Source organism: Streptomyces sp. NPDC024632 (assembly GCF_055559175.1).
This window is the reverse complement of record NZ_JBVHLD010000002.1, coordinates 137,903-195,573: the sequence shown is the minus strand read 5'-3', so window position 1 is coordinate 195,573 and position 57,671 is coordinate 137,903. Positions and strand designations below refer to the sequence as shown.

Genomic DNA, 57,671 nt, shown 5'->3' with positions numbered 1-57,671 from the left:
GCCCGGCACCACCGCCGAATTCCGGCGCGCCACCCGGCAGTTGAAGCTCTCCGAATACGAGGTGCTGGCCCCGGTCGCGGGTCGGCGCGAGGCTGTGGAGGCCATGTCATGACGGTGCCCTACGAGGCGGTACGCGCCCGCCGCGAGCTGACCGTCGTCTCCGCCGACGGCACCCGGATCCACGTCGAGGAGTACGGCCGCGCGGACGGCCCGCCGCTCGTCCTCGCCCACGGCTGGACCTGCTCCACCCTCTTCTGGGCCCCGGTCGTCCGTGCGCTCGCCGCCGACTTCCGGGTCATCGCGTACGACCAGCGCGGGCACGGGCGCAGCGCGTCGCCGCGGTCGCGGGCGGGGTACGGGACGACGCAGCTCGCCGACGATCTGGAGGCGGTGGTGAGGGCTGTGCTGCCGGGGGGCGCTTCGGGGGCCGGTGCTCTCGAAGCCGGTGCTTCCGGGGTCGGCGCTTCCGGAGAGGGTGCTTCCGGTGACGGCGACGGCGGCGGCACCGGTGACGGCTACGACGGTGAGAAGGCCGTGCTGGTCGGCCACTCCATGGGCAGTATGACGATCATGGCGGCCTCCGGGCGTACCGCCGTCCAGGAGCGTACGGCCGCCGTCCTCATGACCAGCACCGGCAGCGCCCGGCTGCTCGGCTCGACCCGGGTGCTGCCGCCCCGCTTCAGCTCCCGGCGCGTCCGGCGGGCCTTCCACCGGCAGCTCCTCGTGTCCCGGCTGCCGCTCGGACCGGTCACCCCGGTCTCGCGCGCGGCGCTCAAGTACGGAGTGCTGGCGTCCGGTTCGACCCGCGAGCAGGTGGCCTTCTCCGCCCGTATCGTGCACGCCTGCGGTGCGCGGCAGCGCTCCGAGTGGGGGCGGGTGCTCGCCGCGCTCGACCTCGACGCGGAACTGGCCGCGCTCACCGCGCCCACGGCCGTGCTGGTCGGCACCGCCGACAAGCTCACCCCTCCCGTGCACGCGCGCGGCATGGCCGCCGCCCTGCCGAACTGCACCGACCTGATCGAGCTGCCCGGGCTCGGCCACATGACCCCGATCGAGGACGCGGACGCGGTGGTCGCGGCGGTACGGAAGCTGGCCGCGGCCCATCTGCGGGTGGGCGCCGCGTCCGGCGACGCGCGCGCGGTGGACGACCCGCGCACCGACCCGCGCACCGACCCGCGCACCGGCACAGGTACCGGCACACTTACTGACCCGCTCACCGACACACGGACAGAGGAGAAGAGCGCATGAGCAGCCGTACGGACAGCTCGCTCGACGGGCAGGTCGTCGTGGTCACGGGGGCGGCGCGCGGGGTGGGGGCGCTGCTGGCGCGCAAGCTCGCCGCGCGGGGGGCGACGCTGGCGCTGGTCGGCCTGGAGCCGGACGAGCTGAAGAAGGTCGCCGAGTCGATCGGGGCGCGGGCGGGCTGGTGGACCGCCGATGTCACCGACCGGGCCGCGATGGCGGCGGTGGCCGAGGAGGTCGCCGAGCGCTTCGGCCGGGTCGACGTCGTCGTCGCCAACGCCGGGGTGGCCACCGGCGGCCCCTTCCTCGACTCCGACCCCGAGGCGTTCGACCGCGTCATCCAGGTCAATCTGCTGGGCAGCATCACCACCGCCCGCGCCTTCCTGCCCGCGCTGCTGCGGTCGCGCGGCTATCTCCTCCAGATCGCCTCGTTGGCCGCGCTGACCCCGGCGCCGCTGATGGCCGCGTACTGCGCGAGCAAGTCGGGCGTCGAGGCCTTCGCGCACTGCCTGCGCGGGGAGGTGGGCCACAAGGGTGTCAAGGTCGGCGTCGGCTACCTGAGCTGGACCGACACCGACATGGTGCGCGGCGCCGACGAGGACGACGTCCTGCGCGGCCTGCGCTCCAAACTGCCGTGGCCCACCAACCGCACCTATCCGCTCGAACCCGCCGTCGACCGTATCGCCGCCGGGATCGTGCGCCGCTCCCCGCACGTCTACGGGCAGGCGTGGCTGCGCGGCATGCAGTCCATCCGCGGCTACCTCCCGTCCGTCATCGGCGGCGCCCTCGGGCAGCGGCAGATGCGGCAGGTCGAACCCGCCCTCGCCCGCGCGGCCGGTACCCACCGCGGCCTCGTCGGCCGGGGCGGCGCCGCCGACGAAACGGCCCGCTCGGCCGGCGCGACCACGGGACCGAACGCCTGAGCCTCACGCTCCGTGATCCCAAAGCCCTTGCCACGCTGGGCTTTTCGTCCCGAGATGCGCACTTCGCGCACCCGTGTAAGTCTGGTCGAGGCCCCATCCCCACAGACTCCAGGAGGAGTGATCATGGGCGCTTTCGACCAGTTCAAGGACAAGGCCAGCGAGTTCGCCGACAAGGCCAAGGGCGCGGCCGGCGACCAGCGCGACAAGGCGGCCGAGTCCGCGGACGACGCGCGCGACAACATGCAGCGCGGCACCCAGCAGGACCAGGGGCAGCGGGACCGTCGCTCCGACGTCGAGGACCCGTCGCAGGACCGCCTCGGCTCCGAGTCGAGCGACGCGGACCAGGACGACTGGGCCTGACGTCACGCGAACACCGTGACAAAGAAGGGGCACCCCCTCGGGGGTGCCCCTTCTCCCTTGTGCCCGCGGCCCGTTCTCCTGTCCGCCGCGCCCGTTTCTGTCCGCCGCGCCCGTTTCGCGGTGTGTTCAGCGCGGGGGGAGTGGGGGGCGCTGGCGGTTGGGGCGGGTGGTGAGGTCGGGCGGGGTGGCGGCGGGGTGTTCGGCCAGGAGGGCGAGGGCGGTGCGGACCGCGACGTCCATCTGGCCGTGGCGGCCCTCGGCCCAGTCCAGCGGGGTGCGGAGGGCGTCGATGTCGGGGTCGACGCCGTGGTTCTCGACGGACCAGCCGTACGCGTCGAACCAGGCGGCGTTCATGGGGACGGTGATGACGGTGCCGTCGCCGAGGCGGTGGCGGCCGGTCATGCCGACGACGCCGCCCCAGGTGCGGGAGCCGACGACCGGCCCTATGCCGAGGAGTTTGAAGGCGGCGGTGATCATGTCGCCGTCGGACGACGTCGCTTCGTCGGCGATGGCGACGACCGGGCCGCGCGGGGCGTTGCCGGTGTAGGAGACCGGCTGCGCGTTGCGGGTGAGGTCCCAGCCGAGGATGGTGCGGGTCAGCTTCTCGATGACCAGTTCGCTGATGTGACCGCCCGCGTTGCCGCGGACGTCCACGAGCAGGGCGTCGTAGGCGACTTCCATCCGCAGGTCGCGGTTGAACTGCGCCCAGCCGGAGCCGCCCATGTCGGGGATGTGCAGATAACCGCACCGGCCGCCGCTCAACTGCCGTACGACCGAACGGCGTTTGGCCACCCAGTGCTGGTAGCGCAGCGGGCGTTCGTCGATCAGCGGGACGACGGCGACGCGGCGGGGCGCGCCGCGGCGGCCCGGTCCGACGAAGGTCAGCTCGACGGTGGTGCCGCCCGCGCCGGCCAGCAGCGGATACGGTCCCGCGTCCGGGTCGACCGGCCGCCCGTCGATGTGGGTGAGCACCGCGCCCTCGCGGATGCCCGTACCGGCCAGCGGCGAACGGGCCTTGGAGTCCGACGACTCGCCCGGCAGGATCCGTACGACCGACCACGTACCGTCCTTGCCGTGCTGGAAGTCGGCGCCGAGCAGGCCGATGGGGCGCTGGTAGTGCGGCGGGCCCTCGTTGCGGCGGGCGGGGGCGACGTACGCGTGCGACGTGCCCAGTTCGCCGAGGACTTCGCGCAGCAGGTCGGCGAACTCGTCGGGCGTGGCGACGCGTTCGACCAGCGGGCGGTACTGGTCGAGGATCGCGGGCCAGTCGACGCCGCACATGTCGGGCGCCCAGAAGTAGTCGCGGATCAGCCGCCCGGCCTCCGCGTACGACTGCCGCCACTCGGCCGTCGGGTCCACCTCGTGCAGGATGCGGCGCATGTCGACATAGACCGTCGAGTCGTCGTCGCCGCGTTCGGTGGCGGGCAGGACGGCCAACTCGCCCTCGTCGAAGACCGCCAGGCGCTGGCCGTCGCCGCTGACCGCGTACCAGTCCATGTGGTGGACCAATTCGGTCCGCTTGGACTTGGTCAGGTTGTAGTACTCCAGCGTCGGGCGGGCGGAGGGGTCGGTGGGGTTGGCGAAGGTCTCGCCGAGCGCGCCGGAGATCGGCCAGCGCAGCCAGACCAGGCCGTTGTGCACGGGCTCCAGCGCCGAGTACTTCGACGCGGGGACGGGGAAGGGCGTCACCCGGTTCGCCAGGCCCTCCACCTCGACGACCACCGGGCCGTCGCCGCCGCCGCTCTCGCCCGGGTCGAGACCGCCGCCGATGGGACGGCCGTCGACCGGCAGCGCGAAGGGTGACGGCGTCGCCGAGTTCAGCGGCACCAGATACGGGCGGCAGCCGAGCGGGAACGACAGGTCGCCGGTGTGAACGTCGTACACCGGGTCGAAGCCGCGCCACGACAGGAACGCGAGGTAGCGGCCGTCGCGGGTGAAGACGGGCTGCTCGTCCTCGAAGCGGCCGTTGGTGACGTCGATGATCGACTGGTCCGACAAGCGGGCGATCTTCACCGAGCGCAGACTGCGGCCGATACCGGGGTGCGACCAGGTCAGCCACGCCGAGTCGGGGGAGAAGGCCAGGTCGCGGACGGGGCCGTTGGTGGAACGGATCAGCTCGTCGACAGCGCCTGCCATGGTGCGGCCGTCGGTTGTGTGATCGTCCAGCGGTACGCGGCGTACGCCGTTTCGCGTGCCGTCACCCGCGTCGCCGGGCTCGTCGCCTGCGTCGCCCATCTCGCGCACGTCGCGTACGTCGGCCCGTACGTCGTCGCCTAGGCCGTACGGGTCATCGCCCTCGTCACCGTCCGAGTCGTCCTCCGCCTCGCCGGTCGTCACCAGCAGCAGGCGGCCGTCGTTCGTGGCGACGGCCAGCGTGCCGCCGTCGGGGGAGGAGACCAGCTCCAGGACGCGGCCGAGCTTGCCGACGGCGAGGCGGGTGGGGCGGTCCGGCTCGTGGCCGCCGCCGGTGACGTCGTCGTCCGTGTACACATCGGTGTCGGGCGATTGGCCGTCCGAGCCGGGGGTACGGGTGGGGCCTTCGCCCTTGCCGCGCCCGGCCGCGGGGTCCGTGTAGACCGTGCTCGAACGGCTGAGGTCCGCGCCGCCCTTGCCGCCACCGGCCCTGCCTCCGCCTGCTGTGCCGCCGTCGCCCGCCCCACCGCCTGCCCCGCCGCCTGCCCCGCCGCCTGCCCCGCCGTCCGCCTTGTCGCCACCCGCGACCGGCACCACATCGGTCAGCTCCTCCGTCACCTCGGTGACGTCCTCCGCCTCCGTCACCTGCGCCTTCGCGTCCGCCGCCGCGGAATCCCGCGCGCCGCCGCGGATCGCCGTCCGCGACGCCCGCCCCGGCAGGTGCGCCAGCTCGATCCCGTCCTCGCCCTCCGCGTCCGTGACGAAGGCGACCAGACCGGTGTCGCCGAGCATCTCCGGCAGCCGGACCCGCGCGCCGGGCTCGTCGGCGATCGTCCGGGCCGGGCCGTCGCGGTGCGTGAGCCAGTAGAGGCTGCCGCGTACGCAGACGGCGCTGGCCCGGCCCGTACCGTCCATGGCCAGGCTGTCCAGGTTCGAGGCCGCGGGCACCTGGTACGGGCGCTGCCCGCTCCTCGCGCCGCCCAGCCGGATGTCCAGGCGGCGCGGCCGGGCGTCGGGCGCCGCCAGGTCCTCCACCAGCCACAGCTCGCCCGCGCACTGGTACACCACCCGCCGGCCGTCGGTGGCGGCGCTGCGGGCGTAGAACTCGGCGTGGTCGGTGTGCCGCCGCAGATCCGTACCGTCCGGGTGGCACGAGTACAGATTGCCGATGCCCTCGTGGTCGGAGAGGAAGGCGATCCGGCCCGACACGAACATCGGCGACGCCAAGTGACCGTCGATGTCCGGAACCAGCCGCTCGCCGTGCAGCCACAGCCGCCCCGTCGCGCCGCCGCGGTACCGCTTCCACGCGTGCGGCTCGTGCGGCGGCGTCCCCGTCAACAGCAGGGTGCGGCGCTCACCCGGCTCCCCGTTCTCGTCGCACACCGCGATGTCCGACACCGGCCCCCACGGCAGCGGCCCGCCGGGCCCGCCGTCCACCGGCACGCTGTGGGCCCACGTGTGGTACGCGAACGGCTGCCCGTGCGACGACACCGCCAGCACCTGGCCGTCCGGCGTCCACGAGCACACCCGCGTGTCGGAGCTGCCCCAATACGTCAGCCGCCGCGACTCCCCGCCGTCCGTCGGGACCAGATACACCTCGGGGTCCAGGCTCCGCCAGGTCGTGAACGCGATGGTCGAACCGTCGGGCGACAGCCGCGGCGGCCCCACCCGCGTCCGGTCCGCCGTCACCCGCCACGCCCGCCCGGGCGACCCCCCGGCCGCCCCCAGCGGGGCCACCCAGATGTCGTCCTCGGCGGCGAAGCTGAGCAGGTCGCCGTGGAGGTGCGGGAATCGGAGGTACGCGCCGTCGCTCACCCCTCCCATGGTTCGGCCCCCGGAAACCCCCGGCAACTTTTCGCCACCTTGCGCCCCCGCCTCGCCCCCGTCCGCCGCCCATGCGCCCCGCCCCGGGCGCCCCGGGGGACCCCGTCCCACAGACCTTGGCCAGGCGGCGGCGTCAGGCGGACCCCACCGCCAGCAGGTGCGATGCGGCGGACAGCAGCTCCGGGTAGGGCTCCGCCAGCCGGGCGGCGGTCAGCGCCGCGGCGAACATCGGTGAGTCGGTCAGAGACTCGCCCGTGTGCTGCTCGGTGGCCTTCAGCAGTGCCCAGGCCGGGCCCTCGACGCCGAGGACGGTCACGTCGGTGAGGCCCGCGCAGGTCAGCTCATCCGCCAGCTCCGCCGCCGTATGGAAGTAAGCGGCTGTGAAGCCCTTGCGTCCGGGGTCGTGGCGGCCCGTCGCCAGGATGTCACCGACGGCGTCCCGGACGCGGTCCTTCGTCAGCAGCGTCGTCGCGGTGTGCTCGAAGAGCGAGGCGTACCGTCCGATCGCGGCGGCGGCGACCATGCCGCCAGGCCGTACCACCCGCCGGGCTTCCGCTAGCGCCTGATCGCGGTCGGCACGCTCCAGCAGGTGGTAGAGCGGTCCGAGCAGCAGGACGGCGTCGTACGTCCCGGCCCCCGCGCTCAACGCTCGCGCGTCGCCCAACTCCGTGGTGCAGCCGACCGACTTCGCGTGCTCCACATGCCGTTCGACCGGGTCCACCAAGTGCACCCGGTAGCCGTCCTCGACCAGCCACTTCGCATGCACCCCGGCCCCGCCGCCGACATCGAGCACAGCGGCGGGCGCGGGCGGCAGATGACGCCGCAGGATCTCCCGGGTCCGCGCCAACTCCAGCGCGCCGTCGGCAGAGGAGGTCAGACGCGTCGACTCGTCGAATACCGAGCCGTAGAAGTCCAGGATCTCGGACGCTACATGGGGTGCGGTCGCCATGGTTGTGATGGTCTACCCTGACCGGTCAACCTGTCCACCGAACGGGAGTGCCCCGCCATGCCCAAGCTCAAGTACGAAGAGATCGCGGATTCGTTGCGGGCCCGGATCGCCGACGGTGAGTTCGGTTCGGGAGACGTCCTGCCGTCGGGGCGGGATCTGTGCGAGCAGTGGTCCGTGTCGCGGGCGACGGTCATCAAGGCGATGGATGTACTGAGGGGAGACGGCCTCGTGGCGGCTCGCCAGGGGCAGGGATTCCACGTACTCGCAACGCCGTTGGCGCGTCCCGCCGGTCGGCGCCGGGCAGACGCCACGCGCGTGACCGGTGGTCACCCCTTCCGACGGTTGGGCAAGCCTGTTCACGAAACGCCGCCCGACCGTGTCGCAAGGATTTTGGACCTTGCCGCGGGCGTGTCCGCTCTGCGGCGTGACCGCTTGGTGCTGCTTGACGACGGTGCTCCGCTGTCGCTGGTCACGGCGTGGTTTCCGGCGGACATCGCGGCGGCCTGTCCGAAGCTGACTCAGGCGGGTCCGATCGTCGAAGGGACGACCCATTACGTGGCCCGCCAGACCGGGCGTTCACCGGCGCGGGGTACCGACCTCACGAAAGTGCGCCTGGCGACGTCAGCGGAGGCGGAGCAGTTGCGACGTGAACTACCGCTCGCAGTCGCGGTCGTGCTCCATGTCGCGCACGACAAGGACGGCCGGGTTCTCGTCGCAGAAGAGGGCGTCACTCCTTCCGACCTGTGGGAGCTGACGGACAACTATCCGATGAGTCACGGATAGTAGACAATCACTTGACTGGACCGGTCAACCGGTCCAGTCTCAAGGGGGGCGATTTCCTCGCACCCCTTGTTCGTCGTTGGCGTGCCGCGCGGGGTCTAGGCCGGGATCGCCGCCCATGCGGCACATCTGCGTGTGACTTCGCTGTGCTACACGAAGGGAACCGTCCGTGACTGATGAGAGCGCTGCGCTCAAGGCCGGAGTCTTACCCGCGGCCGTATCGAGATTCTTCGACGCGAAACGCGAATCGGTCGGGCTGGCGCGCGAATTCGCCGCAGGGGCTCTGAGGGCATGGGGGTTGTCGCCTGTCGTTGACGACGTGCGGTTGTGCGTATCGGAGTTGGCGTCGAACGCGTTGGCGCACGGGACGCGGCGGGGGCACGGGTTTTTGGTGCGGGTGGTGGTGGAGGACGGGTGCGTACGGCTGGAGGTGCATGACAGTCGTGACGAGGAGGGGGAGCGGAGGCCGCGGGTGTGCGAGCCCGGTGCGGCGGATGTACGGGGGCGGGGGCTGTTGATCGTCGCGGCGGTCGCGGACGGGTGGGGGGTCGAGGGGCGGGAGCCGTTCGGGAAGGTGGTGTGGGCGCGGTTCAAGGGGGTGGCTTCCGGGCCCGCGGGCGGCCAGGGGTGATGCGGGGGGGCCAGGGGTGGGTGGTGCGGGAAGACCCGGTCGAGGCCGGGCGCAGCTCGTCGTCATCGCCTACCGCGCGGGCCTGGCCCACGCCGCCCCGGAGAGCGGCGCGGACGGCCGTACGTAGTCAGGTGATGGGGCTACGGCAACGGCTACGGCTACGGCTACGGCCGCGGGTAGCCGATGGCCGCGATGTCGTCGGCCAGTTCGGGGAGCGTGAGGTCGGGGTTGAGCGTGGTGACGACCTCGGCGGTCAGCGGGCGCAGGGCGAGGACGTGGTGGACGGGAGCGGGGGCGACCGGGACCTCGTAGTAGTCCTCGGCGAAGGCGCGGTAGGCGTCGGCGTCGCGGTCGGTGAGCAGCGGGAAGAGGAGCCCGGCGCCGTCGGGGTCGCCGTCGGGCGCGTCGGGGAACTCGATGGCGCCGCCGGTCCGCCACGCGGTGTCGGCGGCCTGCCGCCAGAGGCAGGCGGTGACGACGGGCATGCCGTCCTCGTCGCTGAAGGCGGGCTCTTCGACGCAGGGGCGGAAGACGGCGGGCACGTCGTCGAGGACACCGGGCCAGGGGCCGTCCTCGACGTAGGGGCTCATCCGGGACTCGTGGGCGAAGCCGCGGACGTAGGCGCCGAGGGGGGAGAAGACGATGGAGTATTCGTCGCCCGAGCCGTTGCTCATGGAGGCCATCTCCTCGACGTCCGACCAGTGCGCGTCGAAGGAGTAGAAGCGGCTCTCCCACGACGGGCTGAGTATCGCCTCCAGCATGGCCAGCGCGCGGCAGTGGTCACGGAGCACGGGGATGGCGGGGAGCCGCCGGGCGGTGTCGTAAACGGTCACGGCGGCGACCGTACGCCGTCCGGCGGCCGGTCCCGATGCCGGGTCCGGCGCGGCGGTGTAAGACCCGCCGCGCCAGGGTGGCGGGTCTTACGACTCGGCGGGCGTCTCCGACTCCAGCCGAGTGCGGGCGGCCTCCAGGCGGGCCAGCGCGCGCTCGCGGCCGAGGGCTTCGAGCGACTCGAAGAGCGGCAGCCCGACGGTGCGGCCCATGACGGCGACGCGGATGGGCGCCTGGGCCTTGCCGAGCTTGAGGCCGTGGGCGGCGCCGATGGACTCCAGAGCCGCCTTCAGGGGCTTGGCCGACCACTCGGGAAGCGCGCCCAGTTCATTGGCTGCGTCGCGCAGAAGATCCGCCGCGCCCGCCTTCATCGCCTTGGACCACGACGCGTCGTCGCGCACCGGCTCGTCGAGGAAGAGGAAGTCGACGTACGACGTGATCTCGGACAGCAGGGCGATCCGGGTCTGGGCGAGCGGCGCGACGGTCTCGAAGACGGCCTCGTCGTACGACAGCGGGTCCCAGGTGGCGTGCGGGGCGGTCAGCCACGGCGCGCAGGCGCTGACGAAGGCGGCGGGGGACAGGGCGCGGATGTACTCGCCGTTGAAGGCGGTGAGCTTCTTGACGTCGAAGAAGGCCGAGGAGCCGATGACGTCCTCGATGCGGAAGAGCCGCTCCAGCTCCTCGTAGGGCAGGATCTCGCGGTCGTCGCCGGGGCCCCAGCCGAGCAGCATCAGGTAGTTGACCATGGCCTCGGGCAGGTAGCCCTCGGCGAGGTAGTCCTCGAGGGCGACCTTGTCGCGGCGCTTGGAGAGCTTCTGCCGCTTCTCGTTGACGATCACCGGCAGGTGCGCCCAGGTGGGCGGGGTGGCGCCCAGCGCCTCCCAGAGGAGCTGCTGCTTGGGCGTGTTGGACAGGTGCTCCTCGCCGCGGATGACCTGCGTGACGCGCTCGTCGAGGTCGTCCACGACGTTGGCGAGCAGGAAGACCGGGGAGCCGTCGCCGCGGGCGATGACGAAGTCCTCGATCGAGCTGTTGGGGAAGGCGGGTTCGCCGCGGATCAGGTCGACCACGACCGTCTCGCCCTCGTCCGGCGTGCGGAAACGCATCGCCCGCCCCGGCTCGTACGCCAGCCCGCGCTCGCGGCAGAAGCCGTCGTAGCCGAGGTGTTCGGAGCCGGTGCGCTCCTTGAGCATGTCGCGCGTGCAGTCGCAGTAGTACGCGCGCCCCTCGATCTGGAGCCGGGAGGCGGCCTCGCGGTGCCGGTCGGCGTTGTGCGACTGGAAGTACGGGCCCTCGAAGGCGGGGTCGGCGCCGCTGATGCCGATGGCGGCGAGCGCGCTGATGATGCCGTCGATCCATTCGGGCTTGTTGCGCGCCGCGTCGGTGTCCTCGATGCGCAGGACGAAGGTGCCGCCCGACTGTCGGGCGACCGCCCAGTTGTAGAGGGCGGAACGGGCGCCGCCGACGTGGAACATACCGGTCGGGGAGGGGGCGAAACGGACGCGGAGCGGGGCATCAGACATGGCGTGAATCCTACCGAGCCGGGTCGGCGCCCCGCGCCTCGGATTATGCGGGGTCCCGATGCCGCTGACCCGCGCCCGCCGCTCGCGTAACGTGCTCGTCACTACGTTGACTACTGGCGAGTAAGGAGCGGTCGGATGGCGCTGGACGCGGATGTCGTGGTGGTGGGCGCGGGGCTGGCCGGCCTGGTGGCCACGGTCGAGCTGGCGGAGGCCGGACGGAAGGTGATCCTGGTCGACCAGGAGCCCGAGGCGTCCCTCGGGGGCCAGGCGTTCTGGTCCTTCGGCGGGCTCTTCTTCGTCGACTCGCCCGAGCAGCGCCGGATGCGGATCAAGGACACGCCCGACCTCGCGCTCCAGGACTGGCTCGGCACGGCCGGTTTCGACCGGCCCGAGGACTACTGGCCGCGCCGCTGGGCCGAGGCGTACGTGCACTTCGCCGCGGGTGAGAAGCGGGCCTGGCTGCACCAGCGCGGCATGCGCTTCTTCCCGGTGGTCGGCTGGGCCGAGCGCGGCGGCTTCCTGGCCACCGGCCCCGGCAACTCCGTGCCGCGCTTCCACATCACCTGGGGCACCGGGCCCGGCGTCGTCGCGCCCTTCGCGCAGCGGGTGCGCGACGAGGTCGCGCGCGGGCGGGTCGAACTGCGCTTCCGGCACCGGGTGACCGGCCTGACCCGTACCGGCGACGCCGTGGACGGTGTGACCGGCGAGGTCCTGGTGGCCAGCGACGTGGCGCGCGGCGAGGCCAGTTCGCGGGAGACGGCGGGCGCGTTCGAACTGCGCGCGCAGGCCGTGGTCGTCACAAGCGGAGGCATCGGCGGCAACCACGATCTCGTACGGGCCGCCTGGCCCAAGCGGCTCGGCACCCCGCCCGGCAAACTGCTCTCCGGCGTTCCCGCGCACGTGGACGGCCTGATGCTCGGCATCACAGAGGCGGCGGGCGGAAGGTTGATCAATGGTGACCGGATGTGGCACTACACCGAGGGCATCGAGAACTGGAACCCGATCTGGGCCCGCCACGGCATCCGCATCCTGCCCGGCCCTTCGTCGCTGTGGCTGGACGCCACCGGCAAGCGGCTGCCGGTCCCGTACTTCCCCGGTTTCGACACGCTCGGCACCCTGGAGCACATCATGGGGACGGGCCACGAGTACACCTGGTTCGTCCTCACCCAGAAGATCATCGAGAAGGAATTCGCACTGTCGGGCTCCGAGCAGAATCCGGACCTGACCGGGAAGAGCGTGCGCGACGTGCTCAAGCGCGCGCTGCCGGGGGCGCCGGGGCCGGTCGAGGCGTTCAAGCAGCACGGCGTCGACTTCGTGGTGGAGAAGGACCTCGGCGCCCTGGTGCGGGGGATGAACGCCGTGACGGGCGAGGGGCTGGTCGACGAGGCGGTCGTACGGCGCGAAGTCGAGGCGCGCGACCGCGAGATCGCGAACACGTACACCAAGGACTTGCAGGTCACCGCCATTCGCGGGGCCCGCAACTACCTCGGCGACAAGCTCATTCGCACCGCGTCGCCGCACCGGCTGCTCGACCCGAAGGCGGGGCCGCTGATCGCCGTGCGGCTCAACATCCTGACCCGGAAGTCGCTCGGCGGCCTGGAGACCGACCTCGAAGGGCGCGTCCTGCGCGGCGGGTCGGAAGGCGCGGAGGACGGCGGCGCGGCCGGTCGCGGCGAGGTGCTCAGCGGGCTCTACGCGGCGGGCGAGGCCGCGGGATTCGGCGGCGGCGGGATGCACGGATACCGGTCGCTGGAGGGGACGTTCCTCGGCGGCTGCATCTTCTCCGGGCGCGCGGCGGGGCGGGCCGCCGCGGCCGCGACGGCATAACGCGCGAGCGGGCGCCGGGGGTTCCGCCCCCGGCGCTCCCTCCGTGCCCCGGCACCCGGCCGCCCGTCCGGGCGGGTCCGCCAACCGTCATGCGTTTCAGAGGTGTTGGCGCCCGGCCCCCGTCCGGGACCAACTCCATGGACGTAGCGCCAAGCATTGACAGGAGCGGACCGCCTGCCCACTATGGGAGCGCTCCCACGTTAAGAGCGTGTAACCGAACCATGCTTCACCGCACCACCTCCCATGACCCCGCGAAGTCGTTTCGAGGGGTCCATCCCCCCTATGGAGGTTGTTCGCACATGGCAGTCCCGACAGTCCGACGCAGAACCGCCGCGCTCGCGGCCGGCCTGATGGTCGTCGCCTCAGGCGGCGTGGTCGCCGCGATGAGTACGACATCCGCCTCGGCGGCCACCGCCGGTTGCTCGGTCGCCTACGACGTGAGCCAGTGGGATTCCGGCTTCACCGCGCAGGTGACGATCACCAACACCGGCCCGGCCATCACGAGTTGGCAACTCGGCTGGAACTTCCCCGGCAATCAGAAGGTCACCCAGGGCTGGAACGCCACCGTGAGCCAGACGGGCGCGGCCGTGACCGCGGCGAGCCTGTCGTACAACGGCGCGGTGGCGACCGGCGGTACGGCGACCTTCGGCTTCAACGGCTCGTACAGCGGCACCAACACCAAGCCGTCGTCGTTCACCCTGAACGGCGTCGTGTGCGGCGGCGGCACCGGTACCACCCCGCCGACGACGCCCCCCACGACGCCCCCGACCACACCCCCCACCACTCCGCCGACGACGCCCCCCACGACGCCGCCGACCACCCCGCCCACCTCGCCGCCGCCCGGCACCAGGGTCGACAACCCGTACGCGGGCGCCAAGGGCTACGTGAACCCGGACTGGTCCGCGAAGGCCGCGGCCGACGGGGGATCGAAGATCGCCAACCAGTCCACCGCGGTGTGGCTGGACCGGATCGCGGCGATCGCGGGCACCAACGGTGCCATGGGGCTCAAGGCCCACCTGGACGCGGCGGTGCAGCAGGCCGCAGGCCAGCCGCTCACCATCGAACTGGTCATCTACGACCTGCCCGGCCGTGACTGCGCCGCGCTCGCCTCCAACGGCGAACTGGGCGCGACGGAGATCGGCCGCTACAAGACCGAGTACATCGACCCGATCGCCGCGATCATGTCGGACCCGAAGTACGCGGGCCTGCGGATCGTCAACATCATCGAGCCCGACTCGCTGCCCAACCTGGTCACCAACGCGGGCGGCACCGCCGGTTCGACGGACGCCTGCGCCACGATGAAGGCCAACGGCAACTACGAGAACGGCGTCGGTTACGCGCTCGCCAAGCTCGGCGCGATCGGCAACACGTACAACTACATCGACGCCGGACACCACGCCTGGCTCGGCTGGGACACCAACCTGGCGCCCGCCGCGCAGGAGTTCCTGAAGGCCGCGAAGACCGGTGGCGCCACCGTCAACGACGTCCAGGGCTTCATCGTCAACACGGCCAACTACAGCGCCACCGTGGAGCCGAACTTCAAGGTCACGGACAGCGTGAACGGCACCACCATTCGCCAGTCCAAGTGGGTTGACTGGAATCAATACGTCGATGAGCAGAGCTACGCGCAGGCCCTGCGCAACCTCCTGGTGTCGGACGGCTTCAACTCCAACATCGGCATGCTGATCGACACCTCCCGCAACGGCTGGGGCGGCGCCTCGCGTCCCGCCGGTCCCGGGGCGACCACGACCGTTGACACCTACGTCGACGGTGGCCGTATCGACCGCCGCATCCACGCCGGCAACTGGTGCAACCAGTCCGGGGCCGGCATCGGTGAGCGCCCGACCGCGGCGCCCGCCGCCGGTATCGACGCCTACGTGTGGGTGAAGCCTCCGGGTGAGTCCGACGGTTCGAGCACCCAGATCCCGAACGACCAGGGCAAGGGCTTCGACCGGATGTGCGACCCGACCTACACCGGTAACGCCCGCAACGGCAACAACCCGACCGGTGCCCTGGCCAACGCCCCGCTCGCGGGTGCCTGGTTCTCGGCGCAGTTCCACCAGCTCGTGCAGAACGCGTACCCGCCGCTCCCGTAGCGGACCCCCCACCGGGCCCGTGACGGGTCCCGCGCTCCGGCCGGACATCTCCGGCCGGGGTCGCGGGCCCGCCGCGGGCCCGGGTGGTTTTCCGGCTCCTGCCGCGGGGAACGGGTGCCGCTCCGCCGCCGATCGTGGGGAACGGGTGCCGCCCCGCCGCCGCCCGCGCTCGGCCGCGTATACGGCCCGTCCCACCGCCTGTTTACAGAACGCGCATCTTCGTCGTGCACCATGGGTGCCGCAGAGTTCGGTGCAGCGGGTGGACCGGCGGAGCGGCAGGCGGAGGCGGCATTCATGGACGCGTTCACGGACGTCCACGGCACGGCGGAGGACGGCTGGGAGCCGGTACGTACCGCTTTCGCGCAGAATTTCACCCGCCGGGGGGATGTCGGCGCCGCTTTCGCGCTCTATAGGCACGGTCGCAAGGTGGTCGACCTGTGGGGCGGTGCCGCGGCGGCCGGGGAGCCCTCGGGGAAGCCGTGGGCCGAGGACACCGTGCAGATCGTCCGGTCGGCCACCAAGGGCGTGGTCGCGGCCTGTCTGCTGCTGCTCCACCAGCGCGGTCAGTTGGATCTGGACGCGCCGGTGGGCGCGTACTGGTCGGAGTTCAAGGCGCACGGCAAGGAGCGGGTGACCGTCAGGGACGTGCTGGCGCACCGGGCAGGAGTGCCCGCGCTGGACACGCCGTTGACGCCGGAGCAGGCGCTCGACGGCACGACGGGGCCGCGCGCGGTGGCCGCGCAGAAGCCGCAGTTCCCGCCGGGCGCGGCGCACGGATACCACGCGCACACCTACGGCTGGCTGGTCGCGGAGCTGGTGCTGCGCGCGTCGGGGCGGACGGTCGGCCGCTTCGTCGCGGAGGAGATCGCCCGGCCGCTCGGCCTCGACCTGTGGGTGGGGCTGCCGCCGGGGCAGGCGCACCGGGTGGGCGGGACCGCCGAGACCGTCACGCCCGAACCGGCCGTCTCCGGCGCGCTGCGGGCCCGGCCCAAGCGGTCCGTGCAGGACGCGTACGCCGACCCCGAGTCGCTGACCATGCGCGCCTTCGGGGCGATCTCGCCGCGGCCCGACGAGAACGACCCCGCCTATCGCGCGGGTGAGCTGCCCGCCGCCAACGGCATCACCGACGCGCGCTCGCTGGCCCGCTTCTACGCGGCCCTGATCGGGGAACAGACCGACGGGCCGCGGCTGTTCGTGCCCGCCACGCTCACCGCCGCCCGGACCGTGGAGTCCGAGGGGCCGGATCGAGTATTGATCGTCAACACTCGATTCGGCCTGGGATACATGCTGCACGGCCCGGCGTCCCCGCTGCTGGCGCCCGGCTCCTTCGGGCATCCCGGCCGCGGCGGCTGCCTCGGTTTCGCGGACCCCGCGAACGGAATCGGCTTCGGCTACGTCACCAACGGCATGCAGAAGAACGTCACCGCGGATCCCCGTGCCCAAGCCCTGGTCAGGGCGGTACGGGAGTGCCTACGCTGACCCGATGGTGCGTAACGGGACAGCTGCGGCGGCGTATTCAGGGCAACGATTCGCGACCTACACCGTCATGGTGACCGGCGGCGCGCGGGGCATCGGCGAGGCGACGGCCCGCAGATTCGCCGCGGAAGGCGCCGCCGTACTCCTCGCGGACCTCAACGGTGAAGCGGCCGAACGCACCGCCGCCTCGATCCGCGAGGACGGCGGACGGGCGGAGGCGGTCGGGTGCGACGTCGCCGACCGTACGGCCGTGGACGCGGCGGTCGGACACGCGGTGGCGGCCTTCGGCGGCCTCGACGTCCTCGTCAACAACGCCTATTCGTGCAGCGATCACTCCGAGGACTTCACCGAGGAGCCGGACGAGAACTGGCTGCGCGACCTCGACGTCACCCTGACCGGCGCCATGCGCTGTTCCCGCGCCGCGCTGCCGCACCTGGCCGCCGCGACCGACGGGCGCGGCGCGATCGTCAACATCGGCTCGGTCAACGGCATGTCGTACTTCGGCAACCACTCCTACAGCGCGGCCAAGGCGGGACTGATCTCCCTGACCCGCACGCTCGCCGTGCACGCGGCGGCCAGCGGCGTCCGCGTCAACCTCGTCGCGCCCGGCACCATCCGCACGCCCGCGTGGGCGGGCCGCGAGTCCATGCTGGAGACCGCCGCGGGGCTGTACCCGCTCGGCCGCGTCGGCGAACCCGCCGACATCGCCGCCGCCGTCACCTTCCTGGCCTCCGCCGACGCGTCCTGGATCACCGGCGTCACGCTGCCGGTCGAAGGCGGCATCCTCTCCGCGAATCCGGGGTTCACCCACGCGCTGTCGGCCGGGACCGCCGACGACGACGAGGCGCCGTAGGAGCCGCGGCGGGAGCCGCCGTCGGCGCCGCCGGGAAAGAGTGACGCAGGTCACCTCCGCTTCTGTCACGCAGGCGCCGGGCCGTTTGTCCTATGGGCATCGACGAGGCGGCCGGCGTGTGTGGGTCCGGCCCCGGCACGGGACGAGGGACGGACGGCATGGACGCTGCGAAGGACACGGGAAGCGACCGGCGCACGGGCGGCGGGGGCCTGCGGATTCTGCTGGCGGGCGGCAGCGGCGTCCTGGGACGTTCCGCCGCGAAGGAGTTGACAGCCGCCGGGCACCAGGTGGTACAGCTCGGCAGAGGCGCGTCCCACGACATCCGCGCCGACCTCCTCGACCGTGACGCGCTGCTGCGCGCGGTCGACGGGCTCCGCTTCGACGTCGTCGTGCACGCGGCGACCGCGCTGTCCGGCAAGTCCATGACCAGGCACCGGGACATGGACGGCACCAATACGCTGCGTACGGCCGGAACCCGGCACCTCTTGGAGGCGGCCCGCACGACCGGCGCGTGGCGCTGCGTCACGGAGTCGATGATGTTCGGCTACGGGTACGGCGACCACGGTGAGGGTCCGGTCACCGAGGCGGGCACACCCTTCGGGCCGCACAGCGACGACAAGCACCTGGAGCGGCACGTCGCCGCCATGCGCGTCAACGAGGAGCTGGTCCTGGGCGCGGACGGCGTCGAGGGCGTCGCCCTGCGCTTCGGCCTCTTCTACGGCGCCGGCGTCACCGACACCCTGATGCTGCCACTGCTCCGCAAGCGCACCATGCCGGTCGTCGACGACACCCACCGCCAGGTGTCGTGGGTGGAGGCCGGCGACGCCGCCCGCGCGGTCGCGCTCGCCGTCACCTCGGGGCGGCCGGGGCAGGCGTACAACATCGGCGACGACCGGCCGCTCGGCTTCGCCACCCACATCCGCGCGGTCGCCGACGCGTACGGCGTGGCGCGCCCGCTGACCGTACCGGCCTGGGTACTGCGCGCCACCCCGCTGATGCGCGCGATCATGGGGACCCGGCTGAAACTGGACAGCGCGAAGGCGGCGGCAGAACTGGGCTGGCGGCCGTCGTACCGCGACAGCGCGCAGGGCGTGCGGGCGATCGCCGCCGGGCCGGTTGCCGGGGCCGGGCCGCTGCTGCCAGCCTGAGCGGATGACGGACGACACGGGGGAACGGCGCACGGGCGGCACGTACGAGCGCCCACAGGGCGACCTCGGCGGCGCGCGCGAGCACGACGCCTTCCTGCGCGATCGGCGGCTGCTGTTCTCCACCGCCTACCACCTCCTGGGCAGCGTCGCCGACGCCGAGGACGTACTCCAGGACACCTGGCTGCGGTGGGCGCGCGCCGACCGCGCCGATGTCCGCCACCCCACCGCCTACCTGGTGCGTACGGTCTCGCGGCTCTGCCTGAACCGGCTCACCTCGGCGCGCGCCACCCGCGAGACGTACATCGGCCCGTGGCTGCCGGAACCGCTGCTGACCGGGCCCGACGCCGCCGACCGCACCGACACGGCGCACTCGGTGTCCATGGCCATGCTCGTCGTCCTGGAGACGCTCAGCCCGCTGGAGCGCGCGGTGTTCGTGCTGCGCGAGGTCTTCGGCTACGAGTACGCGGAGATCGCCGCGGCCGTGGAGCGCGCGGAGCCGACCGTACGGCAGACCGCGCACCGCGCCCGCGCGCACATCCAGGCGCGCCGCTCCCGTTACGACGCCGACGACGCCACCCGCGCGGCGGTGACCGAGAAGTTCCTCGCGGCCTGCGCGGGCGGCGACCTCAACGCGGTGCTGGCGCTGCTCGCCCCGGATGTGACCGCATGGTCCGACGGCGGCGGCAAGGTGACGGCCGCCACCCGCCCGCTGCGCGGTGCCGACCACGTGGCCCGGTGGGTCCTCGGCGTCCTGGGCAAGCCCGAACTGGCCGCGATCACCGCCGCACCGGCCGCCGTCAACGGCCGGCCGGGTGTTCTTTTCACCCTGCAGGGCGCGCCCGCCGGCGCCCTCACCTTCGAGCTCGCCGCCGGCGGCCGCATCCACGAACTGCGCTTCCAGGTCAACCCCGACAAGCTGCGCGGCCTGTCCGGGTGAGCGTCAACTCGCGTGCAGCATCAGACCTATGCCGGTCACGACCACCACGGCGGCGACCATACGGGGACGGCCGAAGTGCTCCTTGAAGAACAGCGCGCCTATGGCGGCGCCCGCGATGATCGAGGACTCGCGCAGGGCGGCGACCGGGGCCAGCGGCGCGCGGGTCTGGGCCCACAGGACGAGGCCGTAGGCGGTGAGGGACAGGGCGCCGCCGAGGAGGCCGCGCAGGGCGACGGGTCTTAGCTGCGCGGCCAATTCTCTGCGGCGCGCAGAGAATGCCACGGCCGGGATCACCAGGCCCTGGAACAGCAGCAGCCAGGCGATGTAGCCGAGCGAGCTGCCGGAGGCGCGCACGCCGACGCCGTCCACGACCGTGTACCCGGCGATGGTCAGTCCCGTACCGGCGGCTGCCGTCAGCGCGGGCCAGTTGGGGCGCTTGCCGCGCAGGCCCCACAGGGCGACGCCGCCGAGTCCGGCGCAGGAGGTGATGACGCCCGCGGTCTGCCAGGGGCCCGGCCGCTCGGCGACGAAGACGGCCGCCAGCACGGTGACGGCGAGCGGCGCGATGCCGCGGGCTATCGGATAGACCTGCCCGAACTCGCCGAGCTGGAAGGACCGCATCAACAGGTACTGGTAGGCGAGGTGGATGACCACCGACGCGATCAGATACGGCCACGCGCCCGCGTGCGGCACCGCCGCGAAGGGCAGCAGGGCCAGGGCGCACAGGGCCCCGCCGCCGCCCACGAGGGTGAAGGCGAGGACCTGGTCCTTGATGCCGTGCGCGATGGCGTTCCACGCGGCGTGCGTGATCGCGGCGGTGAGGACGACGGCGACGACCAACGGCGTCATCCGCGGCTCGAACGGCCGGGGCTGCTCGTACGGCGCGGACCGCTCAGACGGCTGGGCCGGTTCGGGCGGTGCGACGGACGCATCGGCGGGTCAGGAGGCGCGCAGCACGGCCGCCACGATGGGGCCGGCGGACTGGTTGCCGTGACCGCCGCTGTGGACGACGGCGGCGGCGGCGACATGGCCCGCGTACGCGGTGAACCAGCCGTTGGCCTCCGCGGAGGTGTCGGTCTCGGCGGAGCCGGTCTTGGCACCGGAGTTGGGGCCGAATCCGCTCATCACACCGCTGGCCGTGCCGCTGGTGATGGTCGCGCGCATCATCTGCCGCAGATACTGCGTCGTCTTCGACGGGATGCCGGAGGCGGTGGCGATGGGGCCCTCGATGAGGCTCTTGGCGACGATCCGCGGCTGGTGGAAGTCACCGGTGCTGGCGGTCGCGGCGACGGACGCCATGATGAGCGGGCTCATCTGAAGAGTGCCCTGTCCGATCATCTCCGACGTCAGCTCGTCCCCCGTGCCGCCCGGCACCACCGGGTCCTGGGACACGGTGCCGATGTTCCACCCCTGCGTCAGGCCGAACTGCTCGGCCGTGTCCACGAGTCCGGTCGCGCCGAGCGTCTTCGCCTGGAGGATGAAGCCGGTGTTGCAGGACTTCATGAAGTCCCATTGCAGCGAGGCGCCGGGGTTGTTCATGCCGCCGTCGTTCTTGTACGCCTTGCCGTAACCGTAGTTCGCACCATTGATGCATTTCGCGGGCGAGGACGGCGTCAGACCGCGCTGGAGCAGTGCCGCCGCCGTGACGATCTTGAACGTCGAGCCGGGCGCGGCCTTGTCCTGCAACGCGTAGTCGGTGCCGGACGCCGGGCCGTAGGCGACCGCCAGGATGGCGCCGTTCGTGGTGTCGACGGCGGTCACCCCGGACTTGTCCTTGCCCGCCACCGCCTTCTCGGCCGCCTTCTGGATCGTGGCGTCGAGCGTGGTGTCCAGCCGTACGGGCTTGCCCTTCTTGAGCACGTTCAGCGTCTTGCCGGCCGAGTCGTCCGCCTTCTGGACGTACGTCTCGATGCCGGGGGTGCCGTCGCCCAGCTTGTCCGCGTACCGCGTGCGCAGGTCGGGGATGATGCGGCTCAGCGACGGATAGTCGGCCGGGTCCATCACCCGCCCCTTGCGGTCCACGACATCCACCTCGGGCACCTTGGCGTGACCGGTGACGAGCTGGTCGCCGTCGCCCAGCTCCGGGCTGATCACGGACGGCTTCCACCGCACGACCGGCTTCCCGCTCGCGCCGCGTACGACGGTCAGCGACGAGCGGTAGCTCCAGGGGGTGGTGACGCCGTCGTACGTGACCTGCGCGGTCACCGTGAACGGCATGGTCGTGGTGGTCGTCGCCGCCGGTGTGCCGGGGGTGAGCTGCACGGACGTCACATGGGCCTGCGTCTTGTACGCGGTGAGCGCGGCCGTCGTCGTCCGCACCGAGTCGGTCAGGGCCGCCGCCCGCGTGATGTCGCCCGACGACCACGCGGTCAGGAAGTCGTCCCCGACGTCGGTGACTTCGGCGGCGCTCGGCGGCGCGGTGTTGACCGGCGTCGGCTTGGGCCGCGCGGACTTGCCGCCGCCCCCGCCGCCGCCCTCCAGCGAGTCGTAGACGTTGTAGGCGCCGTACCCGGCGACCACGAGCATTCCGACGAACACCGTGCCGATGATCCCCGACTTGACACCCCGTGACATGGGCACGAGACCTCCCCCTCCCCTTTGAACGCGTTCAAGGAACGCGCGCTGTAGCACCCTACGGGACCCCTGTGCGGAGGAAGGTCTCAGTCCGGGCACGGGTTCGTACGGAAACAGCCCTCCCGGGACCCTCACCCGCCCCAGGAAAACTCAGCCCGGCGCCGTAGCGCTGTCCGGCCCCCCGGCGCTCGGCGCTCGGACCCCACGCTCGGACCCCGGCCCCCCGGACCCCGGTCAGACCCAGGAGTCGAACCACATCCTGGCCTGCCAACTGCTGTACGGAATCGTCATACCGGTATAGATCGGGAAGAAGTAGATGAAATTCCAGATGATCAATAGGACAAGCGTGCCCGCGCCGACCGCGCCCCACATACGTCTGCCCTCACTCGCGCTCGGTGGGCCGAGGAAGGCGCCGATCATCATGGCGACCGCGAGGCAGAGGTAGGGGACGAAGGCGACGGCGTAGAAGAAGAAGATCGTACGGTCCTGGTAGAGGAACCAGGGGAGGTAACCGGCGCCCGCCGCGCACAGGATGGCGCCCGCGCGCCAGTCGCGGCGCATCGCCCAGCGGTAGACGAGGTAGATGAGGGCGAAGCAGGCGGACCACCACAGCAGGGGCGTGCCCAGCGCGATGATCTCGCGGGAGCAGCCGGCCGCCGCGTGGCAGCCGTCCTCGCCGTTCTTGGGGGACTGGAAGAAGTACGAGACCGGGCGGCCGAGTACGAGCCAGCTCCAGGGGTTGGACTGGTAGGGGTGCGGGGTCTGGAGATTGACGTTGAAGTCGTAGACCTGCACCTCGTAGTGCCACAGGCTGCGGATCGGGGCCGGGATCCACGACCAGGTGCCGCCGCGGGCGTCCGCCCAGTGCCGTCCGTAGGCGTTGTCGGACAGGAACCAGCCGGACCAGGAGAGCAGATACGTCACCAGGGCGACCGGCAGGATCGTCAGCGCGGCCCAGCCCAGGTCCTTGCGCAGGACGGCGAGGTACGGGCGGCGGGCGCCGGCCAGGCGGCGTGAGCCGATGTCCCAGACGACGGTCATGATGCCGAAGACCGCCAGGAAGTACAGGCCGTTCCACTTGCTGGCGCAGGCCAGGCCGAGGCAGACGGCGGCGGCGATCCGCCAGGGCCGCCAGCCCATGCCCGTCCGGTCGCCGACCTGCCGGTCGGGTCCCGCGTAACCGCTCTCGTCGACGGGCAGGGCGCGCGCGAGGCGGGCCCGCGACCAGTCGCGGTCGATCAGCAGGCAGCCGAACGCGGCGAGCGCGAAGAAGGAGATGACGAGGTCGAGCAGCGCGATCCGGCTCATCACGAAGTGCAGTCCGTCGACCGCGAGCAGGGTGCCCGCCACGCAGCCGAGCGCCGTGGAGCGGAACAGCCGTCGCCCTATCCGGCACAGCATCAGCACGGACAGCGTGCCGATCAGCGCCATCATGAAGCGCCAGCCGAAGGGGTTGAGCCCGAACATCCACTCGCCGACCGCGATCACCCACTTGCCCATCGGCGGGTGCACGACATAGCCGGGCGCGTCCGAGAGCGGGATCACCTGGGGGTGGGCCAGGATCTGCGGGTTGGAGACCTTGCCGTCGGGCCAGGTGCCCTCGTAGCCGAGCTTCAGCAGCGACCAGGCGTCCTTGGCGTAGTACGTCTCGTCGAAGACGACGTCACGCGGGTTGCCCAGGTGCCAGAAGCGGATCGCCCCGGCGAAGACGGCGACCAGCAGCGGGCCGAGCCAGCCGCTCCACTTCGCCACCCGGTGGGCCGCGACGGGGCCGAGGCCGAGCGCCTCCCACATCCGGGTGCCCGGCTCGGGGAACGGCGGTACGAGGCGGTCGCGGGTGTCGATCCGAGTCCGTTCCGCATAGCCGAACCGGCGCAGTCGTCGCGCCCACGCGCTCGACTCCGCCTCCACCCGAAAGCCCTCGTCGGCCCGGTCCTGCGTCGCGGTCTCACTTGTCACCGGCCCATCGTAGGGAAACCCCCTGAGAAAGCGATGAGGTCCGGGCTCACCGCCCGGGTTTGTCCGCAATCCCGGCCGGTAACCAGGGGTGCGCGGGCCGTGTCCGGGCGGTTTCCGGGCGGTGGGGCGGCCGGGATCGGGGCCGATGCCGTTCGTGCGGGGCCGCGGGGGCGGGCGAGGGCCCCCGGCGTGATCCTGGTCACGCGCCGTGCGGCCGGCTCCGAGGAGCGGGGCGGGGGGCGCGGGGCGGTGGGCGTTGGACGCTGGGCGCTGGGCGCGATTGAGGGGATACGGCGGGCAGGTGGGAGGCTGGGGGCGTGACCACCTCAGCCGTCGGCGTCCTCGTTCTGGCCGGAACCCCCATCGGCGACCCCGCCGACGCCCCGCCCCGCCTCAGCGCGGAACTGCTCGCCGCCGATGTGATCGCCGCGGAGGACACCCGCCGCTTCCGCCGTCTCACGCACGCGCTGGACGTGCACCCGACGGCCAGGGTCGTCTCGTACTTCGAAGGCAACGAGAGCGGGCGCACCCCGGAGCTGGTCGAGGCGCTGGAGGGCGGCGCGCGGGTCGTGCTGGTGACGGACGCGGGGATGCCGTCGGTGTCCGACCCCGGCTACCGGCTGGTGGCGGCGGCCGTCGAGCGCGACATCAAGGTGACCGCGGTGCCGGGCCCGTCGGCCGTACTGACCGCGCTGGCGGTCTCCGGGCTGCCGGTGGACCGTTTCTGTTTCGAGGGCTTCCTGCCGCGCAAGGCGGGCGAACGGCTGTCGCGGCTGCGCGAGGTCGCCGCCGATCGCCGCACCCTGGTGTATTTCGAGGCGCCGCACCGGATCGACGACACCTTGGCGGCGATGGCGGAGGCGTTCGGCGAGGAGCGCAGGGCGGCGGTCTGCCGGGAGCTGACCAAGACGTACGAGGAGGTCAAGCGCGGGCCGCTGAAGGCGCTCGCGCTGTGGGCGGCGCAGGGGGTGCGCGGCGAGATCACCATCGTGGTGGAAGGCGCGCCGGAACCCGGCCCCGCCGACCTCGACCCGGCCGAACTCGTCCGCCGGGTGGCGGCCAGGGAAGAGGCGGGCGAGCGGCGCAAGGAGGCCATCGCGGCGGTCGCCGCCGAGGCGGGCCTGCCCAAGCGGGAGGTCTTCGACGCCGTCGTCGCCGCCAAGCGGACCGGCGAACTGCCTCCGGGCGCCTGAGGACCGGGACTCCGCACGGCCCGGCGGCGTGCGGCCCGAGGACCGTTTTCTGACGGCGCGGCGGCCTGCGGTCCGAGGACCGTTTTCTGACGGCCCGGCGACCGCCGTTCGCGGAATCCGCCGCCTGATGCCCTGATTCCCGGGCGCACAATCCCGACGGGCCGCCCTTTTGACGCCGTAAGAACCTAAACCGTATGCATGGCAAAGCAATATCCGCCATCTGCCACATACGGGCCCAAATCTGGCTCAAGAGTCGGGCGCATCTCCTGCGGAGCGGGCAAATCGGGCGTTCGCTGGTAGGTGCAAAGTCCCGCTCCGGACACCGTGTCCGGAGGGCACGCAGGAGCTGCCATGAGCGAGACCATCGGAAGCGATCCCCGTCCCGTCGCCGCCGCCGCACCGGGTACGCCCGCCGTACCCGTCACGGTGACCGTCACCGCCCCCGCACCCGACGGCCCGGCCGCCGCACCCGACCGCGCGGCCGCCGCGCGCGAGGAGGCGGGCCGGAACGCGGCGGAGGCGTACGCCTTCGCCTGCCTGAACTGCGGCCACGGCTGGGAGCAGGCGTACGAGATCGAGCACCATGTGGACGCGTCCGGCCACGCCTTCGTCGTCTACCTCGCGGACGGCGCGAGGGTGCCGTCACCGCTCACCCGCCCGGCGTGCCTGAACTGCGGCGGTACGCACGTACGCATCATGCGCTCGGGGCAGGTCTCCGGCGTCGCCTCCGTATGGGCCCACCCGCGGGGCGACCGCGGTGTGCGCCGCGAGCACCACTGGTCGGTCCTGCACTTCCTGCACCGCAAGCCGCACGGGGAGCGCGGCAAACACGGGGAGCGCGGCAAGCACGCCAAGCAGCACGGCAAGCACGGCGGGCGGCCCGACACCCAGCCCGGAGCGCAGCCCGGCCTCCAGTGCGATGAGCAGTCCGGGGGAGCCGACACCGCCTGACAGGACGACGGCCCCGCGTCCTTAGGATCGGGGCCATGCCCGACAAGAACGCCAAGGCCGACGACAAGAAGTCCGCCCCGCCGGCGCCCGAGCCGCTGCGGGTCGCGGTCGCCGATTCCCACACCCACCTCGACATGCAGCCGGGCACGGTTCCCCAGGCCCTCGCCCAGGCCGCCGCGGTCGGCGTCGACACCCTCATCCAGGTGGGGTGCGATCTCGCGGGTTCCCGCTGGGCGGCGAAGACGGCCGCCGCCCACGACGCGATCTGGGCCACCGTGGCCCTGCACCCGAACGAGGCGCCCCGCATCGTCCACGGAGCGCCCGAGGGCTCCTACGGGGGCCCGCAGGCGCCGCGCGGCATCGAGGGGCTCGACCGGGAGATCGACGAGATCGACGCGCTCGCCGCCCTTCCCCAGGTGCGCGGCGTCGGCGAGACCGGCCTGGACTACTTCCGCACCGGGCCCGACGGTGTCGCCGCCCAACAGCACTCGTTCCGTCGCCATATCGACATCGCCAAGCGGCACGGCAAGGCGCTGGTCATCCACGACCGCGAGGCGCACGCCGACGTGCTGCGCATCCTCGACGAGGAGGGCGCCCCGGACACCGTCGTCTTCCACTGCTACTCCGGCGACGCCGAGATGGCCGAAGTCTGCGCGGCGCAAGGGTTCTACCTCTCCTTCGCCGGCACCGTCAGCTACAAGTCGGCGCAGAATCTGCGCGACGCGGTGGCCGTCGCCCCGCTCGACCGCCTCCTGGTGGAGACCGACGCGCCTTTCCTCACCCCGGTGCCCTACCGCGGACGGCCGAATGCGCCATACCTCATTCCGGTCACGCTGCGTGCGATGGCGGCGGCCCGCGGCATCGACGAGGACACCCTCGCGACGGCCGTCGCGGCCAACACCGCCAGGGCGTTCGCCTACTGACGTTTCCACGCGCTCACCCGGACAGGTGACTTCGCGCGACCGGAGGTGACGACGCCACGTGACGGCGAGCGCTTGGCCGGTGGCGACAAGTCGGCTACGTTCCCGGTTCCCCGCACCGGAACCCCGCAGCCGTGGAGCGAGCCGTCGTGAGCAATACGCAGGGCACACACCGAGCCGCCGCCAATCCGGCGGCCGCCGTCCGGCGGACCGGCCGCGCGATCGTGCCGCGGGCGCTGGTGATGGCGGTCCTGGCGGGCGGCACCGGCGCGTACGTGCTGGCCGACAAGGCGGTACGGCTGACCGTGGACGGCCGGCCGCGCACGCTGCACACCTTCGCCGACGACGTGGCCGACGTGCTGCACGAGCAGGGCGTCGAGGTGGGCGACCACGACATCGTGGCGCCGGCGCCGGGCGAGGCGCTGCACGACGGCGACGACGTGGTGGTCCGCTACGGCCGTCCGCTGACGCTCACCGTGGACGGCCGTCACCAGCGGGTGTGGACGACCGGCAAGACCGTCGCGGAAGCGCTGCGGCAGCTCGGCGTACGGGCCGAGGGCGCGTATCTCAACGCCTCCCGCGACGCGTCCATCGGCCGCCACGGCCTCTTCCTCGACGTGCGCACGGAGCGTACGGTCACCGTCCTGGCCGACGGCCGCGAGCACACCGTGCGCACCAACGCCGCCACCGTCCGGCAGGCCGTCGCGGACGCGGGCGTCACCCTCGGCGGCCAGGACGCCACCTCCGTGGACGCCGACAGCTTCCCCCGCGACGGCCAGACCGTCTCGGTGCTGCGGATCTCCGGCCACCAGGAGACCCGCGAGGAACCGATCCCCTTCCGCACCCGCAAGCACACCGACGCGACGCTCGCGCAGGGCACCGAGGCCGTGGACCGGCCGGGCCGCGACGGCGTCCGCCGCGTCACCTACGCCTACCGCACCGTCAACGGCGTCCGGGAGCGCCCGCGCGTCGTGGAGTCGGTGACCGCGCGCGAACCGGTCACCGAGGTCGTACGCGTCGGCACCAGGCCGCTGCCCACCGCCGTCACGGGCGCCGACGGCCTCAATTGGGGCGGCCTCGCGCAGTGCGAGGCGGGCGGCAGACCCGACGCGGTGGACGCGACCGGCACCTATGGCGGGCTCTACCAGTTCGACGTGCACACCTGGCACAGCATCGGCGGCCAGGGCCGCCCCCAGGACGCCCCCGCCGCCGAGCAGACCTACCGGGCCAAGAAGCTGTACGTCCAGCGCGGCGCGGCTCCCTGGCCGGTCTGCGGGCGGCACCTGGGCGGTTAGGGCCGGACAGGCCCTAGGTCCGGTCCGCGAGGGCGGCCCCGGCCGCCCCGTACTCTTGCGGGTGTGAGTACGACAGATCCCGACGCCCTCCTCGGACCGGCCGACATCCGTGAACTGGCCGCGGCACTGGGGGTGCGCCCCACCAAGCAGCGCGGGCAGAACTTCGTCATCGACGCGAACACGGTGCGGCGGATCGTCAGGACCGCCGGGGTGCGCCCCGAGGACGCGGTCGTCGAGGTCGGTCCCGGACTCGGCTCGCTCACCCTCGCGCTGCTGGAGGCCGCCGACCGGGTCACCGCGATCGAGATCGACGACGTGCTGGCCGCAGCGCTGCCCGCGACCGTCGCCGCGCGCATGCCGGACCGGGCCGACCGTTTCGCCCTGGTGCACAGCGACGCGATGCGGGTGACGGAACTGCCGGGGCCGCCGCCCACCGCCCTGGTGGCGAATCTGCCGTACAACGTGGCGGTGCCCGTCCTGCTGCACATGCTCGCCGCCTTCCCGAGCATCGAGCGCACCTTGGTGATGGTCCAGGCCGAGGTCGCCGACCGGCTGGCCGCGGGGCCGGGCAACAAGGTGTACGGAGTGCCGTCGGTGAAGGCCAACTGGTACGCGGAGGTCAAGCGCGCCGGTTCCATCGGCCGCAATGTGTTCTGGCCCGCGCCCAACGTCGACTCCGGTCTCGTCTCGCTGACCCGGCGTGACCCGCCGAAGACCACCGCCACCCGCGAAGAGGTCTTCGCCGCCGTCGACGCGGCCTTCGCCCAGCGCCGCAAGACGCTGCGCGCCGCGCTGTCCGGCTGGGCGGGCTCGGCCCCGGCCGCCGAGGCCGCGCTGGTGGCCGCAGGGGTCTCCCCGCAGGCCAGGGGCGAGGAGCTGACGGTGGAGGAATTCGCCGCCGTCGCCGAGCACAAGCCCCCGGCCGAACACAAGCCCCCGGCCGAGCACAAGCCCGCGGTCTGACGCCGCCGCACCGTAAACCCGCCGCCGCCCGTACCCGCCGCCCGCGAATCCCCAGCCCGTGAATCCCCACCCCGTGAATCCGCCGCGCCCGGCGGACCGCCCTCCGTACGCACCACCCTCGCAAGGGAGCCAGCAGTGACCGCCGCACCCGTCACCGTCCGCGTGCCCGCAAAGGTCAACGTCCAGCTCGCGGTCGGCGGTCGCCGTCCCGACGGTTTCCACGACCTGGCGAACGTCTTTCTGGCGGTCGGCCTGTACGACCATGTGACAGCAGTGCCCGCCGACGCGTTGACGATCACCGCGTCCGGCCCGGACACCGACAGCATCCCGCTGGACGCCACCAATCTGGCGGCCAAGGCGGCGGTCGCGCTCGCCGCGCACCATGGCGTCGATCCCGTTGTGGGATTGCACATCACCAAGGACATCCCTGTGGCGGGCGGCATGGCGGGCGGCAGCGCGGACGCGGCGGCGGCGCTGCTCGCCTGCGACACCCTGTGGGGCCTGAACACCCCGCGCGCCGACCTCCTCGCGATCTGCGCGGAGCTGGGCAGCGACGTGCCGTTCAGCCTGGTCGGCGGCGCTGCGCTGGGGGAGGGCAGGGGCGAGATCCTCACGCCGCTGGAGGTGGCGGGCCCCTTCCACTGGGTCTTCGCCGTCGCCGACGGCGGCCTGTCCACCCCGGCCGTCTACCGCGAGTGCGACCGCCTGCGCCGCGAGTCCGGCGCGGGCGACACCACCGACGACGTACCTGCGCCCGTCGCCGACCCCGCGCTGATCGACGCGCTGCGCACCGGCGACCCGTACGCGCTCGCCGCCGTCCTGGTCAACGACCTCCAGGCCGCCGCCCTGTCCCTGCGGCCCGCGCTGGCCGACACCCTGGCCACCGGCACGGACGCGGGCGCGCTCGCCGCGCTGGTCTCCGGCTCGGGACCCACCTGCGCCTTCCTCGCGCCGGACGCCGACACCGCCGCCAAGATCGCGGTCACCCTCACCGCGTCCGGCACCTGCCGCACCGCCCGCCCGGCCGCCTCCCCGGCCCCCGGCGCGACCGTCGTCCCCGCCCCCTGACCGCCGGGGCACCACCCGGAACCGGCACCTCACCGCGCCGCACTACGCTGAAGCAGAACCCCCGCGAACCCCTGGAGCGTACGAGAGTGGCCGTCAACCTGGTCAACGTCGAAGCCGTCGGCAAGACATACGGCACGCGAGCGCTGCTCGAATCCGTGTCCCTCGGCGTCTCCGAAGGCGACCGCACCGGCGTCGTGGGCCGCAACGGCGACGGCAAGACCACCCTCATCCGGCTGCTCGCCAAGCTGGAGGAGCCGGACACCGGCCGCGTCACCCACCAGGGTGGGCTGCGACTGGGCGTCTTGACGCAGAGCGACAGCCTCGACCCGGCCGCGACCGTGCGCCACGAGGTGATCGGCGACCGCGCCGACCACCAGTGGGCGGGCGACGCGAAGATCCGCGACGTGCTGACCGGCCTGTTCGGCGGCCTGGACCTGCCCGGCTTCCCGCTCGGCCTGGACACCGTCATCGGCCCGCTCTCCGGCGGCGAGCGGCGCAGGATCGCGCTCGCGAAGCTGCTGATCGAGGAGCAGGACCTGCTGGTCCTCGACGAGCCGACCAACCACCTCGACGTCGAGGGCATCGCCTGGCTGGCGGGCCACCTCGGCACCCGCCGCTCCGCGCTCGTCTGCGTCACCCACGACCGCTGGTTCCTCGACCAGGTCTGCACCCGCATGTGGGACGTGCAGCGCGGCTCGGTGTACGAGTACGAGGGCGGCTACAGCGACTACGTGTTCGCGCGCGCCGAGCGGGAACGGATCGCGGCCACCGAGGAGACCAAGCGGCAGAATCTGATGCGCAAGGAGCTGGCCTGGCTGCGCCGCGGCGCCCCGGCCCGCACCTCCAAGCCGCGCTTCCGCATCGAGGCGGCGAACGAGCTGATCGCCGACGTGCCGCCGCCGCGCGACACCGCGGAGCTGATGAAATTCGCCAACTCCCGCCTCGGCAAGACCGTCTTCGAGCTGGAGGATGTGACAGTCCAAGCGGGCCCCAAGGTGCTGCTGAAGCACCTGACGTGGCAGCTCGGCCCCGGCGACCGCGTCGGCCTGGTCGGCGTCAACGGCTCGGGCAAGACCTCACTCCTGCGGGCGCTCGCCGAGGCCGCGGCGACCGGCGGCGACCAGCAGCCGGCGGCCGGCAAAGTGGTCGTCGGCAAGACGGTGAAGCTCGCTTACCTCTCCCAGGAGGTCGCCGAGCTGGACCCGAACTGGCGGGTGCTCCAGGCCGTGGAGTCGGTGCGGCAGCGCGTCGACCTCGGCAAGGGCCGGGAGATGACCGCGGGGCAGCTCTGCGAGAAGTTCGGCTTCACCAAGGAGAAGCAGTGGACGCCGGTCGGCGACCTGTCCGGCGGTGAGCGCCGTCGGCTCCAGATCCTGCGGCTGCTGATGGACGAGCCCAATGTGCTGTTCCTGGACGAGCCCACCAACGACCTCGACATCGAGACGCTCACCCAGCTGGAGGACCTGCTGGACGGCTGGCCCGGCTCGATGCTGGTGATCAGCCACGACCGGTACTTCCTGGAGCGCACCACCGACCGCGTCTTCGCGCTGCTCGGCGACGCCAGTCTGCGCATGCTGCCGCGCGGGGTGGACGAGTACCTGGAGCGCCGCCGCCGGGTCGCCGAGGCCGCGGCGCCCGCCCCGGCGCCCGCCAAGGACAAGCCCACGGGCGACACCCGCGCGGCGAAGAAGGAACTCCAGCGCATCGAGCGGCAGCTCGACAAACTCGGCCAGCGGGAGGCGAAGCTGCACACCGGCATCGCCGACAATGCGACCGATTTCGAGAAAGTCGCCTCCCTGGACGCCGAATTGCGCGCGCTGCGCGAGGAGCGCGAGGAACTGGAGATGCGCTGGCTGGAGTTGGCGGAGGACGCGTAACACCCCTTCACATGAGGCGGGTAAGACCCCTTCACATGGGGCGGGTGAGACCCCTTCACATGGGGCGGGTAACACCCCTTCGCAGGTGAAGCAGAATCCCTCGACGTGTGAAGACGTGTAGCGGCCAGGTAACGGTCGGGCCGCTCCCCGAGGGGGTGGTGGGGGCGGGTGATAGAAAGAATTTCCGTTCATCCGTCCCTGATTCACCTGTGCCCGAAGGACCTGTTGATGTCGCAGCCGCCCCCGCCGCCCCCCGGAAACCCGCCGCCGCCCGGCGGTGGTTACGGATACCCGGGCCAGGCGGGCCCGGTTCCCGGTAACGAGAACCCGTACGCGCAGCCGGTGCCCCCCGGCCAGAACCCGTACGCGCAGGCGCCCACCCAACCGGCCTTCCCGCAGCAGCAGTACGGCGGCCGGCAGGGACCTCCGCCGCCGCCCGGCCAGGTGCCGCCCCCGCCCCCGCCGCCCGGTCAGGTGCCGCAGGGGCAGACACCGCCCCCGCAGTACGGCTACCCGCAGCCCGGCCAGGTCCCGCCGCAGCAGCAGGCGTACGGCTATCCGCAGCAGCAACAGCCGCCGTACGGGCCCGGACCCTCGGGCTACCCCGCCCCCTCAGGCGGTTCGTCGAACAACAAGCTGATCGTGATCGTCGCGGCGGTCGTCGCCGCGGTGCTGGTGATCGGCGGCGGTGTGTACTTCGCGACCAAGAGCGGCGGCGGCGACGACCCGGCGCCCAAGCCGCAGGCCAACGCCGGTGGCGCCAACGGCGGTACGAACACCGCCAAGACGCACAATTCGACACTGTCGTACAAGTGGGACAAGCCCGCGGACCCGGTGGCGTCGAAGGACAATCTGAAGAGCGTCCTCGGCGTCTGGTTCACCGACAAGTACGTGGTGAAGAACGAGATCGACAAGGTCGTCGGCTACGACCTGGGCACCGGCGCGGTGGCGTGGACCGTACCGACACCGTCGAGCGGCGACTGCACGGCCGCGCGCGACTCCAACAACAACCTGACGGCCGTCCAGTTCGGCGCCAACTGCGAGCAGGTCATGGTGATCGATCTCGCGGCGGGCAGGGCGGTGTGGACGGCGAAGCTGCCGGTCGGCAGTTCGGAGAAGCCGGACTTCGACTACAGCGAGATGGCGATCAGCGGCGACACGCTCGGCGTGGACTGGCTGGAGGGCTCGATCGGCTACCGGCTGAGCACCCAGAAGGTGCTGTGGCGGTCGGGCAACGGTGACTGCGAGGACGACGGCTACGCGGGCGGCAAGCAGTTCGTGGCGATCGTCAACTGCGGCTACAAGACGTACAAGGTCCAGGTCATCGATCCGGACAACAACGGCAGCGCCAAATGGTCGTGGACGGCGCCAGTCGGCACCAAGGTCTCGGCCGTCGTCTCCACCGACCCGGTGGTGGTGGTGCTCGGCACCGAGGGCGAGAGGCAGACGGACGTGGCGACGATCGTCGACGGCCGTCTCCAGTCGCGGGTCTCGCTCGGCACCGACAAGTACGACATCAGCACGGACGGCACCGAGATGCAGGCCGTGCACAATGTGATCGTCAGCAGTGACACCCTCTATCTGTCGCTGACGAGCAAGCACGACAGCAACGGCCAGGTGCTCAGCGGGATCGTCGCGTTCAACCTGAGCGACGGCAAGCAGAAGTGGATCGCCAAGCCCGACAGCAAGCACGACATCCAGGGCCTGGCGATCGAGGACGGCAAGCTGCTCGCGTACGAGCCCGCCGACTACGACGTGCAGGGCCGTCTGGTGACCCTGGACCCGGCCAGCGGCGCGCTCACCACCTACGCGCAGTTCGACACCGACGCCTCGCAGAAGCTGAACGTGTCGGCGATGCGCAGCTACCCCGTCTGGCACGACGGTCATTTCATCATCGCGACGCGCACGGTGTACGCCTCCTCGTCCGACCAGACCTATCTGGTGACCTTCGGCTGACGAGCTACGGTAATTCCGGATTCGCCGGAACCTTCTGTTCGATAGGGGGCGCGGCCGGTGGTGGATGCGTGTAGCTTCGCCGCCTAGGGCGGTATGCGTAGGGGTCGGGGTCGGCAGTGGTCCGGACCCCGGGGGGATAGGGGATACCCGACATGGGCGTACGGCTCGTGGTCGTTGACGACCACCGCCTGCTCGCCGAGGCGCTGGCCTCGGCACTGAAGCTGCGCGGGCACCGGGTGCTCGCGGCGGCGGCGCCCGCGGCGGGCGCGGCGGAACTGGTACTGAGCAGGTCTCCCGAGGTGTGCCTGTACGGCACGGCCGCACCGGCCGAGCCGGGCGCCTTCGACGCGGTGGCCAGGATCAAGCGGGAGCGCCCGGCGGTCGCCGTGGTCGTCCTCGGACCGGTGCCCGACCCGCGCGGCATCGCGGCGGCCTTCGCGGCCGGCGCCTCCGGTTACGTACGCCACGACGAGCGCATCGAGGGCGTGGAGCGCGCGATGGCCAAGGCGCGGGCAGGGGAGGTCGCGGTGGCGCAGACGCTCCTCCAGGGCGCCTTCGCGGAACTGCTCAACCCCGCGCGGCAGCCGGACGACGAGGGCGCGCGGCTGCTGGAGATGCTGACACCGCGCGAGATCGAGGTCCTGGTGCGGGTCGCGGAGGGCGAGGACACCCGGCTGATCGCGGCGGGCATGCGGATCGCGCCGAGCACCGCGCGGACGCATGTGCAGCGCGTCCTGATGAAGCTGGGGGTCGGCTCCCGGCTGGAGGCCGCCGCCCTGGCCGCCCGCACCGGCCTGCTGGACCGCGCGGCGGCCGAAGGCGCCCCGGCGTCCGCGGCGTTCCCGCAGTCCTCCGCGGCCGGTCCCGGCGCGGCCGGCTGACGCACAGACCCCAGTACCCCCTTTTCCCACACGTTTTCCGCACGTCTTCCGCACGCGGGGCGGCACCTCCGGACAGGAGGTGCCGCCCCGCTCTCGCGTGCGCGGACACTTACCACCACAATCAACCTGTTTCAAGCATCTTCCCGGAGTCCCCATTGACCGGGCTGTTATTTTGTGGTTCCTTGTGTTTGATTATGTTGAGTGCTTGTGATGAGGGGCCTCAAGGGTGAAGAAGACGACGACCCGGCTCGCCGACGGCCGTGAGCTGATCTATTACGACTCCAGGGACGACGTCGTGCGCGACGCCGTGGACCGCCGTCCGCTGGAGCCCGTCGCCACCGAGTCCGAGCTGCGCGCCGACCGGCTGCTGGGCGACACCGTCGCCGTCGCCTCGCACCGGCAGGGCCGTACGTACCACCCGCCCGCCGACGAGTGCCCGCTGTGCCCCTCGCGCGAGGGCCGGCTGAGCGAGATCCCGGACAGCGACTACGAGGTGGTCGTCTTCGAGAACCGCTTCCCCTCGCTGGCCGGTGACGCGGGCCGCTGCGAGGTGGTCTGCTTCACCCCCGACCACGACGCGTCCTTCGCCGACCTGAGCCCCGCCTCCGCCCGCCTGGTGCTGGACGCCTGGACCGACCGCACCCGCGACCTGGGCCAGCAGCCCGGCGTGGAGCAGGTCTTCCCGTTCGAGAACCGCGGCGCGGAGATCGGCGTCACCCTCGGCCACCCGCACGGCCAGATCTACGCCTATCCGTTCGTCACACCGCGCACCGCCCTGATGCTGCGCTCGCTCGCCGAGCACCGCGAGCGCACCGGCGGGCGCAACCTCTTCGACGACGTCCTCGCCGACGAGCGCGCGGACGGCCGCCGAATCGTCCTCACGGGTGAACACTGGACCGCCTTCGTGCCGTACGCCGCGCACTGGCCGTACGAAGTGCACCTGTATCCCCACCGCCGGGTGCCCGACCTGCTCGGCCTCGACGAGGACGCGCGCGCCGAGTTCCCGCGGGTCTATCTGGAGCTGCTGCGCCGCTTCGACCGGATCTTCGGCGAGGGCCAGCCGCGTACCCCGTACATCTCCGGCTGGCACCAGGCGCCGTTCAACGCGCCGGACCGCCGCGATTTCGCGCTCCATCTGGAGCTTTTCACTATCCGGCGCACATCGGGCAAGCTGAAGTTCCTCGCGGGCTCCGAGTCCGGAATGGGCGCTTTCATCAACGATGTGCCGCCGGAGTCCGCGGCGTTGCGACTGCGAGAGGTAGCGAGTCAGTGAGCACCGAGCGAGCGGGCACCGAGTCGACGACCGCCCAGCGGGAGACGGCCGCCCGGCCCAAGAAGGTCCTGGTCACCGGCGGCGCCGGATACGTCGGCGGGGTCGTCGCCGCCCATCTGCTGGAGGCCGGGCACCGGGTGACGGTGCTGGACGACCTGTCGACCGGCTTCCTCGCGGGCGTGCCCAAGGGCGCCGACTTCGTCGAGGGCCGCGTCCAGGACGCGGACAAGGTGCTCGACAGCACCTATGACGCGGTGCTGCACTTCGCCGCCTCCTCGCAGGTCGGCGAGTCCGTCGCCGCACCCGAGAAGTACTGGCGCAACAACGTCGGCGGCACCCTCGAACTGCTCGCCGCCATGCGGGACTCCGGCGTACGCACCCTCGTCTTCTCCTCCACCGCCGCCACCTACGGCGAGCCCACCGCCATCCCCATCACCGAGGACGCGGCGACCGCGCCCACCAACCCGTACGGCGCGACGAAGCTCGCCGTCGACCACATGATCACCAGCGAGTGCGCGGCGCACGGCCTGTCCGCCGTCTCCCTGCGGTACTTCAACGTCGCGGGCGCGTACGGCGGCCACGGCGAGCGGCACGACCCCGAGTCGCACCTGATCCCGCTGGTCCTCCAGGTCGCGCAGGGCCGTCGCCGCGCGGTCTCGGTCTTCGGTGACGACTACCCGACGCCGGACGGCACCTGCCTGCGCGACTACATCCACGTCGCGGACCTGGCCGAGGCGCATCTGCTGGCGCTCGACAAGGCGCCCGCGGGCGAGCACCTGATCTGCAACCTCGGCAACGGCAACGGCTTCTCGGTCCGCGAGGTCATCGAGACCGCCCGCCAGGTCACCGGCCACCCGATCCCGGCCACCGACGAGCCGCGCCGCGCGGGCGACCCCGCCGTACTGGTCGCCTCCGCGGAGCGCGCCAGGCAGCGGCTCGGCTGGCAGCCCAGCCGCACCGACCTCGCGGAGATCATCCGCGACGCATGGAATTTCACCCGGTCGCTGTCGCAGGACCACTCGCCGACGCAGGGGGAGGACGGACGATGACGGAAGCCACGACGGAAGCCGCGTTCGAGATCGCGTTCAAGAACATCTTCGGGCGCGCGCCCGAGGGCATATGGGCGGCGCCCGGCCGGGTCAATCTGATCGGCGAGCACACCGACTACAACGACGGCTACGTCATGCCGTTCGCGCTCCCGCACCGCACCCGGGCGGCCGTCGCCCGCCGCGACGACGGGCTGCTGCGCGTGCACTCCGCCGACATGGACGGCGGCGTCGTCGAACTGCGCGTCGACGAACTGGCTCCCGGTACGACCGGCGGCTGGGCCGTCTACCCCGCGGCCGTCCTGTGGACGCTGCGGCAGGCGGGCCACGCCATCGGCGGCGCCGACATCCACTACGACAGCAATGTGCCGGTCGGCGGCGGGCTCTCGTCCTCCGCCGCCCTCCAGGTCGTCACCGCCCTGGCCCTCACCGAACTGCACGGCCTGGACCTGCCCCGCCAGGAGTTGGCCCTGCTCTGCCAGTCCTCGGAGAACACCTACGTCGGCGCGCCCGTCGGCGTCATGGACCAGACCGCGTCCGCCTGCTGTACGCAGGGGCACGCGCTCCACCTCGACGTGCGCGGGCTCACGCAGCGCCAGGTGCCGTTCGACCTGGCCGCGCAGGGGCTGCAACTGCTGGTGGTCGACACCCGCGTCAAGCACGCGCACGCCGACGGGGCGTACGGCGAACTGCGCGCGGGCTGCGAGGCCGCCGCCGCTGCCCTCGGCGTCCCCGCCCTGCGCGACGTCCCCTACGACGGGCTCGACGCCGCGCTGGCCGCCCTCCCCGACGAGCGGCTGCGGCGGCTCACCCGGCACGTGGTGACCGAGAACCGGCGCGTCGAGGAGGTCATCGCGCTTCTGGACGCCGGGCGCACGCGCGAGATCGGGCCCGTCCTGACCGCGGGGCACGTCTCGCTCCGCGACGACTTCCGGATCTCGTGCGCCGAACTCGACCTCGTGGTCGACACCGCGCTCGCCAACGGCGCCCTGGGCGCCCGTATGACCGGCGGCGGCTTCGGCGGCTCCGCCATCGTCCTGGCGGAGGCCACCGACATCCCGGCGCTGTCCGCGACCATCCAGGCCGCCCTCCCGGCGGCCCGGCTCTTCCCGACGACGGCGGGCCCCGGAGCGCACCGGCTGGTTTAGCGGGGCCCGGATCTCAAACCCGGTTCCAGACCCGGTTTCCATACCCGGTTTCCAGACCCCGTTCTCCGACCCCGTCCCCAAATCCCGTTCCCCGCTCCCGTTCCCCGCTGTCGGACGGGTCGGTCCGTGTGAAGCTCGGCACGCGCGGACCGGCCCGTTCGGCGCGCGCGGGGCCGCTCCCGTCACCGTGGTCACTCCGGTACCACAAGACGAGGGAATCCGGAATTCCGCGACGGAGAACTTCCGTCAAGACGGTGTTAACGGGGGCGCGACGCCCTACGCTTTTGAGACAGCGCCGGTGGGGGCCGGCGTGCATCAGGGGGCGAGACGCAAGGGGTTCGGCACCCGGGGAGGGGCGGCGGTCCCGATCCGGGTGCCGGATCCCGCGCGAATGCCGCCCCGCCACTGGGGGAGTGCCCAACACCGGGAGTGGTACCCGTGGGACGAATCCGCGTTCTCGTCGTCGATGATCATCGCATCTTCGCCGAGTCGCTTGCCGCCGCGCTCGCGGCGGAGCCCGACGTCGACGTCTCGGCCGCGGGGAGCGGCCCGGCCGCTCAGCGCTGCCTGGACCGCGCGGCGGCCGACAACCGGCGCTACGACGTCCTGCTGGTGGACGCCGATCTGGGGGACGGTCCGCGACCGCCGGTGACGCTCGCGGCGGTGCCGCGCATCCCGGTCGAGCAGGAACCGGTCCTGGACGGCCTGGCGCTGGTGGAACGGGTCAGGGCCGAGTATCCGGGGACCCGTACCGTCGTGCTGGCCGAGCGGGACGACGCCCGCAGGGCGGCCCGCGCGCTCCAGGCCGGGGCGTCGGGGTGGGTCGCCAAGGACTGCTCGCTGTCACGGCTGCTCGCGGTCGTACGCGGCGTGCTGCGCGACGAGACGCATCTGCCGCCCGCCCTGCTGACCGGTGTGCTGCGCGAGCTGACGGCCGCCCGCAGGCACCGCACCGAGAGCGAACGGCTGGTGGAGTCGCTGACGCCGCGCGAGCAGGAGGTGCTGCGCTGCATGGTCGCGGGCCTGGGCCGCAAAGCCGTCGCCGAGCGGCTGTTCCTGTCGCCGCACACCGTCCGCACCCATATGCAGAATGTGCTGGGCAAGCTCGGCGTGCACTCGACGCTTGCGGCGGTCGCGCTGGCCCGCAGGGCGGGCGTGGGGCCGGTGGAGCTGGTGCCGTCAGCCGGGGACGTTGTCGAAAGGCGCGGTCAACTGTCGTAGCAGCCCGGCCAGTTCACCGCGCTGCCGGGCGGACAGCTCGCCCAGGATCGCGCGTTCCTGCGCGAGCAGTCCGGCCAGTGACTGGTCCGCGCGCTCCTGGCCCTCCACGGTGAGCCGGACGAGCACGCCGCGCCGGTCGCTGGGGTCGGGCAGCCGCTCGACGAGCCCGCGCTGGGCGAGCCGGTCGATCCGGTTGGTCATCGTGCCGGAGGTGACCAGCGTCTGGGTCAGGAGCTGGCCCGGCGAGAGCTGGTACGGCGGTCCCGCGCGGCGCAGCGAGGTGAGCACGTCGAACTCCCACGGTTCGAGACTGTGCTCGGCGAAGGCCAGCCGCCGCGCGCGGTCGAGGTGCCGGGCGAGTCTGCTGACCCGGCTGAGCACCTCCAGCGGCTCCACGTCGAGGTCGGGGCGCTCTCGGCGCCATGCAGCGACCAGCCGGTCGACCTCGTCCTCCATGCGCTCAGTGTAGTAGGTCTGTCGATATGAAGTCTCTTGATATGAAGCCTCTTGACTTCAAGAGATATGTCGGAGGAGCCTGGACACCGACCAGAGGGCAGAACCTCGCCCTCCGTTTCGGTAGCGGCTGTGCGCAGCCGGCTATGAAAAGCCAGGGAGTACGACGATGCACGCAGCGCCAACGTGGGACCCGCAACAGTATCTCCGGCACTCCACTCACCGCACCCGCCCTTTCCTCGACCTCCTCACCCGTATCCGGGATCTGCCGGGCGGCGACGCGCCCCGGATCGCCGACATCGGGTGCGGTCCGGGCAATGTCACCGCGCTGCTCGCCGACCGCTGGCCCGGAGCCCGGATCACCGGCTTCGACAGCTCCCGCGAGATGCTGGACGCGGCGGCGCGGTACGCGGGACCCACGGCGGGCGGCGGTGAGCTGGACTTCCGGCAGGCCGACGCGGCGCACTGGGCGCCCGAGGAGTCCTTCGACCTGATCGTCTCCAACGCCGCGCTCCAGTGGGTGCCCGGCCACGCCGACCGCTTCCCCGGCTGGCTCGACCACATCACGCCCGGCGGCACCCTGGCCTTCCAGGTGCCGGGCAACTTCACCGCGCCCAGCCACGCGCTGCTGGGCGAGCTGTGCGACACCCCGCGGTGGCGCGACCGGCTCGACGGACACGGCCGCCGCTACGTCCACATCCTCAGCCCGGCCGACTATCTGGAGCGGCTGACCGAACTGGGCTGCGCGGCCGATGTGTGGGAGTCGACGTATGTGCAGTTGCTCCAGGGCGAGGACCCGGTGCTGGAGTGGACCAAGGGCACCGCGCTGCGGCCGGTGCTGACCGCGCTGGACGGCGACCGGGGGGCGGTGACGGAATTCGTCGGCCAGTACCGCGACCTGCTGCGCAAGGCGTACCCGCCGGGCCCGCACGGGACGGTCTTCCCCTTCCGGCGGATCTTCACCGTCGCGCGCAAACAGGGGCAGGAGGCGGCGGCGTGACGCGGGGAGCGGCAGGGGGGACGGCGGGGGGCGCCGACGGCTTCGGGATCGCGGGGGTCGACCACGTCCAGCTCGCCGCGCCGCCGGGCAGCGAGGAGGCGCTGCGCGCGTACTACGTCGGGGTGCTGGGGATGGCCGAGCTGACCAAGCCGCCGGTGCTCGCGGCGCGCGGCGGCTGCTGGTTCGCGGCGGGGGACGCGGTGCTGCACTTAGGGATCGAGGAGGACTTCAGGCCCGCCCGCAAGGCCCACCCGGGCATCCGCGTCACCGGGATCCACGCCTTCGGCAAGGAGCTCCAGGCGCGCGGCGCCAAGGTCGTCTGGGACGACGACCTGCCGGGCCACTCCCGCTTCTACTCCGAGGACCCGGTCGGCAACCGGCTGGAGTTCCTGGAGCCGACGGCGATGAGAGCCTGACGGTCGCACGTGGGGGGCGGCGGGTGAGCGTGCCCGACGCCCCCCACGCGTCCTACAGCAGCAAGAAGGCCGCACCGATAAGCGCCGCCCCCAGCGCCGCCAGCGTCCACGCCGTGCGCCGCATCCGCAGCGCCCCGCCGGCCACGACCGCGGCCAGCAGCAGGGCTCCGGCCAGCGGCACCCAGGAGAAGAACAGGCCGCCCCAGTCGGACCGTACGACCGTGTTCGTCCCGGGCTTCACCACGACCGGCACACGGTCGCCGACATGGTGTGTGACCGGCAGGCTGATGACCACCTTCGGGCGGGCGACGGCCGACCCCTTCGGCGCGAAGGGTCCGGTGCAGGTGGAGTCGCCGCAGTTCGTCAGCGTCATCGTGCCGTGCTCGTGCCCCTTGGTGAGCACCACGTATTGCGCGGTCTTCCACGAGTCCCAGGCGCCGGACGCCAGGAGCAGCAGCACCAGCGCCCACCCGCCCACCACCCGGGCCAGCAGGACCAGCCCCCAGGTGCCCTCGGCCATCCGGCGGGAACGGCTGCGTTTCACCATGCGGGCGATCTTTGGCCATCGCATGCCGTCCGGTCAACCTCGGTACGCGCCCGCCCTCGACAAGGGTGAGCGCCGTGTCCGGCGGTTGACCGGTCGCGCGTCCGGTCAGGTGTTGTACGTGCTCTGCGCGCGCTCCAGGCCCTCGGTGATCAGCGCCTCGACCGCGTCCGCCGCCCGGTCCACGAACCAGTCCAGCTCCTTGCGCTCGGTGGACGAGAAGTCCTTGAGCACAAAGGCCGCCACGTCCATCCGGCCCGGTGGACGGCCGATCCCCGCGCGCACCCGCAGATAGTCGGGACCCATCGACTTGGTCATCGACTTGAGGCCGTTGTGGCCGTTGTCGCCGCCGCCCAGCTTGAGCCGCAGCGTGCCGAAGTCGATGTCCAGCTCGTCGTGGACGGCGATGATCCGCTCGGTCGGCACCTTGTAGAAGTCGCGCAGCGCGGTCACCGGGCCGCCGGACAGATTCATGTACGACTGGGGCTTCGCCAGCACCACCCGCTGGTTCGCGGGACCGGGCGGGCCGATCCGGCCCTCCACGACCACGGCCTGCGCCTTCTGCGCGCGCTTGAACTTGCCGCCGACCCGCTGGGCGAGCAGATCGGCCACCATGAAGCCGATGTTGTGCCGGTTCCCCGCGTACTCGGGGCCCGGATTGCCGAGGCCCGCGACCAGCCAGGGCCCTGAGGTGTCACTCATCCACGTCTCCGACTCCGTGTCGCCGACTTCGTACCGGGAAAACGGCCGCCGCCGCACTCCGTGAGGGTGCGGCGGCGGCCGGGGTCACACGCGAGCACGTCAGCACGCGAGCGCGCGGGCACGTGAGCGTACGCACATGAGCACGTCAGCACACGAGCACGTCAGCACACGAGCGCATAAGCGCGCGAGGACCGGGGGAGCGCGGGGGACTACGCCTCGGCGGCGGCGTCCTCGGTGCCCTCGGCGGCCTCGTCGCCCGCCTCGTCGGCGGCCTCGGCCTGGGCCGAGACGACCTGGATGACGACCGCGTCCTCGTCGATCGCCAGGGTGGAGCCCTTGGGCAGGGTGATGTCCTTGGCGAGGATGGAGGCGCCGGCCTCCAGGCCCTCGATGGAGACGGTGACCGCGGTCGGGATGTGGGTCGCCTCGGCCTCGACGGGCAGCGTGTTGAGCACGTGCTCCAGCAGGTTGCCGCCGACGGCCAGCTCGCCCTCGGTCTGCACCGGGATCTCGACGGTGACCTTCTCGCCGCTCTTCACGGACAGCAGGTCGACGTGCTCGATGGTGCCGCGCAGCGGGTCGCGCTGGACCGCCTTGGGGATGACCAGCGCGGTCTTGCCGTCGAGCTGGAGGGAGATCAGCACGTTCGCGGTGCGGAGCGCGAGCAGCAGCTCGTGGCCGGGGACGGTGACGTGCTGCGGGTCGGCGCCGTGACCGTAGATGACGGCGGGGACCTGGTGGGCGCGGCGCACGCGGCGGGCGGCGCCCTTGCCGAACTCGGTGCGCGGCTCTGCGGCGATCTTGACCTCGGCCATGATGCTCAACTCCTCGATACGGAAAACTCGGTACGCGAAAGGGGGGTCATACGGTCGCCCGACCCTCGACGGGCCGTTCCACGACTCACCCCCGCTTGCGCGGAGACCGTTACGAGGAGCGCGCCGATAACGGAGGTCCGCCGGAAAAACCGGGGCCTCCCTCGCCGAGCAACGCGGACAGCGTAACCGGCGGGGAGGCCCCGGGAGAAATCGATCTAGCTCAGTGCTCGGAGTCCTCGAACAGGCTGGTGACCGAGCCGTCCTCGAACACCTCGCGCACCGCGTTGGCGATGGTCGGCGCCATGGACAGCACGGTGATCTTGTCGAGGTTCAGCTCGCGCGGAGTCGGCAGGGTGTCGGTGAGGATGAACTCGCTCACCCGGGAGTTCTTCAGCCGGTCCGCGGCGGGCCCGGAGAGCACACCGTGGGTGGCGGTCACGATGACGTCCTCGGCGCCGTTGGCGAACAGCGCGTCGGCGGCGGCGCAGATCGTACCGCCGGTGTCGATCATGTCGTCGACCAGGACGCAGACCCGGCCCTTGACGTCACCGACGACCTCGTGGACCTTCACCTGGTTGGCGACGTCGGGGTCACGGCGCTTGTGGACGATGGCCAGCGGCGCGCCGAGCCGGTCGCACCAGCGGTCGGCGACCCGTACCCGGCCGGCGTCCGGGGAGACCACCGTGAGCTTGGCGCGGTCGACCTTGGCGCCCACGTAGTCCGCGAGCACCGGCAGGGCGAAGAGATGATCGACCGGGCCGTCGAAGAAGCCCTGGATCTGGTCGGTGTGCAGGTCGACCGTGAGGATGCGGTCGGCGCCCGCGGTCTTGAACAGGTCCGCCATCAGCCGGGCCGAGATCGGCTCACGGCCGCGGTGCTTCTTGTCCTGCCGGGCGTAGCCGTAGAAGGGCACGATCACGGTGATGCTCCGGGCGGAGGCCCGCTTGAGAGCATCGAGCATGATGAGCTGCTCCATGATCCACTTGTTGATGGGAGCGGTGTGGCTCTGGATGAGGAAGCAGTCCGCGCCGCGGGCCGACTCCTGGAACCGCACATAGATCTCGCCGTTGGCGAAGTCGAAAGCCTTGGTCGGCACCAGGCCGACTCCGAGACTGTGTGCCACCGCCTCCGCCAGATCGGGGTGGGCGCGGCCGGAGAAGAGCATCAGCTTCTTCTCACCGGTCGTCTTGATCCCGGTCACTGCACCGTCTCCTTGGAGTTTTCGACTGGTGTTCGGCACAGCGTCGCCTTCGGTTAGGCGTGCTGGCGGAATTGTGTGCAAGCCACACGGTACGCCCCAACCGGCGCATCTGTGCACCTCAAGAGGCCCGGATGAGACGTCCCTCACTCGCCCTGCGGCGTGTCTCCTCGTTGTGCGCGTTCGGCGGCCTCGGCGGCGGCGCTGCCGGGACGCTTGCGCGCCACCCAGCCCTCGATGTTGCGCTGCTGACCGCGGGCGACGGCCAGCGACCCCGCGGGAACGTCCTTGGTGATCACCGATCCGGCGGCGGTGTACGCGCCGTCCCCGACGGTGATCGGCGCCACGAACATGTTGTCGGAGCCGGTCTTGCAGTAGCTGCCGATGGTGGTGTGGTGCTTGGCCTCGCCGTCGTAGTTCACGAAGACGCTGGCGGCGCCGATGTTGGTGTACTCGCCGATCGTGGCGTCCCCCACATAGCTGAGGTGCGGCACCTTGGTGCCCTCGCCGATCGAGGCGTTCTTCATCTCCACGTACGTGCCCGCCTTGGCCTTCGGGCCGAGCTTGGCGCCGGGGCGCAGATACGCGTACGGGCCGACGGTCGCCTGCTCGCCGATCTCGGCCTGGTCGGCGACGGTGTTGGACACCCGCGCGCCGGGGCCGACCGCGGTGTCGGTGAGCGTGCAGTTGGGGCCGACCTCGGCGCCCGCGCCGACGCTGGTGGCGCCCAGGAGCTGGGTGTTGGGGTGCACCAGGCAGTCCTGCTCGAAGCGGACGTCGACGTCGACCCAGGTGGAGGCGGGGTCGACGACCGTGGCGCCGTCCAGCATGGCGCGGTGGAGCAGCCGGTCGTTGAGCACCCGGCGGGCCTCGGCGAGCTGCACCCGGTTGTTCACCCCGGCGATCTCGCGGTGGTCGGGGGCGACGTACGCGCCGACGCGGTGGCCGGCCTCGCGCAGGATGCCGAGGGTGTCGGTCAGATACTCCTCGCCCTGCGAGTTGTCCGTGGTGATCTTGCCGAGCGCGTCGGCGAGCAGGGCCGCGTCGAAGGCGTAGACCCCGGAGTTGATCTCGGCGATCGCCAGTTGGGCCGGTCCGGCGTCCTTCTGCTCGACGATCGCGGTGACCCGGTCGTCGGAGGAGCGGATGATCCGGCCGTAGCCGGTGGGGTCGGGCACTTTCGCGGTGAGGACCGTCACGGCGTTGCCGTCGCCCTCGTGCGCGCCGACCAGGGTGTGCAGGGTCTCGGCGGTGAGCAGCGGGGTGTCGCCGTAGGTGACCACCACGGTGCCGTCCAGGACGACGCCCTGCGCGGACAGCGCGTCCAGGCCGATCCTGACCGCGTGCCCGGTCCCGTTCTGCTCGTGCTGCACGGCGGTGAGCGCCTGCGGGTCGATGCCGTTGAGGTGCTCGGTGACCCGCTCGCGGGCGTGGCCCACGACCACCACGAGGTGCTGCGGCGCCAGTTCGCGGGAGGCGGCGACCACATGGCCGACCAGGGAACGGCCGCAGATGGGGTGGAGGACCTTCGGGGTGGCCGACTTCATGCGGGTGCCCTCACCCGCGGCGAGGACGACGACGGCAGCCGGACGGTTCGGGCTCACGTGAGGAGACTCCTCGGCTTCGGGTGCTGGACATCCGCAGGATACCGACGGGTTCCCGGATGGACGCCGGGCGGCCCCGGCCGGACCGGCCGGGGCCCCGGTGAGGTGCTCCGCCGCCAGGACTCGAACCCGGACATAAGGCACCAAAAGCCCCAGTGCTGCCAATTACACCACGGCGGATCAACCCGCGCTTTCGACCCGTTGGCGAGCCGGGCGGGCTGGACTTCACCATCATGCCGTACGAGCCGGGGTGGACGCGACGTAGATCCGGGGTAGAGATCGCACGACGGGCCGCATGAAGTGGTTCTGTCGCTCGTCGTCGGCCGCTGCAATACTTACGGCGGCGTAAGTTACGGGCTTGACCGGCTGAAACCAGCCCCCTCAGATCCCCAAGGGACAGACATGACCACGCACACGGACGTGAGGCCCGAGTCCCGGGAACCCGGGCCCTCGGGACAGGAAGACGCGCTGAACAGCGCCACCCGCGGTGGTGAGAGCAAGCGGTCGATCGAGCAGATCGCGCTGCTGCTGTTCATCAGCATCCCCTTCGTGGCGCTGGTGGCGGCCATCCCGCTCGCCTGGGGCCGCGGCATGAGCTGGCTGGATCTCGGCCTCATGATCGGCATGTACTTCCTCGGCTGCCACGGCATCACCATCGGCTTCCACCGGCACTTCACCCACGGTTCGTTCAAGGCCAACCGCCCCCTGAAGATCGCGCTCGCCATCGCCGGATCGATGGCCGTCGAGGGCCCGATCGTGCGCTGGGTGGCCGACCACCGCAGGCACCACAAGTTCAGCGACGCCGAGGGCGACCCGCACAGCCCGTGGCGGTACGGCGAGACGCTGCCCGCGCTGATGAAGGGCCTGTGGTGGGCCCACATGGGGTGGCTGTTCGACGAGGAGCAGACCTCGCAGGCGAAGTACGCGCCCGACCTGATCAAGGACTCCGCGATCCGCCGCATCTCGCGCGACTTCTGGCTGTGGACCGTGATCTCGCTGGCCATCCCGCCGGTGGTCGGCGGCCTCGTCACCATGTCGTGGTACGGCGCGTTCACCGCGTTCTTCTGGGGATCGCTCGTTCGGGTGGCGTTGCTGCACCACGTCACCTGGTCGATCAACTCGATCTGCCACGCGGTCGGCAAGCGCCCCTTCAAGTCCCGTGACCGCTCCGGCAACGTGTGGTGGCTGGCGGTGCTGTCCTGCGGCGAGTCCTGGCACAATCTGCACCACGCCGACCCCACCTCCGCCCGGCACGGTGTGCTGCGCGGCCAGGTCGACTCCAGCGCCCGGATCATCCGCTGGTGCGAACAGCTCGGCTGGGCCACCGACGTCCGCTGGCCGAGCGCGGACCGTATCGCGGCCCGCCGTAAGGAAAACATCAGTGAAGCGGCATGATTGACGCGTGAGCGACGGCAGCGGATCGAACGGCGACGGCGGAAGCGGCAGGGCCTCGGGTACGGATTCGGGTGCGAAGTCGGGCTCACGTCCGGCCACGGCCTCAGGCGTGGCGGGACCCACCGCCCGGCGCGCCCGCCGGGTCCGTATGACCGGCAAGGAACGGCGCGAGCAGCTTCTCGACATCGGCCGCACGCTCTTCGCCGAACGCGGCTTCGAGGGCACCTCGGTCGAGGAGATCGCCCACAAGGCGGGCGTCTCCAAGCCGGTGGTGTACGAGCACTTCGGCGGCAAGGAAGGGCTCTACGCCGTCGTCGTCGACCGTGAGATGCGCCGGTTGCTCGACATGGTGACCGGCGCCCTCACCGGCGGCCACCCCAGGGAGCTGCTGGAACAGGCCGCCTTCGCGCTGCTGGACTACATCGAGCAGTACACCGACGGTTTCCGCATCCTGGTGCGCGATTCACCCGTCGCCCAGTCCACCGGCACCTTCGCCTCGCTGATCAGCGACATCGCCACCCAGGTCGAGGACATCCTCGGCCACGAGTTCAAGCGCCGCGGCTTCGACCCCAAGCTCGCCCCGATGTACGCGCAGGCGCTGGTCGGCATGGTGGCGCTCACCGGCCAGTGGTGGCTGGACGCGCAGAAGCCGAAGAAGGCCGAGGTCGTCGCCCACCTGGTGAACCTCTCCTGGAACGGCCTGGCGGGCATAGAGCCCAAGCCGCGGCTGATCGGCCACCGCAAGAACTGAGGCGACCGACGATGCATAGGCGCATAGGCGCATAGGCGCATAGGCGCATAGGCGCACAGACGTACAGACGTACAGGCGTACAGAAGAAGGCGCCCGGCGGACCGATCATCGGTCCGCCGGGCGCCTTTCTCCTATCGCTCAGCCGGTGTTGCGCAGCCCCGCCGCCACACCGTTCACCGTCAGCAGCAGCGCGCGCGACAGCAGCGGGTCGGGGCTCTCGCCCCGCTCCGCCGCCGCCCGCTGCCGGGCCAGCAGCGTCACCTGGAGATACGAGATCGGGTCCAGGTACTGGTCACGGATGTGGAAGGTCTGCGCCAGCAGCGGGCTGCCCGCCAGCAGCTCGGACTCCCCGGTGATCCGCAGCACCTCGCTGACCGTCAGCGCGTGCTCCGCCTCGATCGTGGCGAAGACGTGCTTGAGCTCGTCGGGCACCAGAGTGTCCACGTAGTGCCGGGCGATCCGCAGATCGGTCTTGGCCAGGGTCATCTCGACGTTGGACAGGAAGTTGCGGAAGAAGTGCCACTGTCCGAACGCCTCGTCTATCACCGGGCCGAGCCCCGCCTCGCGGGCGGCCTTCAGACCGGCGCCGACCCCGAACCAGCCGGGGACGATCTGCCGGGACTGCGTCCAGCCGAACACCCACGGGATGGCCCGCAGACCGTCCAGGCCCGCACCGGAGTCCGGGCGGCGCGAGGGACGCGACCCCAGGTGCAGCTCGCCGAGCTGGTCGACGGGCGTGGAGGCGAAGAAGTACGGCGGCAGGTCCGGGTCCTCGACCAGCTTGCGGTACGCGTCGTGGGCCGCCTCGGAGACGATGTCCATCGCCGCGTCCCAGCGCGACAGCGCCTCGTCGGACTGCCGGGGCGCGGTGTGCAGCGCGGACGCCTGGAGCGTGGCGGCGACCGTCAGTTCCAGGTTCTCCCGGGCCAGCGACGGGATCAGGTACTTGTCCGAGATCACCTCGCCCTGCTCGGTCACCTTGATCTCGCCCTCCAGGGTGCCCCAGGGCTGGGCGAGGATCGCGGTGTGCGAGGGGCCGCCGCCGCGGCCGACGGTGCCGCCGCGGCCGTGGAACAGCCGCAGCCGCACCCCGTGCCGGTGCGCGACGTCACGCAGCCGCCGCTGCGCCCGGTGGATCTCCCACTGCGAGGTGGTGATGCCGCCGAACTTCGACGAGTCGCTGTAGCCGAGCATGACCTCCTGCACGTCACCGCGGAGCGACACCAGCCGCCGGTAGGACGGGTCGGACAGCATCTCGTCCAGGAGCTGGTCGGCGATCTTCAGCTCGTCGGTGGTCTCCAGCAGCGGCACGATGCCGATCTTGGCGATCCCGGCGTGCAGGTCGATCAGCCCGGCCTCGCGCGCCAGCACCGCCGCCGCGAAGACGTCGTCCGAGCCCAGGCACATCGAGATGATGTACGACTCCACGACCTCCGGACCGAACCGCTCGAACGCCTCCCGGATGGTGTGGAACACCCCGAGCGTCTTGGCGCCCGCCTCGTCCAGCGGGGCGGGCGTCGGCGCCAGCGGGCGGCGCGAGCGCAGCTCCTTGGCCAGCAGCTTGCGCCGGTAGTCGCGCGGCATGTCCGCGTACCGCCAGGACTCCTCGCCGAGCCGGTCGAAGAGCTGCCCCAGCGCGTGGTGGTGCGCCTCGGCGTGCTCGCGCACGTCCATGGTCGCGAGCTGGAGGCCGAAGGCGGACAGGGTCCGGATCGTACGGTCCAGGCGGCCGTCGGCGATCAGGCCGCCGCGGTGGACGCGCAGCGAGTCCTGGATGAGCTGGAGGTCGTGCAGCAGACCGCCGGTGCCCAGGTAGTCGCGGCCGGGGACGTGCGGGGTGCCGCCGGCCAGCCGCTCGCGGGTGTTGACGAGCTTCTGCCGGATGCAGGTCGCCTTCAGCCGGTACGGCTCCTCGGCGTTCAGCCGCTTGTAGCGCGGGCTGATCTCGGGCAGCGCCACCAGGTCCGTGGCGAGCGAGTCCAGCAGGTCGGTGCTCGCGCCGCAGTTGCGGATCGAGTTGGACAGCGCGCCGCGCAGCACGTCCACCAGGTCGAGCGCGTCGGTGATGCCGTGCTCGTGCTGGAGGATCAGCACGTCCCAGGTGACCTGCGGGGTCACATTGGGGTTGCCGTCGCGGTCGCCGCCGATCCAGGTGCCGAAGGTCAGCGGGCGGGTCCCCGCGGGCAGCGGCAGCCCGACCCGCTCCAGCTCGGCCGCCAGGTCCTCCAGGACGTCGCCGACCGCGCCCGCGTGCAGTTCGTCCAGGTAGTAGATGGCGTTGCGCGCCTCGTCGGCGGGCTCAGGGCGCACCACCCGCAGCTCGTCGGTCTGCCACAGCAGGTCGATGTTCTCCGCGAGCCGCAGGTCCGCGCGGCGCCGGTCGCCCGTGCCCTGCCCGGTGGTGTCGTCCAGCAGCTCCGCGATCCTGCGCAGCTTGTTCAGCACACTGCGCCGCGCGGCCTCGGTGGGGTGCGCGGTGAACACCGGCCGCACGTTCAGATTCCGTACGGTCTCGCGTACGTGCTCGGGGTCGCCGTCCTTCAGCAGGTCGGCGGTCTGGGCGAGCAGGCCGCCCTCCTGCGCGCGGCGCTCGCGCAGGTCCCGGCCGCGGTGCACCTGCTCGGTGACGTTGGCCAGATGGAAGTAGGTGGAGAAGGCGCGTACCAGCTTGGCGGCGGTCTCCAGGTCGGTGTCGCCGAGAAGCGTGGCGGCTGCCTCGCCGTCGGTGCGGGTCAGGGCACGTACCCGCTCGACGAGATCGAGGAGTTCCTGGCCTTCCTGTCTCACCAGCGTGCCGCCGAGCAGTTCTCCCAGGCGGCGGATGTCGGCTCGCAGGGCGGTACTGCTCTCCGGGGCGGTGTCGGCGCTGCTCACAGGTGCGGCTCCTTGTGCAGTGGAAGTGGACGACGGCATACAAGGCGTAGGGAAAGACGTGGCTGCGGACCGCGCTGTCCGACCGCTCCAGGATAGGTGGCCGCCTCCGCGGCGAGACGGCCCGCCCATCTGGCGGACACGGCACCCGGTCGCGCTTACCCCTGGAGACCCTTACCGGTCCCGTCGGCCGATACCGCGCCGATACGGGGCTGACACGGCCGCCACGCCGCCTCGGGCACCGCCTAGTCTGGACGCCATGAGTACGACGGGGGCGCACGTACCGGACGACGGGGCTGGAGGACGGCCCGGGTCCGGCTGGTGGTGGTGGACGCGGCGGCGCGGCTTCCTCCTGGACCTGGCGCTGGCCGTGGCCTCGGCCGTGGAGTGCGCCTTCGAGGGTGTGACCTTCGCCCACAAGACCGGGGTGACGCCCGCGGTGGCGGCGCTGATCGGGCTGCTCGCGGGCGGCACCTTGCTGCTGCGCCGCCGCTGGCCGATCGCCGTGGTCCTGGTGGGCATCGCCCTGAGCCCCGCCGAGCTGGGCTTCCTGCTGTCGGTGGTCGGCCTCTACTCCCTGACCGTCTCCGAGGTGCCGCGCCGGATCACCGCCGCGCTCGCCTCCATGAACGGCCTCGGCACCTTCCTGGTCTCCTTCATCCGCCTCCACGACAGCCTGCGCAACGCGGACAACAACCGCTCGATGTCCCTGCCGATCGTCCTGAGCACCTCACTCCTGCTCGCCCTCGGCCTCACCGCCCCGCCGGTCCTGCTCGGTCTGTACGTACGGGCCAGGCGCCGGCTGGTGGAGAGCCTGCGGGAGCGGGCCGACGGCCTGGAACGCGAGCTGGAACTCCTCGCGGAGAAGGCGGCCGAGCGCGCCGAGCGGGCCCGCGCCGAGGAGCGGACCCGGATCGCCCGCGACATGCACGACGTGGTGGCCCACCGGGTGAGCCTGATGGTCGTCCACGCGGCGGCCCTCAAGGCCGTCGCCCTCAAGGACCCGGCCAAGGCGTCCAGCACCGCGGAGTTGCTCGGCGACATGGGGCGCGAGGCGCTGACCGAACTGCGCCAGATGCTCGGGGTGCTGCGTACGGCGGCGCCCGAGCGGGCGCCCGCGCCCGCGCCGCGGCTTCCCGCGCCGCGGGTTCTTGAGCCCGAGCCGGATACGGATACGGATACGGATACGGCTACGGAGCCGGAGCCCGAGGGGCCCTGCATCGACCAGCTCGGCGAACTCGTCGAGCAGTCCCAGGCCGCCGGGATGACCGTCGAGTTCACCGTCGAGGGCGAGGAGCGGCCCTGCGGCGCCCGCGTCGAACAGACCGTCTACCGCGTGGTGCAGGAAGCGCTCACCAACGTCCACAAGCACGCCGGGGGCGCCAGGGCCCATGTCCGGCTCGCCTACCGCGAGCTCGAGATCGCCGTCCTCGTTCTCAACGGGCCCTCCGACGGCACCCCGGCCACGCCGCTTCCCAGTGGGGGGCACGGGCTGGTCGGCATGAAGGAACGTGTCACCACCCACGGCGGGGGCTTCGCCGCGGGCCCCACCCCCGACGGCGGTTTCCGCGTCTCCGCCTTGTTGCCCCTGGCAGCCCGCCCGATCTGACGCCCGCCTGGCGCCGGTCGGTAAGCCGCTCTTCGGGGGCGGGGCCCTGGGCGGTTCTTCTCCCAAGGCGGCTGGCCGATCCTTGAGGGGCGCGGGGAACTGCGCGCTCAGCCACCGACGGTGGCGCGGCCTTTGGCCACCGGCCCCCGCGGGGCAGACGCGGTTGTTGTCGGGCTGACAGCCCGGTGGGGGCGGGCCGCGCAGTTCCCCGCGCCCCTCAAGACAACGTCCTGCGCAAGGGCAGGGCACCTTCCCCGCGCGCCTCAAGACAACGCCCTGCGCAAGGGCAGCGCACCTTCCCCGCGCCCCTCAAGACAACGTCCTGCGCAAGGGCAAGGCACCTTCCCCGCGCCCCTAAAAACACGGCCCTGCGCAATGGCAGCGCGCCCTGGGGGTCAGGCCGGGTCGGACGGGTCGGCTTGTTCGGGGAGGCCGGGGGCGCCCGGTGCTTCGGGGTGGTCCGGCCCGGAGGGCGGGAGGTGGCGGCCGGTCAGGGAGGCGAGGGTGGCCCGTACGTGCGCGAGATGCGCGCGAATCTCGTCGCGGTGCTGCTCGTGCTCGCGCAGCGAGCGCTCGCTCTCGCGGCGGGTGCGCTCCTCGTGCATGCGCGCCTGGGCGAGCAGCTCGGACGCCCGCTCCTCGGCCTCCTGCTGCTGCACCCGCAGGGCCTCCTCGGCGTCGGCACGCTCCTGGTGCGCCTCGTGGAGGCGCCGTTCGGCGTCGCCGAGGAGATCGGCGAGCCTGCTGTCGACCCCGGCCTCGCGCTCGGCGAGCTCGTGTTCGAGGGTGTCGAGCCGTTCGCGGCGCTCCTTGTCGGCCTCGGCCAGGGTCCGGCCGACGTCCTGCCGCATGGCGTCCAGGGCGCGGCCCGCCTCGCCGCGTACGGCCTCGGCTTCCGCGCGGGCCTGGCCGAGGATCTCGGAGGCGCGTCCGCACGCCTCGTCCAGGAGCCGTTCCGCCTGCTCCTCGGCGGCGGCGAGCCGGGCGGAGGCGGCGGCGCGGGCCTCGTCCTGGAGGGTGCGGCGGGCGGTCTCCGCGGTGTCGCGCGCGTGCTGCGCCTCGGCCTCGGCGCGGTCGCGTACGGCGGCGGCCTCCTCCTCGACCAGCCGCAGCAACTCCTGGGCGCCGTCGCCGAGCGCGTCGAACGAGGTGGCGCCGAGCGCTTCGACCTGGTGCCGCAACGAGGCGCACTCGGCGTCCATCTCGTTGGCGAGCACCGTCAGCCGGGCGGCCCGCTCCCAGGCGGCGTCCCGGTCCTCCGACAACTCGTCGAGGAAACGGTCGACCTGTTCCGGCCGATAGCCGCGTCCGCGCGCGGTGTCGATGTTGCGGGCTGACGATGCGGTGTTGCTGCTCATGCCCTGCCCCTCGCCGTCGGCCGTTCCGTCCTGCCTATTTTTGGCTTATGTCCGAATTGTACGGGCTGCGACACTCCGACCTGTCTCCTACCCATCCACTCCCTTCCCGATGGCCCCGAACGCAGACGGGCCGGGTGAAGAAGGGAAGTGCCCTTCGTCACCCGGCTCTTCGCCGCGTGCGGGGTGGGGGTCAGCGCGCGAGGGAGACGGCGAACGGCGTGAAGCCGTTCCGGCGCAGGACGTGGGGCACGACCAGGATCATGGCCTCGGCGGCGCGAGCGGTGCGAATGCCGCCGAGGTCCTCGATCCATGCGGGCCGCCAGCCCAGGTCGGCGAGCAGACCGTTGACGGTCTTCTTCGCGTCCTCGTCGTCCCCCGACACATAGGCGGTCGGCGGGGTGGCCAGGATCTCGGGAGCGGTCATGACCATGAACAGCATGGTGTTGAGGGTCTTGACCACACGGGTGTCGGGGAGTGCGGCCTGGAGGTGTTCGGCGAGGCTGCTGCCGGGGTAGCACAGGTCGCCGGGCAGCCCGTCCTCGGCGTCGCGGGTGGCGTTGGAGACATCGACGAGGATCTTCCCGCAGAGTTCGGCGCGCAGGCCGGTGAGGCGTTCCAGCGAACTGTCGCCGGGCGTCGCGTTGATCACGATGTCCGCGCCGCGGGCGGCGGTGGGCTGGTCGGCGAAGGCGACCGTCGGGGCGGCCCCGGCGGCGCGGGCGGCGGTCTCCACCGGGGTCCGGCCGCCGAGGGTGACCTGGTGTCCCGCGGCGGAGAGCTTGTTGGCGAGGTGGGTCCCGACGCGGCCCGCGCCCAGGATGCCGATGGTGGTCATGAGGTGATGCTCCTTGCGGTGTCGAGCGGGTAAGGGCATGCGTCCGGTCAGACGATCGGCGACAGGACCTCGCGGGCGGCGGCGTGGACGCCGGGGGCCGCGGCCAGGAAGTCGCGGCTGCGGGTGCTCCAGGGCTCGCCCGCCAGGTCGGTGACGGTGCCTCCGGCCTCGGAGACCAGCAGGGCGCCGGAGACCAGTCCCGAGCGGACGTCGGAGAACTGCCAGAAGGCGTCCATCCGTCCGGCGGCGACGTGGATGAGCTGCATCGTGGCGGGCACGGACACGCGTACGACCAGGCCGTTGACGAGCATGGCGGTGACGGAGTCGCCGATCCGCCGGAAGGTGCGCTCGTCCTCGCCGGGCCTGGCCTGACCGGTGCCGATGAGCGAGGCGGCCAGACCGGTCTTGGCGGACACCGCCAGGGGCCGGTCGTTGAGGCGGGCGCCGCCGCCGGCCACCGCGGTGTACGTGTCACCGGTCAGCGGCAGGTGGACGACGGTGAGCACCGGCTGGTTGTCGCGGACCAGGGTGGCGGTGACGGCCCAGTCGTCCATGCCGTGCACGTGGTTGATGTTGCCCTCGGCGGGGTCGACCACCCACCACTCCCCGGGCGGGAGCGCGCCGCCCGCCAACTCGTCCTCGGCCCACCGCGATCCCGGCCGGGCCCGCAGCAGCGGTTCGCGCAGCACGCTCAGCACCGCGTCGTCGTTGGCGTGGATCTCCGCGACGACCTCGTCCAGGCTCACGCCGCGGGCGTGCGTGGTGTGGCGGTCGCGCAACGTGCGACCGGCGGTCCGCACCGCGGCCGTCACGTCGGACAGGAGGGTCGTGCCGGCGGAGAAAGGCATGGCTGTGCTCATGGGGGGCTCCCTGGTGTCGATGGCCGCGGGGCGGTTCTTCTCGCGCCCGCACTTCGACGGTAGGTCGCCCGTGGATTAACAACAAGTGCATGCTTTTCACTTGTAGATTTACTGTCATGCAATTGGATCTGAACCTGCTCACGGCCCTGGACGCGCTGCTGGAGGAGGGGAGCGTCACCGGCGCCGCGGCCCGCCTCCATGTGACCGCGCCCGCGATGAGCCGGTCCCTGGGCCGTATCCGCAAGGTCACCGGTGACCAGATCCTGGTCCGCGCCGGGCGCGGCATGCTCCCCACCCCTCGCGCGCTGGCCATGCGCGCCGAGGTCCACGCCCTCGTGCAGCAGGCCCACCGTCTGCTGTCCGCGCGGCAGAGCCTCGACCTGGCGGCTCTGGACCGGGTCTTCACCGTGCGCTGGCACGACGCGCTGACCGCGGCCTGCGGCACCGCTCTGACCACGGCCGTCCGCGAGCAGGCGCCCGGCGCCCGGCTGCGGCTGTCCGCCGAACCCGGCACGGACACGCCCGAGTCGCACCGGGGCGAGGCCGACCTCGAATCCAGCTCCGGCCGGTCGGCGCTTCCCGACATCCGCCACCGCCTCGTCGGCAGGGACCGGCTGGTCGTCGCCGTCCGGCCCGGCCACCCGCTGGCGGAGGGCCCGTTGAGCCCCGAGCGTTACGCGGCGGCGGAACACCTCACCGTTTCCCGGCGCGGAAGCCTGCGCGACTCGGTCGACGACGCCCTGGCGGCGCACGGCCTCGAACGGCGCGTCGCCGCCGCCGGGCCCACCGCCGCCTTCGCGCTGCGGCTGGTCCTCGACACCGACCTCGTGGTCACCGTGCCCGACGCGGTCACCCGCGAGGCCAGGGACCACCTCGGCCTGCTCACCCTGCCGACGCCGCTCCCGCTGCCCGACGTCCCCTTGTACCTGCTGTGGCACCAGCGCTACGACGAGGACCGCGCCCACATCTGGCTGCGCGACCTGGCCACCGAAACCGTCCAGGCGCTGTTCGCACCACTGAACGCCTGACCGGGCCGCCAGATCAGCACGCTTGACCGGCCCGCCTGAACTGGCACAGCGAACGGCCCCGCCGCGGCGGGGCCGTCCGCTGACGCCTCTGCTACGACCCGGCGCGGCGGTACAGCCGTCGGCCGGGCCCTGGCGGGGCCGTTACAGCAGTCCGTCCCACATCTGCTCGATGAGGACCGACCACCAGTGGTCGGGCGAGGCGATGGCCGCCGGGTCCTGCGCGGCGAGCTGCGCCTGGAAGTCCACCGTCCAGCGGCCCGCCTGATCGGGCGTCAGCCCGATCCGCAGCCGCCACATCCGGCCCAGCAGCGCCAGGCAGCGGGCGAATTCCGGCAGGCTCGAATTGACGAACTGCGGCGGCGCGGGCTGTCCGC

The 57,671-nt window shown here is 72.1% G+C and carries 49 protein-coding genes and 1 tRNA gene (2 of these 50 running past the window's edge); 31 read left to right on the top strand and 19 right to left on the bottom strand.

Annotated elements, in window-relative coordinates:
• The 4 genes from ACZ37P_RS04195 to ACZ37P_RS04180 all read left to right on the top strand — a co-directional run.
• Positions 1-112 carry the end of a flavin-containing monooxygenase gene (locus tag ACZ37P_RS04195; RefSeq protein WP_467344782.1) on the top strand. The gene continues 1,391 nt to the left of window position 1, outside the view, so 112 of the gene's 1,503 nt are visible here — the last part of the coding sequence; its start codon lies off the left edge, out of view; the stop codon is at positions 110-112.
• Entirely contained in the window at positions 109-1,248 is a 1,140-nt protein-coding gene (locus ACZ37P_RS04190; RefSeq protein WP_467344780.1) for an alpha/beta fold hydrolase, read from the top strand. The genes ACZ37P_RS04195 and ACZ37P_RS04190 overlap by 4 nt, the downstream gene beginning before the upstream one ends.
• A complete protein-coding gene (locus ACZ37P_RS04185; protein WP_401716239.1) occupies positions 1,245-2,165 on the top strand; it encodes an SDR family oxidoreductase in 921 nt (306 codons plus the stop codon). Before ACZ37P_RS04190 ends, ACZ37P_RS04185 begins: the two co-directional genes overlap by 4 nt.
• A 123-nt stretch (positions 2,166-2,288) precedes the next feature.
• Positions 2,289-2,525, top strand: coding sequence for a hypothetical protein (locus ACZ37P_RS04180; RefSeq protein WP_355337909.1), 237 nt, complete (start codon positions 2,289-2,291; stop codon positions 2,523-2,525).
• 126 nt (positions 2,526-2,651) lie between these two features.
• On the opposite strand, the gene ACZ37P_RS04175 is transcribed toward ACZ37P_RS04180, so the two are convergent.
• The gene (locus ACZ37P_RS04175; RefSeq protein ID WP_467344777.1) at positions 2,652-6,482 is read right to left on the bottom strand and encodes a S41 family peptidase; all 3,831 of its coding nucleotides are present in this window, start codon (positions 6,480-6,482) and stop codon (positions 2,652-2,654) included.
• Positions 6,483-6,615: 133 nt separating this feature from the next.
• A complete protein-coding gene (locus ACZ37P_RS04170; protein ID WP_467344775.1) occupies positions 6,616-7,431 on the bottom strand; it encodes a class I SAM-dependent methyltransferase in 816 nt (271 codons plus the stop codon).
• A 57-nt stretch (positions 7,432-7,488) separates the two neighbouring features.
• Here ACZ37P_RS04170 and ACZ37P_RS04165 point away from each other — a divergent pair, with 57 nt between their 5' ends.
• Both ACZ37P_RS04165 and ACZ37P_RS04160 read left to right on the top strand, forming a co-directional pair.
• Entirely contained in the window at positions 7,489-8,214 is a 726-nt protein-coding gene (locus tag ACZ37P_RS04165) for a GntR family transcriptional regulator (RefSeq protein WP_467344773.1), read from the top strand.
• Positions 8,215-8,380: 166 nt separating this feature from the next.
• The gene (locus ACZ37P_RS04160) at positions 8,381-8,842 is read left to right on the top strand and encodes an ATP-binding protein (protein ID WP_467344771.1); all 462 of its coding nucleotides are present in this window, start codon (positions 8,381-8,383) and stop codon (positions 8,840-8,842) included.
• Between the two features lie 164 nt (positions 8,843-9,006).
• Here the strand turns inward: ACZ37P_RS04160 and ACZ37P_RS04155 are convergent, their stop codons facing one another.
• Both ACZ37P_RS04155 and gltX read right to left on the bottom strand, forming a co-directional pair.
• Positions 9,007-9,675, bottom strand: coding sequence for a hypothetical protein (locus tag ACZ37P_RS04155; protein WP_355337924.1), 669 nt, complete (start codon positions 9,673-9,675; stop codon positions 9,007-9,009).
• An 87-nt stretch (positions 9,676-9,762) separates the two neighbouring features.
• Positions 9,763-11,148, bottom strand: a complete 1,386-nt coding sequence (gene gltX, locus ACZ37P_RS04150) for a glutamate--tRNA ligase (protein WP_467345219.1) — start codon at positions 11,146-11,148, stop codon at positions 9,763-9,765.
• Positions 11,149-11,331: 183 nt separating this feature from the next.
• On the opposite strand from gltX, the gene ACZ37P_RS04145 reads away from it, so the two are divergent.
• The 6 genes from ACZ37P_RS04145 (at position 11,332) to ACZ37P_RS04120 (ending at position 19,533) form a co-directional block, all read left to right on the top strand.
• Positions 11,332-13,023: an FAD-binding dehydrogenase gene (locus ACZ37P_RS04145; protein WP_391162333.1), complete on the top strand. Its 1,692-nt coding sequence runs from the start codon at positions 11,332-11,334 to the stop codon at positions 13,021-13,023.
• A gap of 299 nt (positions 13,024-13,322) precedes the next feature.
• Positions 13,323-15,119, top strand: a complete 1,797-nt coding sequence (locus ACZ37P_RS04140) for a glycoside hydrolase family 6 protein (protein WP_355337930.1) — start codon at positions 13,323-13,325, stop codon at positions 15,117-15,119.
• A 294-nt stretch (positions 15,120-15,413) separates the two neighbouring features.
• Positions 15,414-16,598, top strand: coding sequence for a serine hydrolase domain-containing protein (locus ACZ37P_RS04135; protein ID WP_467344769.1), 1,185 nt, complete (start codon positions 15,414-15,416; stop codon positions 16,596-16,598).
• Between the two features lie 4 nt (positions 16,599-16,602).
• Positions 16,603-17,448 carry an SDR family NAD(P)-dependent oxidoreductase gene (locus ACZ37P_RS04130; RefSeq protein WP_467344767.1) on the top strand — a complete coding sequence of 282 codons (846 nt, stop codon included), beginning with the start codon at positions 16,603-16,605 and terminating at the stop codon, positions 17,446-17,448.
• A gap of 158 nt (positions 17,449-17,606) precedes the next feature.
• On the top strand, positions 17,607-18,596 hold the full coding sequence (locus ACZ37P_RS04125; protein ID WP_467344765.1) for an NAD-dependent epimerase/dehydratase family protein: 990 nt from the start codon (positions 17,607-17,609) through the stop codon (positions 18,594-18,596).
• Between the two features lie 4 nt (positions 18,597-18,600).
• Positions 18,601-19,533: an RNA polymerase sigma-70 factor gene (locus tag ACZ37P_RS04120; protein ID WP_467344764.1), complete on the top strand. Its 933-nt coding sequence runs from the start codon at positions 18,601-18,603 to the stop codon at positions 19,531-19,533.
• A 3-nt stretch (positions 19,534-19,536) separates the two neighbouring features.
• Here the strand turns inward: ACZ37P_RS04120 and ACZ37P_RS04115 are convergent, their stop codons facing one another.
• The 3 genes from ACZ37P_RS04115 to ACZ37P_RS04105 form a co-directional block, all read right to left on the bottom strand.
• The gene (locus ACZ37P_RS04115; RefSeq protein ID WP_401857320.1) at positions 19,537-20,382 is read right to left on the bottom strand and encodes an EamA family transporter; all 846 of its coding nucleotides are present in this window, start codon (positions 20,380-20,382) and stop codon (positions 19,537-19,539) included.
• A gap of 90 nt (positions 20,383-20,472) precedes the next feature.
• Positions 20,473-22,107 carry a penicillin-binding transpeptidase domain-containing protein gene (locus ACZ37P_RS04110; RefSeq protein WP_467344761.1) on the bottom strand — a complete coding sequence of 545 codons (1,635 nt, stop codon included), beginning with the start codon at positions 22,105-22,107 and terminating at the stop codon, positions 20,473-20,475.
• Positions 22,108-22,341: 234 nt separating this feature from the next.
• Positions 22,342-24,066: a dolichyl-phosphate-mannose--protein mannosyltransferase gene (locus ACZ37P_RS04105; protein ID WP_391043451.1), complete on the bottom strand. Its 1,725-nt coding sequence runs from the start codon at positions 24,064-24,066 to the stop codon at positions 22,342-22,344.
• Between the two features lie 317 nt (positions 24,067-24,383).
• Between ACZ37P_RS04105 and rsmI the strand changes: the two genes are divergently transcribed.
• The 13 genes from rsmI (at position 24,384) to ACZ37P_RS04040 (ending at position 39,858) form a co-directional block, all read left to right on the top strand.
• Positions 24,384-25,259 carry a 16S rRNA (cytidine(1402)-2'-O)-methyltransferase gene (gene rsmI, locus ACZ37P_RS04100; protein ID WP_355337951.1) on the top strand — a complete coding sequence of 292 codons (876 nt, stop codon included), beginning with the start codon at positions 24,384-24,386 and terminating at the stop codon, positions 25,257-25,259.
• A gap of 351 nt (positions 25,260-25,610) precedes the next feature.
• Entirely contained in the window at positions 25,611-26,210 is a 600-nt protein-coding gene (locus tag ACZ37P_RS04095; protein WP_467344760.1) for a hypothetical protein, read from the top strand.
• A gap of 35 nt (positions 26,211-26,245) precedes the next feature.
• On the top strand, positions 26,246-27,133 hold the full coding sequence (locus ACZ37P_RS04090) for a TatD family hydrolase (protein WP_401310348.1): 888 nt from the start codon (positions 26,246-26,248) through the stop codon (positions 27,131-27,133).
• Positions 27,134-27,279: 146 nt separating this feature from the next.
• The gene (locus tag ACZ37P_RS04085; RefSeq protein ID WP_401310345.1) at positions 27,280-28,425 is read left to right on the top strand and encodes a ubiquitin-like domain-containing protein; all 1,146 of its coding nucleotides are present in this window, start codon (positions 27,280-27,282) and stop codon (positions 28,423-28,425) included.
• Positions 28,426-28,488: 63 nt separating this feature from the next.
• On the top strand, positions 28,489-29,388 hold the full coding sequence (gene rsmA / locus ACZ37P_RS04080; RefSeq protein ID WP_391162323.1) for a 16S rRNA (adenine(1518)-N(6)/adenine(1519)-N(6))-dimethyltransferase RsmA: 900 nt from the start codon (positions 28,489-28,491) through the stop codon (positions 29,386-29,388).
• Between the two features lie 135 nt (positions 29,389-29,523).
• Positions 29,524-30,456 (top strand): 4-(cytidine 5'-diphospho)-2-C-methyl-D-erythritol kinase, encoded by a 933-nt coding sequence (locus ACZ37P_RS04075; protein WP_391162321.1) that lies wholly within the window; start codon positions 29,524-29,526, stop codon positions 30,454-30,456.
• Positions 30,457-30,542: 86 nt separating this feature from the next.
• Positions 30,543-32,333, top strand: a complete 1,791-nt coding sequence (locus tag ACZ37P_RS04070) for an ABC-F family ATP-binding cassette domain-containing protein (RefSeq protein WP_355337968.1) — start codon at positions 30,543-30,545, stop codon at positions 32,331-32,333.
• A gap of 228 nt (positions 32,334-32,561) precedes the next feature.
• Positions 32,562-34,289: a PQQ-binding-like beta-propeller repeat protein gene (locus ACZ37P_RS04065; protein WP_467344756.1), complete on the top strand. Its 1,728-nt coding sequence runs from the start codon at positions 32,562-32,564 to the stop codon at positions 34,287-34,289.
• 152 nt (positions 34,290-34,441) lie between these two features.
• Positions 34,442-35,170, top strand: a complete 729-nt coding sequence (locus ACZ37P_RS04060; RefSeq protein ID WP_355337974.1) for a helix-turn-helix transcriptional regulator — start codon at positions 34,442-34,444, stop codon at positions 35,168-35,170.
• 226 nt (positions 35,171-35,396) lie between these two features.
• Positions 35,397-36,443, top strand: a complete 1,047-nt coding sequence (gene galT / locus ACZ37P_RS04055; RefSeq protein WP_355337977.1) for a galactose-1-phosphate uridylyltransferase — start codon at positions 35,397-35,399, stop codon at positions 36,441-36,443.
• A gap of 68 nt (positions 36,444-36,511) precedes the next feature.
• Complete coding sequence (galE, locus tag ACZ37P_RS04050) at positions 36,512-37,492, top strand: UDP-glucose 4-epimerase GalE (protein ID WP_467345218.1); 981 nt, start codon at positions 36,512-36,514, stop codon at positions 37,490-37,492.
• Positions 37,489-38,637 carry a galactokinase gene (gene galK, locus ACZ37P_RS04045; RefSeq protein WP_467344755.1) on the top strand — a complete coding sequence of 383 codons (1,149 nt, stop codon included), beginning with the start codon at positions 37,489-37,491 and terminating at the stop codon, positions 38,635-38,637. Before galE ends, galK begins: the two co-directional genes overlap by 4 nt.
• A 438-nt stretch (positions 38,638-39,075) precedes the next feature.
• Positions 39,076-39,858, top strand: coding sequence for a LuxR C-terminal-related transcriptional regulator (locus ACZ37P_RS04040; protein WP_188282377.1), 783 nt, complete (start codon positions 39,076-39,078; stop codon positions 39,856-39,858).
• Here the strand turns inward: ACZ37P_RS04040 and ACZ37P_RS04035 are convergent.
• Positions 39,817-40,314, bottom strand: a complete 498-nt coding sequence (locus ACZ37P_RS04035) for a MarR family winged helix-turn-helix transcriptional regulator (protein WP_355337983.1) — start codon at positions 40,312-40,314, stop codon at positions 39,817-39,819. The two genes, ACZ37P_RS04040 and ACZ37P_RS04035, sit on opposite strands and share 42 nt — an antisense overlap.
• A 166-nt stretch (positions 40,315-40,480) precedes the next feature.
• On the opposite strand from ACZ37P_RS04035, the gene ACZ37P_RS04030 reads away from it, so the two are divergent.
• Positions 40,481-41,311, top strand: a complete 831-nt coding sequence (locus tag ACZ37P_RS04030; RefSeq protein ID WP_467344753.1) for a trans-aconitate 2-methyltransferase — start codon at positions 40,481-40,483, stop codon at positions 41,309-41,311.
• Positions 41,308-41,727, top strand: coding sequence for a VOC family protein (locus ACZ37P_RS04025; RefSeq protein WP_391162315.1), 420 nt, complete (start codon positions 41,308-41,310; stop codon positions 41,725-41,727). The genes ACZ37P_RS04030 and ACZ37P_RS04025 overlap by 4 nt, the downstream gene beginning before the upstream one ends.
• Before the next feature lie 52 nt (positions 41,728-41,779).
• Here the strand turns inward: ACZ37P_RS04025 and ACZ37P_RS04020 are convergent, their stop codons facing one another.
• The 6 genes from ACZ37P_RS04020 to ACZ37P_RS03995 all read right to left on the bottom strand — a co-directional run bounded on the left by ACZ37P_RS04020 (position 41,780) and on the right by ACZ37P_RS03995 (position 46,770).
• Positions 41,780-42,271, bottom strand: coding sequence for a DUF4232 domain-containing protein (locus ACZ37P_RS04020; protein WP_391162558.1), 492 nt, complete (start codon positions 42,269-42,271; stop codon positions 41,780-41,782).
• 108 nt (positions 42,272-42,379) lie between these two features.
• On the bottom strand, positions 42,380-42,973 hold the full coding sequence (pth, locus tag ACZ37P_RS04015) for an aminoacyl-tRNA hydrolase (RefSeq protein ID WP_355337992.1): 594 nt from the start codon (positions 42,971-42,973) through the stop codon (positions 42,380-42,382).
• A 209-nt stretch (positions 42,974-43,182) separates the two neighbouring features.
• Positions 43,183-43,788, bottom strand: a complete 606-nt coding sequence (locus ACZ37P_RS04010; RefSeq protein WP_355337995.1) for a 50S ribosomal protein L25/general stress protein Ctc — start codon at positions 43,786-43,788, stop codon at positions 43,183-43,185.
• Between the two features lie 220 nt (positions 43,789-44,008).
• Positions 44,009-44,989, bottom strand: coding sequence for a ribose-phosphate diphosphokinase (locus tag ACZ37P_RS04005; protein ID WP_355337998.1), 981 nt, complete (start codon positions 44,987-44,989; stop codon positions 44,009-44,011).
• A 143-nt stretch (positions 44,990-45,132) separates the two neighbouring features.
• Complete coding sequence (gene glmU / locus ACZ37P_RS04000; protein WP_391051663.1) at positions 45,133-46,590, bottom strand: bifunctional UDP-N-acetylglucosamine diphosphorylase/glucosamine-1-phosphate N-acetyltransferase GlmU; 1,458 nt, start codon at positions 46,588-46,590, stop codon at positions 45,133-45,135.
• 108 nt (positions 46,591-46,698) lie between these two features.
• A tRNA-Gln gene (locus ACZ37P_RS03995) sits at positions 46,699-46,770 on the bottom strand.
• 222 nt (positions 46,771-46,992) lie between these two features.
• Between ACZ37P_RS03995 and ACZ37P_RS03990 the strand changes: the two genes are divergently transcribed.
• Positions 46,993-47,985: an acyl-CoA desaturase gene (locus ACZ37P_RS03990; RefSeq protein ID WP_391051661.1), complete on the top strand. Its 993-nt coding sequence runs from the start codon at positions 46,993-46,995 to the stop codon at positions 47,983-47,985.
• A gap of 148 nt (positions 47,986-48,133) precedes the next feature.
• Positions 48,134-48,736, top strand: coding sequence for a TetR/AcrR family transcriptional regulator (locus tag ACZ37P_RS03985; RefSeq protein WP_188282429.1), 603 nt, complete (start codon positions 48,134-48,136; stop codon positions 48,734-48,736).
• A 138-nt stretch (positions 48,737-48,874) separates the two neighbouring features.
• Here ACZ37P_RS03985 and ppc read toward each other — a convergent pair whose 3' ends face one another.
• Complete coding sequence (gene ppc / locus ACZ37P_RS03980) at positions 48,875-51,610, bottom strand: phosphoenolpyruvate carboxylase (protein ID WP_355338007.1); 2,736 nt, start codon at positions 51,608-51,610, stop codon at positions 48,875-48,877.
• A gap of 256 nt (positions 51,611-51,866) precedes the next feature.
• Between ppc and ACZ37P_RS03975 the strand changes: the two genes are divergently transcribed.
• Complete coding sequence (locus tag ACZ37P_RS03975) at positions 51,867-53,216, top strand: sensor histidine kinase (RefSeq protein ID WP_467344749.1); 1,350 nt, start codon at positions 51,867-51,869, stop codon at positions 53,214-53,216.
• 395 nt (positions 53,217-53,611) lie between these two features.
• Here ACZ37P_RS03975 and ACZ37P_RS03970 read toward each other — a convergent pair whose 3' ends face one another.
• The 3 genes from ACZ37P_RS03970 to ACZ37P_RS03960 form a co-directional block, all read right to left on the bottom strand.
• Entirely contained in the window at positions 53,612-54,574 is a 963-nt protein-coding gene (locus tag ACZ37P_RS03970; RefSeq protein ID WP_467344747.1) for a DivIVA domain-containing protein, read from the bottom strand.
• A 190-nt stretch (positions 54,575-54,764) separates the two neighbouring features.
• Positions 54,765-55,409, bottom strand: coding sequence for an NADPH-dependent F420 reductase (locus tag ACZ37P_RS03965; RefSeq protein ID WP_467344745.1), 645 nt, complete (start codon positions 55,407-55,409; stop codon positions 54,765-54,767).
• Between the two features lie 47 nt (positions 55,410-55,456).
• Positions 55,457-56,269 carry an inositol monophosphatase family protein gene (locus tag ACZ37P_RS03960; protein WP_467344743.1) on the bottom strand — a complete coding sequence of 271 codons (813 nt, stop codon included), beginning with the start codon at positions 56,267-56,269 and terminating at the stop codon, positions 55,457-55,459.
• A 116-nt stretch (positions 56,270-56,385) separates the two neighbouring features.
• Between ACZ37P_RS03960 and ACZ37P_RS03955 the strand changes: the two genes are divergently transcribed.
• The gene (locus ACZ37P_RS03955; RefSeq protein WP_391162307.1) at positions 56,386-57,297 is read left to right on the top strand and encodes a LysR family transcriptional regulator; all 912 of its coding nucleotides are present in this window, start codon (positions 56,386-56,388) and stop codon (positions 57,295-57,297) included.
• 141 nt (positions 57,298-57,438) lie between these two features.
• Here ACZ37P_RS03955 and ACZ37P_RS03950 read toward each other — a convergent pair whose 3' ends face one another.
• Positions 57,439-57,671, bottom strand: the 3' portion of a protein-coding gene (locus ACZ37P_RS03950; RefSeq protein WP_467344740.1) for an SUKH-4 family immunity protein. 2,524 nt of this gene lie beyond the right edge of the window; the window shows 233 of its 2,757 coding nt (coding positions 2,525-2,757); its start codon lies off the right edge, out of view — the gene reads right to left on this strand; its stop codon occupies positions 57,439-57,441.

Bases quoted from the DNA above. Each gene is read 5' to 3' on its own strand.
- ACZ37P_RS03985 (WP_188282429.1), top strand. From the start codon at position 48,134: ATGACCGGCAAGGAACGGCGCGAGCAGCTTCTCGACATCGGCCGCACG.
- ACZ37P_RS04090 (WP_401310348.1), top strand. From the start codon at position 26,246: ATGCCCGACAAGAACGCCAAGGCCGACGACAAGAAGTCCGCCCCGCCG.
- ACZ37P_RS04095 (WP_467344760.1), top strand. From the start codon at position 25,611: ATGAGCGAGACCATCGGAAGCGATCCCCGTCCCGTCGCCGCCGCCGCA.
- ACZ37P_RS04145 (WP_391162333.1), top strand. From the start codon at position 11,332: ATGGCGCTGGACGCGGATGTCGTGGTGGTGGGCGCGGGGCTGGCCGGC.
- ACZ37P_RS03970 (WP_467344747.1), bottom strand. From the start codon at position 54,574: ATGAGCAGCAACACCGCATCGTCAGCCCGCAACATCGACACCGCGCGC.
- pth (WP_355337992.1), bottom strand. From the start codon at position 42,973: ATGAGTGACACCTCAGGGCCCTGGCTGGTCGCGGGCCTCGGCAATCCG.
- ACZ37P_RS04115 (WP_401857320.1), bottom strand. From the start codon at position 20,382: ATGACGCCGTTGGTCGTCGCCGTCGTCCTCACCGCCGCGATCACGCAC.
- ACZ37P_RS04175 (WP_467344777.1), bottom strand. From the start codon at position 6,482: ATGGGAGGGGTGAGCGACGGCGCGTACCTCCGATTCCCGCACCTCCAC.
- ACZ37P_RS04010 (WP_355337995.1), bottom strand. From the start codon at position 43,788: ATGGCCGAGGTCAAGATCGCCGCAGAGCCGCGCACCGAGTTCGGCAAG.
- galK (WP_467344755.1), top strand. From the start codon at position 37,489: ATGACGGAAGCCACGACGGAAGCCGCGTTCGAGATCGCGTTCAAGAAC.
- ACZ37P_RS04125 (WP_467344765.1), top strand. From the start codon at position 17,607: ATGGACGCTGCGAAGGACACGGGAAGCGACCGGCGCACGGGCGGCGGG.
- ACZ37P_RS04110 (WP_467344761.1), bottom strand. From the start codon at position 22,107: ATGTCACGGGGTGTCAAGTCGGGGATCATCGGCACGGTGTTCGTCGGA.
- ACZ37P_RS04035 (WP_355337983.1), bottom strand. From the start codon at position 40,314: ATGGAGGACGAGGTCGACCGGCTGGTCGCTGCATGGCGCCGAGAGCGC.
- ACZ37P_RS03965 (WP_467344745.1), bottom strand. From the start codon at position 55,409: ATGACCACCATCGGCATCCTGGGCGCGGGCCGCGTCGGGACCCACCTC.
- ACZ37P_RS04140 (WP_355337930.1), top strand. From the start codon at position 13,323: ATGGCAGTCCCGACAGTCCGACGCAGAACCGCCGCGCTCGCGGCCGGC.
- ACZ37P_RS04065 (WP_467344756.1), top strand. From the start codon at position 32,562: ATGTCGCAGCCGCCCCCGCCGCCCCCCGGAAACCCGCCGCCGCCCGGC.
- ACZ37P_RS04170 (WP_467344775.1), bottom strand. From the start codon at position 7,431: ATGGCGACCGCACCCCATGTAGCGTCCGAGATCCTGGACTTCTACGGC.
- ACZ37P_RS04130 (WP_467344767.1), top strand. From the start codon at position 16,603: ATGGTGCGTAACGGGACAGCTGCGGCGGCGTATTCAGGGCAACGATTC.
- ACZ37P_RS03975 (WP_467344749.1), top strand. From the start codon at position 51,867: ATGAGTACGACGGGGGCGCACGTACCGGACGACGGGGCTGGAGGACGG.
- ACZ37P_RS04120 (WP_467344764.1), top strand. From the start codon at position 18,601: ATGACGGACGACACGGGGGAACGGCGCACGGGCGGCACGTACGAGCGC.
- ACZ37P_RS04165 (WP_467344773.1), top strand. From the start codon at position 7,489: ATGCCCAAGCTCAAGTACGAAGAGATCGCGGATTCGTTGCGGGCCCGG.
- ACZ37P_RS03955 (WP_391162307.1), top strand. From the start codon at position 56,386: ATGCAATTGGATCTGAACCTGCTCACGGCCCTGGACGCGCTGCTGGAG.
- ACZ37P_RS04060 (WP_355337974.1), top strand. From the start codon at position 34,442: ATGGGCGTACGGCTCGTGGTCGTTGACGACCACCGCCTGCTCGCCGAG.
- ACZ37P_RS04180 (WP_355337909.1), top strand. From the start codon at position 2,289: ATGGGCGCTTTCGACCAGTTCAAGGACAAGGCCAGCGAGTTCGCCGAC.
- gltX (WP_467345219.1), bottom strand. From the start codon at position 11,148: ATGTTCCACGTCGGCGGCGCCCGTTCCGCCCTCTACAACTGGGCGGTC.
- ACZ37P_RS04030 (WP_467344753.1), top strand. From the start codon at position 40,481: ATGCACGCAGCGCCAACGTGGGACCCGCAACAGTATCTCCGGCACTCC.
- ACZ37P_RS04185 (WP_401716239.1), top strand. From the start codon at position 1,245: ATGAGCAGCCGTACGGACAGCTCGCTCGACGGGCAGGTCGTCGTGGTC.
- ACZ37P_RS03960 (WP_467344743.1), bottom strand. From the start codon at position 56,269: ATGAGCACAGCCATGCCTTTCTCCGCCGGCACGACCCTCCTGTCCGAC.
- ACZ37P_RS03990 (WP_391051661.1), top strand. From the start codon at position 46,993: ATGACCACGCACACGGACGTGAGGCCCGAGTCCCGGGAACCCGGGCCC.
- ACZ37P_RS04135 (WP_467344769.1), top strand. From the start codon at position 15,414: ATGGACGCGTTCACGGACGTCCACGGCACGGCGGAGGACGGCTGGGAG.
- ACZ37P_RS04190 (WP_467344780.1), top strand. From the start codon at position 109: ATGACGGTGCCCTACGAGGCGGTACGCGCCCGCCGCGAGCTGACCGTC.